Source organism: Kitasatospora sp. NPDC001225 (assembly GCF_053597855.1).
In genome coordinates, this window is sequence record NZ_JBSFJC010000031.1 from 1 (window position 1) to 53,684 (window position 53,684).

General features: G+C 75.1%; 53 protein-coding genes (1 of these 53 running past the window's edge). 25 read left to right on the forward strand and 28 right to left on the reverse strand.

Annotated elements, in window-relative coordinates:
• Nucleotides 1-153 precede the first annotated feature (153 nt).
• Nucleotides 154-327 carry a hypothetical protein gene (locus tag ACWDCZ_RS13405; RefSeq protein WP_449815999.1) on the forward strand — a complete coding sequence of 58 codons (174 nt, stop codon included), beginning with the start codon at nucleotides 154-156 and terminating at the stop codon, nucleotides 325-327.
• 6 nt (nucleotides 328-333) lie between these two features.
• On the opposite strand, the gene ACWDCZ_RS13410 is transcribed toward ACWDCZ_RS13405, so the two are convergent.
• Nucleotides 334-1,044 carry an HD domain-containing protein gene (locus ACWDCZ_RS13410; protein WP_449816000.1) on the reverse strand — a complete coding sequence of 237 codons (711 nt, stop codon included), beginning with the start codon at nucleotides 1,042-1,044 and terminating at the stop codon, nucleotides 334-336.
• A gap of 78 nt (nucleotides 1,045-1,122) precedes the next feature.
• On the opposite strand from ACWDCZ_RS13410, the gene ACWDCZ_RS13415 reads away from it, so the two are divergent.
• The 3 genes from ACWDCZ_RS13415 (at nucleotide 1,123) to ACWDCZ_RS13425 (ending at nucleotide 3,251) form a co-directional block, all read left to right on the forward strand.
• Entirely contained in the window at nucleotides 1,123-1,506 is a 384-nt protein-coding gene (locus ACWDCZ_RS13415) for a PadR family transcriptional regulator (protein WP_049652335.1), read from the forward strand.
• Nucleotides 1,503-2,477 carry a hypothetical protein gene (locus tag ACWDCZ_RS13420; RefSeq protein WP_449816001.1) on the forward strand — a complete coding sequence of 325 codons (975 nt, stop codon included), beginning with the start codon at nucleotides 1,503-1,505 and terminating at the stop codon, nucleotides 2,475-2,477. Before ACWDCZ_RS13415 ends, ACWDCZ_RS13420 begins: the two co-directional genes overlap by 4 nt.
• An 87-nt stretch (nucleotides 2,478-2,564) precedes the next feature.
• Nucleotides 2,565-3,251: a copper homeostasis protein CutC gene (locus ACWDCZ_RS13425; protein ID WP_049652332.1), complete on the forward strand. Its 687-nt coding sequence runs from the start codon at nucleotides 2,565-2,567 to the stop codon at nucleotides 3,249-3,251.
• 65 nt (nucleotides 3,252-3,316) lie between these two features.
• Here the strand turns inward: ACWDCZ_RS13425 and ACWDCZ_RS13430 are convergent, their stop codons facing one another.
• Nucleotides 3,317-5,350: a HelD family protein gene (locus ACWDCZ_RS13430; RefSeq protein ID WP_449816031.1), complete on the reverse strand. Its 2,034-nt coding sequence runs from the start codon at nucleotides 5,348-5,350 to the stop codon at nucleotides 3,317-3,319.
• 414 nt (nucleotides 5,351-5,764) lie between these two features.
• Between ACWDCZ_RS13430 and ACWDCZ_RS13435 the strand changes: the two genes are divergently transcribed.
• Nucleotides 5,765-5,926: a hypothetical protein gene (locus ACWDCZ_RS13435; RefSeq protein ID WP_158077777.1), complete on the forward strand. Its 162-nt coding sequence runs from the start codon at nucleotides 5,765-5,767 to the stop codon at nucleotides 5,924-5,926.
• A 39-nt stretch (nucleotides 5,927-5,965) separates the two neighbouring features.
• Here the strand turns inward: ACWDCZ_RS13435 and ACWDCZ_RS13440 are convergent, their stop codons facing one another.
• Complete coding sequence (locus ACWDCZ_RS13440) at nucleotides 5,966-7,603, reverse strand: DNA repair helicase XPB (RefSeq protein WP_049652330.1); 1,638 nt, start codon at nucleotides 7,601-7,603, stop codon at nucleotides 5,966-5,968.
• A gap of 124 nt (nucleotides 7,604-7,727) precedes the next feature.
• On the opposite strand from ACWDCZ_RS13440, the gene ACWDCZ_RS13445 reads away from it, so the two are divergent.
• Entirely contained in the window at nucleotides 7,728-7,982 is a 255-nt protein-coding gene (locus ACWDCZ_RS13445) for a hypothetical protein (protein ID WP_049652328.1), read from the forward strand.
• Nucleotides 7,983-8,003: 21 nt separating this feature from the next.
• Here the strand turns inward: ACWDCZ_RS13445 and ACWDCZ_RS13450 are convergent, their stop codons facing one another.
• Complete coding sequence (locus ACWDCZ_RS13450; protein WP_449816002.1) at nucleotides 8,004-10,505, reverse strand: helicase-associated domain-containing protein; 2,502 nt, start codon at nucleotides 10,503-10,505, stop codon at nucleotides 8,004-8,006.
• 172 nt (nucleotides 10,506-10,677) lie between these two features.
• On the opposite strand from ACWDCZ_RS13450, the gene ACWDCZ_RS13455 reads away from it, so the two are divergent.
• Nucleotides 10,678-11,658, forward strand: coding sequence for a hypothetical protein (locus ACWDCZ_RS13455; RefSeq protein WP_449816003.1), 981 nt, complete (start codon nucleotides 10,678-10,680; stop codon nucleotides 11,656-11,658).
• Between the two features lie 125 nt (nucleotides 11,659-11,783).
• Here ACWDCZ_RS13455 and ACWDCZ_RS13460 read toward each other — a convergent pair whose 3' ends face one another.
• Complete coding sequence (locus ACWDCZ_RS13460; protein WP_449816005.1) at nucleotides 11,784-12,422, reverse strand: NAD(P)-dependent oxidoreductase; 639 nt, start codon at nucleotides 12,420-12,422, stop codon at nucleotides 11,784-11,786.
• A 134-nt stretch (nucleotides 12,423-12,556) separates the two neighbouring features.
• On the opposite strand from ACWDCZ_RS13460, the gene ACWDCZ_RS13465 reads away from it, so the two are divergent.
• Nucleotides 12,557-13,330: an SDR family NAD(P)-dependent oxidoreductase gene (locus ACWDCZ_RS13465; protein ID WP_375876438.1), complete on the forward strand. Its 774-nt coding sequence runs from the start codon at nucleotides 12,557-12,559 to the stop codon at nucleotides 13,328-13,330.
• A 97-nt stretch (nucleotides 13,331-13,427) separates the two neighbouring features.
• On the forward strand, nucleotides 13,428-14,048 hold the full coding sequence (locus ACWDCZ_RS13470; protein WP_387972748.1) for a TetR/AcrR family transcriptional regulator: 621 nt from the start codon (nucleotides 13,428-13,430) through the stop codon (nucleotides 14,046-14,048).
• Between the two features lie 8 nt (nucleotides 14,049-14,056).
• Here the strand turns inward: ACWDCZ_RS13470 and ACWDCZ_RS13475 are convergent, their stop codons facing one another.
• Nucleotides 14,057-14,929 (reverse strand): alpha/beta fold hydrolase, encoded by an 873-nt coding sequence (locus ACWDCZ_RS13475; protein WP_074005455.1) that lies wholly within the window; start codon nucleotides 14,927-14,929, stop codon nucleotides 14,057-14,059.
• A gap of 68 nt (nucleotides 14,930-14,997) precedes the next feature.
• Here ACWDCZ_RS13475 and ACWDCZ_RS13480 point away from each other — a divergent pair, with 68 nt between their 5' ends.
• The 3 genes from ACWDCZ_RS13480 to ACWDCZ_RS13490 all read left to right on the forward strand — a co-directional run bounded on the left by ACWDCZ_RS13480 (nucleotide 14,998) and on the right by ACWDCZ_RS13490 (nucleotide 17,760).
• The gene (locus tag ACWDCZ_RS13480; protein WP_074005456.1) at nucleotides 14,998-15,603 is read left to right on the forward strand and encodes a TetR/AcrR family transcriptional regulator; all 606 of its coding nucleotides are present in this window, start codon (nucleotides 14,998-15,000) and stop codon (nucleotides 15,601-15,603) included.
• A gap of 163 nt (nucleotides 15,604-15,766) precedes the next feature.
• Entirely contained in the window at nucleotides 15,767-16,825 is a 1,059-nt protein-coding gene (locus ACWDCZ_RS13485; protein ID WP_079272734.1) for a fatty acid desaturase family protein, read from the forward strand.
• Between the two features lie 134 nt (nucleotides 16,826-16,959).
• Complete coding sequence (locus tag ACWDCZ_RS13490) at nucleotides 16,960-17,760, forward strand: hypothetical protein (protein WP_449816006.1); 801 nt, start codon at nucleotides 16,960-16,962, stop codon at nucleotides 17,758-17,760.
• Nucleotides 17,761-17,782: 22 nt separating this feature from the next.
• On the opposite strand, the gene ACWDCZ_RS13495 is transcribed toward ACWDCZ_RS13490, so the two are convergent.
• From ACWDCZ_RS13495 to ACWDCZ_RS13505, 3 genes are all read right to left on the reverse strand, one after another.
• Entirely contained in the window at nucleotides 17,783-19,009 is a 1,227-nt protein-coding gene (locus tag ACWDCZ_RS13495; RefSeq protein ID WP_449816007.1) for a sensor histidine kinase, read from the reverse strand.
• On the reverse strand, nucleotides 19,006-19,545 hold the full coding sequence (locus tag ACWDCZ_RS13500; protein ID WP_449816008.1) for a hypothetical protein: 540 nt from the start codon (nucleotides 19,543-19,545) through the stop codon (nucleotides 19,006-19,008). Before ACWDCZ_RS13500 ends, ACWDCZ_RS13495 begins: the two co-directional genes overlap by 4 nt.
• A 149-nt stretch (nucleotides 19,546-19,694) precedes the next feature.
• On the reverse strand, nucleotides 19,695-20,057 hold the full coding sequence (locus tag ACWDCZ_RS13505) for a nuclear transport factor 2 family protein (protein ID WP_049657787.1): 363 nt from the start codon (nucleotides 20,055-20,057) through the stop codon (nucleotides 19,695-19,697).
• A gap of 107 nt (nucleotides 20,058-20,164) precedes the next feature.
• On the opposite strand from ACWDCZ_RS13505, the gene ACWDCZ_RS13510 reads away from it, so the two are divergent.
• On the forward strand, nucleotides 20,165-21,040 hold the full coding sequence (locus ACWDCZ_RS13510) for a LysR family transcriptional regulator (RefSeq protein WP_449816009.1): 876 nt from the start codon (nucleotides 20,165-20,167) through the stop codon (nucleotides 21,038-21,040).
• A gap of 70 nt (nucleotides 21,041-21,110) precedes the next feature.
• Here the strand turns inward: ACWDCZ_RS13510 and ACWDCZ_RS13515 are convergent, their stop codons facing one another.
• Nucleotides 21,111-21,698: a TIGR03086 family metal-binding protein gene (locus ACWDCZ_RS13515; RefSeq protein ID WP_449816010.1), complete on the reverse strand. Its 588-nt coding sequence runs from the start codon at nucleotides 21,696-21,698 to the stop codon at nucleotides 21,111-21,113.
• A gap of 65 nt (nucleotides 21,699-21,763) precedes the next feature.
• Between ACWDCZ_RS13515 and ACWDCZ_RS13520 the strand changes: the two genes are divergently transcribed.
• Entirely contained in the window at nucleotides 21,764-22,630 is an 867-nt protein-coding gene (locus tag ACWDCZ_RS13520) for an AraC family transcriptional regulator (protein ID WP_449816011.1), read from the forward strand.
• Here ACWDCZ_RS13520 and ACWDCZ_RS13525 read toward each other — a convergent pair.
• The 4 genes from ACWDCZ_RS13525 to ACWDCZ_RS13540 form a co-directional block, all read right to left on the reverse strand.
• Nucleotides 22,591-23,580, reverse strand: coding sequence for an ABC transporter substrate-binding protein (locus ACWDCZ_RS13525; RefSeq protein WP_375876447.1), 990 nt, complete (start codon nucleotides 23,578-23,580; stop codon nucleotides 22,591-22,593). The genes ACWDCZ_RS13520 and ACWDCZ_RS13525 overlap by 40 nt on opposite strands.
• Before the next feature lie 85 nt (nucleotides 23,581-23,665).
• Nucleotides 23,666-24,484, reverse strand: a complete 819-nt coding sequence (locus ACWDCZ_RS13530) for an ABC transporter ATP-binding protein (protein WP_074005463.1) — start codon at nucleotides 24,482-24,484, stop codon at nucleotides 23,666-23,668.
• Nucleotides 24,484-25,584 (reverse strand): FecCD family ABC transporter permease, encoded by a 1,101-nt coding sequence (locus tag ACWDCZ_RS13535; protein ID WP_449816012.1) that lies wholly within the window; start codon nucleotides 25,582-25,584, stop codon nucleotides 24,484-24,486. Before ACWDCZ_RS13535 ends, ACWDCZ_RS13530 begins: the two co-directional genes overlap by 1 nt.
• Nucleotides 25,581-26,624 (reverse strand): FecCD family ABC transporter permease, encoded by a 1,044-nt coding sequence (locus ACWDCZ_RS13540; RefSeq protein ID WP_049658474.1) that lies wholly within the window; start codon nucleotides 26,622-26,624, stop codon nucleotides 25,581-25,583. The genes ACWDCZ_RS13535 and ACWDCZ_RS13540 overlap by 4 nt, the downstream gene beginning before the upstream one ends.
• Nucleotides 26,625-26,723: 99 nt before the next feature.
• Between ACWDCZ_RS13540 and ACWDCZ_RS13545 the strand changes: the two genes are divergently transcribed.
• Entirely contained in the window at nucleotides 26,724-27,353 is a 630-nt protein-coding gene (locus tag ACWDCZ_RS13545) for an HAD family hydrolase (RefSeq protein WP_049658472.1), read from the forward strand.
• Between the two features lie 45 nt (nucleotides 27,354-27,398).
• Here the strand turns inward: ACWDCZ_RS13545 and ACWDCZ_RS13550 are convergent, their stop codons facing one another.
• Entirely contained in the window at nucleotides 27,399-27,638 is a 240-nt protein-coding gene (locus tag ACWDCZ_RS13550) for a hypothetical protein (protein WP_049658468.1), read from the reverse strand.
• A 470-nt stretch (nucleotides 27,639-28,108) separates the two neighbouring features.
• Between ACWDCZ_RS13550 and ACWDCZ_RS13555 the strand changes: the two genes are divergently transcribed.
• Nucleotides 28,109-28,492: a cold-shock protein gene (locus ACWDCZ_RS13555; RefSeq protein ID WP_049658465.1), complete on the forward strand. Its 384-nt coding sequence runs from the start codon at nucleotides 28,109-28,111 to the stop codon at nucleotides 28,490-28,492.
• Between the two features lie 49 nt (nucleotides 28,493-28,541).
• Here the strand turns inward: ACWDCZ_RS13555 and ACWDCZ_RS13560 are convergent, their stop codons facing one another.
• The 4 genes from ACWDCZ_RS13560 to ACWDCZ_RS13575 form a co-directional block, all read right to left on the reverse strand.
• The gene (locus tag ACWDCZ_RS13560; RefSeq protein ID WP_079272738.1) at nucleotides 28,542-29,393 is read right to left on the reverse strand and encodes a 1,4-dihydroxy-6-naphthoate synthase; all 852 of its coding nucleotides are present in this window, start codon (nucleotides 29,391-29,393) and stop codon (nucleotides 28,542-28,544) included.
• 11 nt (nucleotides 29,394-29,404) lie between these two features.
• Nucleotides 29,405-30,154, reverse strand: coding sequence for a futalosine hydrolase (locus ACWDCZ_RS13565; RefSeq protein ID WP_380740370.1), 750 nt, complete (start codon nucleotides 30,152-30,154; stop codon nucleotides 29,405-29,407).
• 10 nt (nucleotides 30,155-30,164) lie between these two features.
• A complete protein-coding gene (locus tag ACWDCZ_RS13570) occupies nucleotides 30,165-30,695 on the reverse strand; it encodes a hypothetical protein (protein WP_049659504.1) in 531 nt (176 codons plus the stop codon).
• Between the two features lie 73 nt (nucleotides 30,696-30,768).
• A complete protein-coding gene (locus tag ACWDCZ_RS13575) occupies nucleotides 30,769-32,121 on the reverse strand; it encodes an MFS transporter (protein WP_449816032.1) in 1,353 nt (450 codons plus the stop codon).
• Nucleotides 32,122-32,693: 572 nt separating this feature from the next.
• Between ACWDCZ_RS13575 and ACWDCZ_RS13580 the strand changes: the two genes are divergently transcribed.
• A complete protein-coding gene (locus ACWDCZ_RS13580; RefSeq protein ID WP_049659506.1) occupies nucleotides 32,694-33,575 on the forward strand; it encodes a DUF3027 domain-containing protein in 882 nt (293 codons plus the stop codon).
• Between the two features lie 222 nt (nucleotides 33,576-33,797).
• A complete protein-coding gene (locus ACWDCZ_RS13585) occupies nucleotides 33,798-37,094 on the forward strand; it encodes a sacsin N-terminal ATP-binding-like domain-containing protein (protein ID WP_380740368.1) in 3,297 nt (1,098 codons plus the stop codon).
• Here the strand turns inward: ACWDCZ_RS13585 and ACWDCZ_RS13590 are convergent.
• The 3 genes from ACWDCZ_RS13590 to ACWDCZ_RS13600 form a co-directional block, all read right to left on the reverse strand.
• Nucleotides 37,058-37,327 carry a hypothetical protein gene (locus ACWDCZ_RS13590; RefSeq protein WP_049655012.1) on the reverse strand — a complete coding sequence of 90 codons (270 nt, stop codon included), beginning with the start codon at nucleotides 37,325-37,327 and terminating at the stop codon, nucleotides 37,058-37,060. The genes ACWDCZ_RS13585 and ACWDCZ_RS13590 overlap by 37 nt on opposite strands.
• A gap of 81 nt (nucleotides 37,328-37,408) precedes the next feature.
• A complete protein-coding gene (locus ACWDCZ_RS13595; protein ID WP_449816013.1) occupies nucleotides 37,409-39,868 on the reverse strand; it encodes an HAD-IC family P-type ATPase in 2,460 nt (819 codons plus the stop codon).
• 52 nt (nucleotides 39,869-39,920) lie between these two features.
• On the reverse strand, nucleotides 39,921-40,235 hold the full coding sequence (locus tag ACWDCZ_RS13600; protein WP_388049138.1) for a DUF2530 domain-containing protein: 315 nt from the start codon (nucleotides 40,233-40,235) through the stop codon (nucleotides 39,921-39,923).
• 176 nt (nucleotides 40,236-40,411) lie between these two features.
• Between ACWDCZ_RS13600 and ACWDCZ_RS13605 the strand changes: the two genes are divergently transcribed.
• Both ACWDCZ_RS13605 and ACWDCZ_RS13610 read left to right on the forward strand, forming a co-directional pair.
• The gene (locus tag ACWDCZ_RS13605; protein WP_049655021.1) at nucleotides 40,412-41,872 is read left to right on the forward strand and encodes an NCS2 family permease; all 1,461 of its coding nucleotides are present in this window, start codon (nucleotides 40,412-40,414) and stop codon (nucleotides 41,870-41,872) included.
• A 195-nt stretch (nucleotides 41,873-42,067) separates the two neighbouring features.
• A complete protein-coding gene (locus tag ACWDCZ_RS13610; protein ID WP_375876451.1) occupies nucleotides 42,068-42,526 on the forward strand; it encodes an RICIN domain-containing protein in 459 nt (152 codons plus the stop codon).
• An 83-nt stretch (nucleotides 42,527-42,609) separates the two neighbouring features.
• Here the strand turns inward: ACWDCZ_RS13610 and ACWDCZ_RS13615 are convergent, their stop codons facing one another.
• Entirely contained in the window at nucleotides 42,610-43,059 is a 450-nt protein-coding gene (locus tag ACWDCZ_RS13615; RefSeq protein ID WP_449816014.1) for a VOC family protein, read from the reverse strand.
• A gap of 131 nt (nucleotides 43,060-43,190) precedes the next feature.
• On the opposite strand from ACWDCZ_RS13615, the gene ACWDCZ_RS13620 reads away from it, so the two are divergent.
• Together ACWDCZ_RS13620 and ACWDCZ_RS13625 are read left to right on the forward strand one after the other, a co-directional pair.
• Complete coding sequence (locus tag ACWDCZ_RS13620; RefSeq protein WP_049655027.1) at nucleotides 43,191-44,114, forward strand: DUF4231 domain-containing protein; 924 nt, start codon at nucleotides 43,191-43,193, stop codon at nucleotides 44,112-44,114.
• A 203-nt stretch (nucleotides 44,115-44,317) separates the two neighbouring features.
• Complete coding sequence (locus ACWDCZ_RS13625) at nucleotides 44,318-46,036, forward strand: hydrogenase maturation protein (protein WP_387830836.1); 1,719 nt, start codon at nucleotides 44,318-44,320, stop codon at nucleotides 46,034-46,036.
• Between the two features lie 189 nt (nucleotides 46,037-46,225).
• Here the strand turns inward: ACWDCZ_RS13625 and ACWDCZ_RS13630 are convergent, their stop codons facing one another.
• Both ACWDCZ_RS13630 and ACWDCZ_RS13635 read right to left on the reverse strand, forming a co-directional pair.
• On the reverse strand, nucleotides 46,226-47,074 hold the full coding sequence (locus tag ACWDCZ_RS13630) for an MHYT domain-containing protein (RefSeq protein ID WP_449816015.1): 849 nt from the start codon (nucleotides 47,072-47,074) through the stop codon (nucleotides 46,226-46,228).
• Between the two features lie 283 nt (nucleotides 47,075-47,357).
• Nucleotides 47,358-47,852, reverse strand: coding sequence for a VOC family protein (locus tag ACWDCZ_RS13635; RefSeq protein ID WP_234348557.1), 495 nt, complete (start codon nucleotides 47,850-47,852; stop codon nucleotides 47,358-47,360).
• Between the two features lie 123 nt (nucleotides 47,853-47,975).
• Here ACWDCZ_RS13635 and ACWDCZ_RS13640 point away from each other — a divergent pair, with 123 nt between their 5' ends.
• Together ACWDCZ_RS13640 and ACWDCZ_RS13645 are read left to right on the forward strand one after the other, a co-directional pair.
• Complete coding sequence (locus ACWDCZ_RS13640) at nucleotides 47,976-48,410, forward strand: MarR family winged helix-turn-helix transcriptional regulator (RefSeq protein ID WP_030235202.1); 435 nt, start codon at nucleotides 47,976-47,978, stop codon at nucleotides 48,408-48,410.
• A gap of 136 nt (nucleotides 48,411-48,546) precedes the next feature.
• Complete coding sequence (locus ACWDCZ_RS13645; protein WP_449816016.1) at nucleotides 48,547-50,145, forward strand: MFS transporter; 1,599 nt, start codon at nucleotides 48,547-48,549, stop codon at nucleotides 50,143-50,145.
• 75 nt (nucleotides 50,146-50,220) lie between these two features.
• On the opposite strand, the gene ACWDCZ_RS13650 is transcribed toward ACWDCZ_RS13645, so the two are convergent.
• Nucleotides 50,221-50,739 carry a GNAT family N-acetyltransferase gene (locus tag ACWDCZ_RS13650; protein ID WP_079272742.1) on the reverse strand — a complete coding sequence of 173 codons (519 nt, stop codon included), beginning with the start codon at nucleotides 50,737-50,739 and terminating at the stop codon, nucleotides 50,221-50,223.
• A gap of 46 nt (nucleotides 50,740-50,785) precedes the next feature.
• Here ACWDCZ_RS13650 and thpR point away from each other — a divergent pair, with 46 nt between their 5' ends.
• Entirely contained in the window at nucleotides 50,786-51,373 is a 588-nt protein-coding gene (thpR, locus tag ACWDCZ_RS13655; RefSeq protein ID WP_449816017.1) for an RNA 2',3'-cyclic phosphodiesterase, read from the forward strand.
• Between the two features lie 333 nt (nucleotides 51,374-51,706).
• On the opposite strand, the gene serC is transcribed toward thpR, so the two are convergent.
• Nucleotides 51,707-52,834 carry a phosphoserine transaminase gene (gene serC / locus ACWDCZ_RS13660; protein ID WP_049656082.1) on the reverse strand — a complete coding sequence of 376 codons (1,128 nt, stop codon included), beginning with the start codon at nucleotides 52,832-52,834 and terminating at the stop codon, nucleotides 51,707-51,709.
• A gap of 174 nt (nucleotides 52,835-53,008) precedes the next feature.
• Nucleotides 53,009-53,684, reverse strand: partial view of a citrate synthase 2 gene (locus ACWDCZ_RS13665; protein WP_049656080.1) — the 3' portion only. The gene runs 425 nt beyond the window's last position; the window shows 676 of its 1,101 coding nt (coding positions 426-1,101); its start codon lies off the right edge, out of view; its stop codon occupies nucleotides 53,009-53,011.

Consider the following 53,684-nt stretch of genomic DNA (forward strand, 5'->3'; position numbering starts at 1 on the left):
CAGTGGCTCCCTCCTCCGCCTTGCGATGCACGCACCCCAACGCCGCCCCGCCCGCCCTCCGGGCGGACGACGGGAGTTTGAAGACAGGCCCTAGCCCGGCTCGGGGCCGGGGGTGCCTTCCGGGGGTGGTGCGCGGGTGGGTACGGTGCGCGCATGGGGCGCTGGGTGTGGGGTGTGGCGGGCGGGTGCTGCGGGCTCGGGCTGTGGTGGGCCGTGCTGGAGGCGGCGGGGGCCGGCCACGACGCGTGGTGGGCCGTGGCCGGGCGGGTCCTGGCCGTGACAGGGGGAGTGGCCGTCGCGGACCGGGTGCGCGGGCGGTGGGGCTGACGGGCCTCAGAGGGTGCCGAGCTCCGCGGTCAGGTTGGCGCGGGCGGCCGCGGTGAAGCGCTCGCGGGCGGCCGGGGTGCGGTAGAGGTCCGGCAGGGCGAGCAGGTGGCGCAGGACGGCGGCCCGGCCGGCCGCGAAGTCCGGCGCGGGGACGAAACCGTACTCCTCGCGGACCGCGGCCGCGTACGCCGCGTACGCCTCGGGGGAGCCGCCGAGGACGGCGAGGTCCGCGTCGCAGAGCACCTCGCCGTCGCGGTCGCCGGGGGCGGGGTCGTGGCCGACGGTGAGCAGCACGAGGCGCTCGACCTCGGCGACCCGCTCGGCGGGCAGCCCGGCGGCGGTCAGCGCGCGGACGGCCAGGGCGGCGCTGCGCTCCTCGTTCTCGGTGCGGTCGGGGCGGTAGACGGCGTCGTGGAACCAGGCCGCGAGGCGGACGGCCTCCGGGTCGGCGGCGTGCCCGGCCAGCTCGTCGACCAGGCCCAGCACCGCGCGCAGGTGTGCGGCGGTGTGGTAGCGGCGCTGCGGTTCCGACCAGCGGCGCAGCAGCTCCCGGCCGTACGGCTCGGGGTCGACGGCGGCCCCGCAGCGGTGCAGCAGGGCGGTCCAGGCGGCGAGCAGGTCGTCGGTGGGCGGGTCGGCGAGCGGGCCCTCGGCGGGCGCGTCGGTGAGCGGTTCCTCGGCGGGCGGGGCGTCCTCGGTGGTCGGCATGGCGACCATTGTGGCGGCCCGGCTGGGTGCCGGACCCGGGGGAGTGGGCGCTGGACCTATAGGTAGGTTGACGATATATGTAGTCGTATGACAGAACGCTCCATGCAGGAGCCCACGCTGCTGCTGCTCACCGCGCTGGCCGACGCCCCGCGGCACGGCTACGCGCTCATCCAGGAGATCGCCGCGATCTCCGACGGCCGGGTCAAGATGCGCACCGGCACGCTCTACGGGGCGCTCGACCGGCTGCTGGGCCAGGGCCTGATCGAGGTCGCCGCCGAGGAGGTGGTGGACGGCCGGGCCCGGCGCAGCTACGCGCTGACCGCCGCCGGCCGGGAGGCTCTGGCCGCCGAGGCGGAGCGGCTGCGGGCGGTCGCCACCGAGGCCGAGCGCCGGCTGACCAGGATCCGGTCGATGCTGCCGGGCAAGACCGGGTCGCAGGGGCGGCCCGCGACGGGGGGAGGCCTCTCATGACCACACCGGTGATCGGCGCGGGGCCCTCCGCGGTGCTGCGGGCCGCGCTCCAGCTCTACCCGGAGCCGTACCGCCGCGAGCGCGGCGAGGAACTGGCCGAGGTGTTCGCCGACACGACGGCGGCGGGCGGCCGGCTCGCGGTCGCCCGGGAGGTCCTCGGCCTGGCGGTGTACGGGCTGCGGGTGCGGCTCGGGCTGACCGGCGCCACGGCGGCCGGGCGGCTGCTGGCGGTGGTCGCGCCGATGCTCGCCGGGGCGGTGGCCGGCGCCACGCTGGTGGCCTGGCTGACCACCGCGCACCGGATCGCCAACCTGCTCTCCTGGGACGACTCGTACGGCGCCTACTTCTCGTCGTTCTGCCCGCCGGTGGCCGCCGTGCTGCTCCTGGTGGCGGGGCTGCTGGGGCGGTGGACGGCGGTGCGGGGCAGCGCGCTGGTCCTGGGGGCGGTGGGGCTCTACAACCTGGCGGACGCCGTCTGGTCCTCCTCCTTCGACCTGTGGTGGAGCGGCTACATCGCGATGGCCACGCTGCCGCTGGTGCTGGCCGCGCTGCTGCTGGCGGCGGCGCCGACGGACCTGCTGCCCCGGCCGGGCCTGCGCGCGGCCGGCCTGGTGCTGGCGTCGGGGACCGTGGGCGGGCTGCTGGAGGCGGCCCAGAGCTGGGACGACACCACCTTCCCACTGGACCTGGCGTGGTTCGTGGTGATGCTGGTCGTCCCGCTGCTGCTGACCTTCGCCGGGCTGCGCGGGCGGGTGGCGCCGACGGCGGCGGGGGTGGCGGCGCTGGTGCTGGCCGGGCCGGGCTGCCTGTTCAACATCTGGCGCGGGTCCGGCGGGGTCTCGCAGCTGCTGCCGGCGGTGGGGCCGTCGGTGGCCGCGCTGGTGCTGGTGGCGGTGGCGGTGCACCGGTTCGGCCGGTCGGAGGCGGTCGGGGCGTCCGGTGCGATCGGGGCGGTCCACGGTCCGGCGTGACCGGGGGGTTCGGGGGGCCGTTCCGGCGTGACCGGAACGGCCCCCTGGGAGTTTCCGGGGGCGGTCCGATGTGGCAGGCTGTCGAATATGTCTAGACCAATTTTCGAAGTCATCGCGCTGACGCCCCAGGACGCCCAGGCCGCCGAGTCGGGCGGCGCCGACCGGCTCGAACTGGTCACCGACATGGCCGCCGACGGGCTCACCCCGTCCGTCGAGGACTTCGGCCGGATCCGGGCCGCCGTCGGCATCCCGCTGCGGGTCATGCTGCGGATCCGGGACGGCTTCGCCCCCGGCGACGTGGACGGGCTGTGCGCCCGGGCCGCCGCGCTGCGGGCCGAGGGGGCCGAGGAGTTCGTGCTCGGCTTCCTCGACGCCGACGGCGCCGTCGACCTGGCCGCCACCACGGCCGTCGCCGAGGCGATCGCCGGCTGCCGCTGGACCTTCCACCGGGCGATCGACCACAGCGCCGACCGGGCCGCCCTGCGGGCCGCCGTCGGCGGGCTGCCCGGCCTGGACACCTTCCTCACCTCCGGCGCGGCCGCCGGGGTGGACGCCGGGCGCGAGGTGCTGTCGGCCGAGCTGGCCCGGGCCGGCGAGCCCGGGTACCGGCAGCGGATCCTGATCGGCGGCGGCCTGCGGGCCGAGCACCTGAAGGAGCTGCGGGCGGAGGGCTTCGACGCCTTCCATGTCGGCGGCGCGGTGCGGGTCGACGGCTGGCGCACGCCGGTGGACGCGGCCAAGGTCGCCGAGTGGCGGGCGCTGATCGACGCCTGAGCGCGGGTGCGCCGGTGCGGGCGTTCGTACGGAAGGGCCGGTCCGCGGACCGGCCCTTCCGCGCACTACCGCAGCTGCTCCGGCAGCGGCTCGCGGTGCAGCACCGTCAGCCCGGAGACCGCACGGGTCAGCGCCACGTACAGCCGCCGCAGGCCGGTCCGCTCGTCCGGCTCCCCGGCGACCACCGCGGCCGGCTCGTCCAGCACCACGTAGTCGTACTCCAGACCCTTGGCCAACGAGGCCGGGACGAGGGTGAGCCGGGCCTCCGCGCTGGTCTCGTCGCCCGGGGAGAGGTACGGCAGGCCGGCCGCGGTCAGCGCCTCGGCGAGCCGCGGGACGCGGGCGTCGGCGGCGATCAGGCCGGTCGAGCCCTCGTGCTCCAGCGCCTCCCGGCAGGCGGCCAGGACCGCCTCCGTGCCGGCCGCGTCGCCGGTCGTGCCGCCGTCCGTGTCCGTGTCCGCGTCCGTGTCGCCCTCCGCGGCGCCGTCCGCGATCCGGTGGATCGTCAGCGAACCGGGCGCCTCACGGACCGAGGAGGCCGGGGCCAGGCCGGGGGCGATCGCCGGGAGCAGCCGGGAGGCGTACGCGATGACCTCCTCCGGCACCCGGAAGCCCTTGGTCAGCTCCTCGATGTGCGCCTGCGGCTTGCCCAGGTGGCGCAGCGCCTCCGGCCAACTCGCCGTCGCCCACGGGGTGGTGCCCTGCGCGAGGTCGCCGAGGACGGTCGCCGAGCCGGTGGTGCAGCGGCGGCCGACCGCGCGGTACTGCATCGGGGAGAGGTCCTGGGCCTCGTCCAGCACCACGTGCCCGAGCGAGGGGGTGCGCTGCACCAGGTCGGTGGCCTCGTCGACCAGGACGGCGTCGGCCGCCGTCCAGCGGGCGGTCTTCACCGAGCGGCCGGGCTTGGGCCACAGCACCGCCCGCTGCTCCTCGGGTGTCAGCACGCCCTCGGCGCAGGCGGCCAGGAACTCCGGCTCGGAGAGCAGCCGCAGGACCAGCTTCGCCGGGTCGACGGCCGGCCAGCACTCCTTGACCACCGCCTTGACGGCGCTGTTGCGGGCCACCGCGTCCTGCACCCGGTCGTCCGGGGCCTCGCCGCCCTGCTCCATCTTCAGCAGCACGGCGTGCGCGATGCGCTGCGGCAGGGCGTCCCTGGCCGCGCCGTAGCGGGTCTCGCGGCCCTTCAACTCCTCGATGATCTCGACCAGTTCGTACACCGGTACGCGCCAGCGGCGGGAGCCGCGGACCACCACGCAGGGCTCGGTGGGCAGCGCGATGCCCGACCGCACCGCCCGGCGCAGCACCTCGGCCATCCGGGCGTCGCCCTTCAGCCGGGCCGCCTCCGGGTCGTCCTCGCCCCTCACCTCGACGTGCCCGACCAGCTGCTGCACGGTGGCCTGGGCGACCTCCAGCTCGCCGAGGGCCGGGAGCACCTGCTCGATGTAGGAGAGGAAGGCGTTGTTCGGCCCGATCACCAGGGTGCCGGTCCGGGCCAGGCGCTCGCGGTGCGCGTACAGCAGGTACGCGACGCGGTGCAGGCCGACGGCGGTCTTCCCGGTGCCGGGCGCCCCCTGGACGCAGATGGTGCCCGTGATGTCCGAGCGGACGATCTCGTCCTGCTCGGGCTGGATGGTGGCGACGATGTCGCGCATCGGGCCGACGCGGGGCTTCTCGATCTCGGCGGCCAGCAGCGCGGAGGCGGAATCGGTCTCGGCCGGGTCGCTGAGGTGCTCGTCCTCGTAGGCGGTCAGCTCGCCGCCGGTGTAGCCGAAGCGGCGGCGGCGGTCGACGTCCATCGGGTCGGTGCGGCTGGCCCGGTAGAACGGCTGGGAGACCGGCGCGCGCCAGTCGATCACCATCGGGTCGCCGTCGGCGTCGTGGACGTGCCGGCGGCCGATGTAGAAGCTCTCGCCGCCGCTGCCCTCGCTCAGCTCCTCGCTGATCGCGTGCAGGTAGTCGAGGCGGCCGAAGAACAGCGGGGTGTGTGAGAGGTCGGCCAGGGCGGCGATCCTGGCCTCGATCTGGTTCTGGAGCACGAGGGCGGTGACCCAGGTGCCGGTCACGTCGCGGATGTCGAGCGACTCGACGTCCTCGCGCATCGCGCGCAGCGCGGCCCGGGAGGCGGCCAGGTGGTCGCGTTCGCGCTGGAGGGGGTCGGTGGTGGAGGTGGCGGGCACAGCGAACCTTCCCGGCTGCCCCGGTGGCGGGCGCAGCGGATCGTAGGAGCTCACGGTGGGTACGGCCGACCGGTTGCCGAACGGTCGGTACCTCCCCCGGCTGCCTGCGGGACTTCAGCAGGTACCACGGTTCGGGAGGGGGCAGACGGACGATCTTAGACCCGTCCGCCCCTGGGGGCCAGCCGCGCGGGTCCCGGGGTTCCGGCCGTACCGGCCTCGGGGTTCGCCCTACCCCGGCCTCGGGGGCCGCCGTACACCCGGCGGACGAGCCGCGCACCTGCGGATACGGCCTTTGGAGTGATGCCGACCGCCGGTCGGGTGCCTACCGTTGAAGACATGAGCACCACGAACCGAACCCCCCGACCCGGCCCGTCCGGCGCCACCGCCGTCTCCGGGCGCCACCGCAACCCGCTGAGCACCGCCGTCCGCAACGTCGGCATCGCCCTGGACACCGCCGCGCGCGTGATCTTCCTCGGGCGCGACGGTGTCCGGTACTGAAGGCCGTGTCCGTTCCCGGGACGGCCTACCGCCCGTGCGTCACAGCACGTCGTCCGCGTCCATGATCCGGTACGCGTAGCCCTGCTCGGCCAGGAAGCGCTGCCGGTGGGCGGCGAAGTCCTGGTCCACGGTGTCCCGGGCGACCACCGAGTAGAAGTGGGCCGAGTGGCCGTCCGCCTTGGGGCGCAGCACCCGGCCGAGGCGCTGGGCCTCCTCCTGGCGGGAGCCGAAGGTCCCGGAGACCTGGATGGCCACGGTGGCCTCGGGCAGGTCGATCGAGAAGTTCGCGACCTTGGAGACCACCAGGACGCCGATCTCCTTGTTCCGGAAGGCCTCGAAGAGCTTCTCGCGCTGGGCGTTGCTGGTCTCGCCCTTGATCACCGGGGCGTCCAGGGCCTCGCCGAGCTCGTCCAGCTGGTCGATGTACTGGCCGATGATCAGCGTCTGGTCCTTCTCGTGCTTCCTGACCAGCGCCTCCACCACCCGCCGCTTGGTCGCCGTGGTGGCGCAGTAGCGGTAGCGCTCCTCCGGCTCGGCGGTCGCGTAGGCGAGCCGCTCGGAGTCGGTCAGGGTGACCCGCACCTCGCAGCAGTCGGCGGGCGCGATGTAGCCCTGCGCCTCGATCTCCTTCCACGGCGCGTCGAAGCGCTTGGGGCCGATCAGGCTGAACACGTCGCCCTCGCGGCCGTCCTCGCGCACCAGCGTCGCGGTCAGGCCGAGCCGGCGGCGGGCCTGGAGGTCGGCGGTGAACTTGAACACCGGCGCGGGCAGCAGGTGCACCTCGTCGTAGACCACCAGGCCCCAGTTGCGGGCGTCGAACAGCTCCAGGTGGGCGTAGACGCCCTTCCGCTTGGTCGTCATCACCTGGTAGGTGGCGATGGTGACCGGGCGGATCTCCTTCTTCGTCCCGCTGTACTCGCCGATCTCGTCCTCGGTGAGCGAGGTGCGCTTGACCAGCTCGTGCTTCCACTGGCGGGCCGAGACGGTGTTGGTGACCAGGATCAGCGTGGTCGACTTGGCGTGCGCCATCGCGGCCGCGCCGACCAGCGTCTTGCCGGCGCCGCAGGGCAGCACGACCACGCCCGAGCCGCCGTGCCAGAAGCCCTCGACGGCCTGCGCCTGGTACGGGCGCAGCTGCCAGCCGTCCTCGTCCAGGTCGATCGGGTGCGCCTCGCCGTCCACGTACCCGGCGAAGTCCTCGGCGGGCCAGCCGAGTTTGAGCAGCACCTGCTTGATCTGCCCGCGCTCGGAGGGGTGCACCACCACGGTGTCCGGGTCGACCCGGGCGCCGACCAGCGGGACGACCTTCTTGGAGCGCAGCACCTCCTCCAGCACCGGCCGGTCGGTGGTGGTGAGCACCAGCCCGTGGGTCGGGTGCTTGAGCAGCTGGAGCCGCCCGTACCGGCCCATGGTGTCCGCCACGTCCACCAGCAGCGCGTGCGGCACCGGGTAGCGCGAGTACGTCACCAGGGCGTCCACCACCTGCTCGGCGTCGTGCCCGGCCGCCCGCGCGTTCCACAGCCCGAGCGGCGTCACCCGGTACGTGTGCACGTGCTCGGGCGCTCGCTCCAGCTCGGCGAACGGCGCGATGGCGCGACGGCAGTCGGAGGCCCTGGGGTGGTCGATCTCCAGGAGAAGAGTTTTGTCGCTCTGGACGATGAGCGGTCCGTCGTTCACGCGGGGAAGCCCTCCACTGGCTGACAGGGTGGATTGACGCAGACCCTCCAGTGTCGCGCATCGCGGGCGGTGCGCGGGAGCCGCCCGGAGTGACCACCGTCCGTACTCGCTCGTTGAGCTGGTCATGAAGAAGTCGAAGCGTGTTCTCACCGCCCTCGCCCTGATGGGCTCGGCCTTCGCGGCCACCGCCTCCTCGGCCGGCTCGGCCCACGCCCTCGCGGGCATCGGCGAGGGGCCCGGCGGCCTGCTCGCGGCGCCCGGGTTCCTGCTGGCGGACACCGTCACCGGGGGGTCGATGCCGGTCGGGCAGGGGCAGATCGGCAGCCTGGCGGACAAGGCCGTCCAGGACAAGATGAAGGAGGCGCAGCAGGGGCACTGAAGGCCCCCGGCCTCCCCGGGGTCACTCGTCGAGTTCCGCGACGCCGGTGATGCGGTGCAGGGCGAAGGTGCGGAGTTCGTCGGCGTGGTGGTCGAAGGCGGTGACGAAGCCGCCTTCGACCTTGACCGGGTCGATGATGCGCTGGCTGGCGATGCCCTCGGCGTTGAGGTAGCCGATCCACATGCGCTCGCCGAGCAGGACGGCCGTCTGGAGGGCGGCCAGGGTCTCGGCGGCGGCGGTGCGGGGGAGCCGGCGCGGGTCGGGGGCGGGGTCGCGGCGGGTGGCGGTGGCGGCGCGGTCGCCGGCCCGGATGGCCTTGATGGCGGCCGCGAGCAGGGTGTCGTCGGGGGCGGGCGGTCCGTCGGGGACGGGCACGGGGGCCGTCCGGGGCGGGGTGCGGCGGCTGTCCGGGCGGGTGATCAGCACGTCTCCCTCGGCGGACTCGGCGGCCGGGGCGTAGCCCATGGTGCGCAGGGCGGCGAGCAGGACGTCCGGGGCGGCCTGGGAGGCGAGGACGGTGGGGGCGAGCAGCCGCAGCCGCAGGTCGGCGGAGCGCCGGTCGGCGAGGACCTCGCCGAGCAGCGACGGGTCGTCGCAGCGCAGGTAGGAGGAGGCGGCGCCGACCCGCAGGACGCCGTGTCGGCGGGCGACGTCGTCGACCAGGTACGCGAGCGGCTGCGGGACGGGCGTACGGCTGTGCTGCTCCAGGAAGGCCCGCAGGTCGGTGGCGGTGCGGCCGGCGTCGAGGGCGCGGCGCACCGAGGCCGGGGTGAAGCGGTAGACGGTGGCGCCGCCCTTGGACTCGATGTCGGCGCACAGGGCGAGGGCCTGGGCGAGCGGGGTGAGCAGCGGGCCGGGGGCGATCGCGGTGAGGTCCGGCTGGAGGATCACGTGGTCCAGCGGCTGCGGGAGCAGCGGGGCGAGCACCTCGGCCGGGTCGGACTCGGCGGTGAGCAGGGCGCGGGCGGGGGCGGCCAGGGCGCCGCGGCCGGTGATGCCGAGGAGTTCGGCCTCGTCGAGGGTCCAGGCGGTGAGTTCGTCGCGCAGGTCGCGGCCGTCCGGGCCGACGGGGCCGCCGCGCAGCGGGCGCTGCCAGCGCAGGGCGGGGAGCAGCTCCTCGGCGGTGGCCGGGGTGCCGGGCGGCAGTTCGGCGAGCAGGGCGAGGGTGGCGCGGCGGACGGACGGGGCGAGGGTGCGGTCGAGTTCGGGGCCGAGGGCGGCGCGCGGCTTGCCCCGGCCGTCCGGGGTGCCGGTGAGGGCGGGGACGCGGGTGGCGGCGAGCCAGGCGCCGGCCAGGACGGACCAGCGCTCGGCGGTGTCCAGGTGCAGCCAGGCGTCGTACCCCGGGGTGGGGGCCCAGCGTTCGTCCACCTCGCCGTCGGGGGCCAGCAGGCCTGCGGTGTAGGCGAGTTCGAGCCAGAAGGCGGTCTGCTGCTCGGTGTTCTCCAGGGCCTGGGCGGTGCGCTTGAGGTCGCGGACGCCGAGGCCGCCGGCGCGCAGGGTCAGCGGTGGGGTGAGGCCCCAGCCGTCCAGCAGCTCCTCGACGGTCTTGACGGCGGTGTGCGCCTGGCCGGCCGCGGCGGCGTCCACGGCCTGCGGGTCGCGCGGGGCGGCGGCGGGCGCGGGCTCGGGCTGGACCGGCTCGACGGTGCGGTGGGTGCGGCCGCCGCGCAGGTGCAGGGCCAGTTCGCGGGGCAGCACGACGCTGCCGGGGCTGCTGGGCAGCAGCAGGCCGCGGGCGAGCAGCCACTCGACGGGGCTCTGCGCGTCCTCGGCGGTGACCGGGCGGGTGGCGTCCGGGACGGTGCCGGTGGGCGGGCCCCAGACCAGCCGCTCCAGCAGCCGCAGCGCGGCCTCGGGCGCGGTGTCGAGCAGTGCGGCGCAGCGGGCGCGGTCGGTGAGCAGCGTGGTGAGCGAGGCGACGGCGCTGACCGGGTCCGGGGTGCCGGGCTCCCCGGCCGAGGCGAGCAGCTGCTGCAGCCGGGCCGGGGACATGCCGACGGTGGCGTCGGCGAGGGTGGGGCCGAGGCCGGTGCGGCCCGGGTTGACGGCGGTCGGGGCGAGCGCCTCGCGGACGGCGAGGACCAGCCGCAGCCCGTTGTCCGGGCCCCAGAGCAGCGCCCGGTCGCGCAGGGTGGCGATCGCGCGCGGCAGGGCGGTGGCGACGGCGGACCGGTCGGCGGGGGTGAGCGGGGTGGCGCCGGGGTGCGGCTTGACCTTCGCCGGGCCGGTCAGCAGGGTGCGGACGGTGCTCAGCGAGGTGCCGTCCGGGGCGGTGGCCAGGGCCTCGGCGACCTGGAGGGTGAAGCGGTCGAGCCGCTCCAGGGCGCGCAGCGCGGAGGCGCGCGAGGAGAGCCGGGCGGACAGCTGGGTGAGGTCGCCGGGGACGGGGTTCAGCAGGTCGGGGCGGGAGCGGAGCAGGGCGGCGAGCGCGTCGTCGGGACGGGCGCGCAACTCCTCGGCGAGGGTGCGCGGGCCGGTGGCGGACCTGCCCCGGCGTTGAGGGCCCTGCTGTGTGGTCATTCGACCTAGGTTAGTCGGGCGCGGGGACGACGGGGTGTCCGTCGTCCGGGCGCACCTCCGGCGCTCCGCCGTACCGGCGGACGGACTCGCGCGGGCGGGGGCGGGGTGGGTAGCGTCACGCCGAGGGCGGTTCGGTGGGCGGCCGGGTACGGGCGAGGCGGGGTGGTCGGTGATGACGGACGGCGAGTGGTGGCGCAAGAGCGGGCCGTGGAGCGAGCGTTCGGTCGGCGGCCCGGACGCGGGCCCGGACGCCGCTTCGGACACCGGCTCGGGTTCGGGCTCGGGTGCCGGTTCGGGTGAGGCCGCGTACGGCGGCGCTCCGGAGGCTCCGTCCGCCCCCGTTCCCGCTCCGGACTTCGACCCCGACAGCGTGTACGACCCGCCGGCGCCGAGCGCGGGCGGCATCCCGTCCGTGCCGCTGCACCTGCCGGAGACCGTCGCCGGGGACCGGCCGGACGGGCCCCCGCCGACGACGGTGTCGAGCACCGGCCCGTGGACGATGACGCTCTTCGACTTCTCGGACGGGCCGCGGCCCGCGCCGAAGCCGATCCCCGGGCAGCGCACCGCCGAGGAGGCCGCCGAGCAGGCGGCGGCGGAGGCGGCGGAGACGGCGGCGGCGCCCGCCGCGGACCTGACGAAGAAGCCGCGCAGGGGCTGGCTCAGGCCGGCCCCCGCCGCCCCTCCCGCGCCGCCCGAGGCCCCGGCCGGGAAGGCCGGGGGCAAGGCCAAGGCGAGAGGGAAGGGGAAGGCCAAGGGGAAGGGCCAGGAGGCGGAGAAGGAGGCGCCCGCCCGCAAGCCCTCCCCGCTGATCCTGCTCTCCTGCGCCCTGCTGGTCGGCGGAGCGGTTTCCGGCTTCCTCCCGGCCATGCTGGCCGGCTGGGGCCTCGGCTACCTGTCCCGCCAGATCTCCGACCTGATGCGGAAGTTCGTGATCCTCGGCATCCCGCTGGTCACGATGAGCGTGTCCACCTTCTACTCCATGCAGCAGGCCAAGCAGGCCGGCGGACAGGGCGGCGGCCTCCAGTCGGGCTCGCCGCTGGGCGCGATCAGCTGGTCGTCCGCCCCGAACGTGCTGCGGCTGTCCGCCGTGCTGTCGGCGGTGGTCCTGCTGCTGCTCGCCCTGCGCCGCCGCCCGCCGCAGCAGCAGGGCTGAGCGCGGGGGCCGGTCCGGTCCGGCCCCCGCCGGGCAGGGCTACTGGCGGACGAAGCAGCCGGAGCCGTCCACGACGGCGTGGGCGCCGCCGTTGTGTGACGGTGGCGCCGGGCGCGGGCGGGGCGTCAGTCGTCGGCGAGGTGGACGAGTCGGCGGAAGGTCGTCGGGTCGCCGAGGTGGTCGACGATCCAGTGGGCGACGGTGGCGCGGGTGGCGGTGCCGGCCCGGGGGAGCGGTCGGTCGTACGAGACCTGCGGGCCCGGGGACGGCGGGCCGTCCTTGAGCATCGGCACGCGGACGACCGTCCAGGCGGTGTCGGAGCCGGCGAGCACCGCCTCCATCCGGGCCAGGTCGTGGTGGACCTCCCGGTACAGCCGGTCGACCACCAGCCTGGCCACCACCCGTTGGGCGCGCGGGAGCCGGCTGGTGTCCAGCCCCGCCGAGCTCATCGTGACCAGGTGCCGGGCGCCGCCGTCCCGCAGTGCCGAGGTCAACTCCCGGGCGCCGTCGGAGAAGACGGTGGTGGCGGTCCGGCGGCCGGTGGTGCCGAGGGTGGCGACGACGGCGTCCTGGTCGCTCAGCGGCCCCCGCAGGGAGCCCGGCCGGCCGACGTCGGCCCGGGCGGTGAGCGGGGTGCCGTGCGCGTACTCCGGTAGCCGGGCGGGGTCGCGGGCGACGGCGGTGACGGTGTGTCCGGCGGCCAGTGCGAGGTCGACCACCAGACGGCCGGTGCGTCCGGTGGCACCCACGACTGCGATCCTCATCGGTTCCCTCCTCGGGATGGTTCGGGATGGTTCGGTCTCGGATGGCGCCTTGTCATTCATTCAGACGGACTGTATGAATGAAATCAAGTGAACCACGGCGCACCGCGCGTGCGAACCCGAAGGAGCGATGGAACATGGGAGTTCGGCAGGATCGGTACCCCGACCTGGACGGCCGGGTGGTCGTGGTCGCCGGCGGCAGCCGCGGCATCGGCGCGGAGACCGCCCGCGCCTTCGCCCGGCAGGGCGCGGCCGTCGCCGTCCTCGGGCGCGACGCGCAGGCGCTGGCGGAGGTGGCGGAGGGCCTGCGGGCGGAGGGGGTCCGGGCGCTCGGACTGGTCGCCGACTGCACGGACGCGGCGGCACTCGGCTCCGCCGCCGCCCGGATCGAGCGGGACCTCGGCCCCGTCGACACCCTGGCCGCCTTCGCCGGCGGCGGAGGCTACCCGGTACCGACCGTCCGCGAGACCGAGGAGCACTGGCGGGCCGTGCTCGACGGCAACCTCACCGCCACCTTCCTCACCGTCCAGGCCTTCCTGCCCGGCCTGCTGGCCCGCCGCGGCGGTTCGATCGTCACCATGGCGTCCACGGCCGGCCGGCTGGCCGGCGGCGCCTCCGCGGCGTACGCCACGGCCAAGGCGGGGGTGCTGATGTTCACCCGGCACCTCGCGCTGGAGGTCGCCGGTGAGGGCGTGCGGGTCAACGCCATCGCGCCGGGCGCCGTCCGCACCGAGCGGACCGCCGCGCAGATGCCGCCCGAGGTGCAGGCCGCGGTCGCCGCCGCGCACCCGCTGGGCCGCCTCGGCGAGCCGGCGGACGTCGCCTCGGCCACGCTCTTCCTGGCCTCCGACGCGTCCTCCTGGATCACCGGGCAGACCCTGGACGTCAGCGGCGGGCGGGTCATGCTTTGAGCGCCGGGCCCGCTCCGCCGGGCGCCTGGCCTTCCCCGCCCGGGTGAACCGATCGGCGATACTGCCAGTTCACACGGAACGAGTGGAGGCGAGCGGGATGAGCCCCCGGTCCTACCGGATGGGACAGCGGCAGGCGGAGGTCGACGAGACCCGCGCCCGGATCGTCGCGGCCGCCCGCGCGCACCTGGCCGAGACCGGCGGGGTCTCGCTGGACGCGGTCGCCCGCCGCGCGGACGTCGCCCGGGCGACCGTCTACTACCAGTTCGGCTCCAAGGCGGGCCTGCTGGAGGCGGTCTGCGACGCCCTCGCCGAGCAGGGCGGCATGGCCCGGCTCGCCGAGGCCTTCACCCAGGCCGACCCCTGGGCGGCGGTGGACCGCTTCGTCGAGGTGATGGGCGGCTTCTGGGCGGTCGACCGGGTCTGCACCCGCCGCCTGCGCGCCCTCGCCGCGCTCGACGAGGAGGTCGGCCGGGTCATCGCCGACCGCGACGCCCGCCGCCGGGAGGGCGCCGCGGTGCTGGCCGGCCGGTTGCCCGACGCCCCGGCGGACGCGGGGCGCCTGCTGTTCGTGCTCACCGCCTTCGAGACCTATGACGCGCTGGCGGCGGAGGCGGAGGCGGCGGGAGCCGTGGGCGGCGGGGCCGACCTGGCTGTGGCCACCCCGGCGGTCACCCGCCTGGTCCGCGCCGCCCTCGGCGGGCCGGTCGACGGGTCGTAGGCCCCGGGTCAGCCGGCCTGCCGCGCGGCCGTGCCGAGGATGCCGGCGGTGACGGCCGCCGGGTCGTCGGTGGGCAGTGCGTGGCCGGCGCCGGGGACGATCTCGACCCGGGCGGTGGGCACCAGCCGGTGCAGGCGGTCGGCGACGGCCCGGGCGTCGTGCAGGGCGCTGCGTTCGCCGAGGAGGAAGAGGGCGGGGGCGGTGAGCCGGCCGAGTTCCCGGTCGGTGAGGGTGGCGGCCGGGGGCAGGCGGCGGCGGAAGCCCATCGAGGCGCGGACCAGCGCCATCAGTTCGGTCTCCAGGACGGCGCTGTTGCCGACCAGCCGGGCCAGCCGGGGGCGCAGCGGGCGCGGGGCCGTCGCGGCGAGGCCGCCGAGGACGAGCCAGGTGTAGAAGCGGCGGTCCAGGTCGGCGAGGCCCGCCGTTTCGACCAGGGTGAGGGCGGCGGTCCGTCCGGGGTGGTGGATCTGGTGGTTGAGGGCGATCCAGCCGCCGTAGGAGCAGCCGACCAGGTGGGCGGAGGGCAGGTCGAGGGCGGTGAGCAGCTCTTCCAGCCAGGCGGCGGCGTCGCGGCCGTCGGTGACGGGGGCGCTCTGCACGCTGGCGCCCGGTTCGCCGACGGTGTCCACGGCGATCACGGGGTGCTGTGCGGCGAGGGCGTCGAGGTGGGCGTGCCACATCAGCGCGTTGCCGCCGGAGCCGGGCAGCAGCACGATCGGCCGCCCCTCGGCGCGGCCGGTGCGGTACACCCGGGTGGTGCCGTAGCCGGTGGGGACGTCGAGCGGTGTCCAGGGCCCCGGCCGGAGTTCGGTCAGCGCGCGCTCGTAGGCGGCGCGGAAGCGGGCTTCGGCCTTGCCGTTCTTGAACTCGCTGATTCGCATGGTACATGTGTATCACATGCATGATACGGGTGTACCAAGTGAAGCGGGACGAACAGACGGAGGCCGGAATGACCGCGAAGGTCGACCACGAGGAACGCCGCCGGCAGATCGCCGAGGCCCTGCTGCGCATCGCCGACACCCAGGGCCTGCAGTCCGCCAGCATGCGGGCCGTCGCCACGGAGGCCGGGGTCTCGCTGCGGCTCGTCCAGTACTACTTCACGACCAAGGAGGGCCTGCTGCTGGACGCCCTGGCCAGGCTCGGCACCCAGCTCCAGGCCCGGATGGAACGGTGGATCGGCCAGGCCCGGGCCCCCCGGGAGGTGGTGACGGCGATCCTGTCCTGCATCCTGCCGACGGACGCCGAGAGCCGCCGGATCACCAGGACGTACGCGGCGTACTACGCGCTGGTGCTCGGCGACCCCGAGGTGCTGGCGAAGCAGGCCGCGCAGCCGCCGGTCGTCCTGGAGGGCTTCCTCGCCAAGCAGCTCCGGGCGGCGCAGCAGGCCGGGGGGATCGGGCCGGAGCGGGACGTCGAGGCGGTCGCGGCCGGGCTGCTGGCGATGGTCAACGGGCTCGGCTCCAGCGTGCTGGGCGGCCAGCGCACCGGTGAGCAGGCGCTCGCGGTCCTCGCGTACCACCTGGACGAGCTGTTCGGGCGGCCGGAAGCGGGCTGACGGCCGGTGCCGTCGACCGTCGCGACGGCCCGCCGGTCCGACGGTCCGGCCCGCCGATCGGCGCGGCAGGCGGGCACCCCTCGCGGCAAGGGGGCTAACACCCGTACGGGGCGGGTGCTTTCCCCGTTCCGCTGGAGGGCCTGTCACTGACAGACTCCGGGGTATGTCCGCGCAGCCCGTGATGACGACCGAAGCGCCCGAAGCCCCCTCCTCCCGGTCCGGGAGCGGCGGCAGCGACTTCGCCCAGTTGACCCGCCGAATAGTCGACGAGGGCCTGCTCGACCGGCGCCCCGGCTACTACGCCGCCCGCATGGCCCTGGTGTTCGCCGCCTTCCTCGGCGGCTGGTACGCCCTGTTCGCGCTGGGCGACACCTGGTGGCAGCTCGGCCTGGCGGCGGCGATGTCCGTCGTCTTCGCCCAGATCGGCCTGCTCTCCCACGACCTGGCGCACCGTCAGGTCTTCGACCGGCGGGTGCCGAGCGAGATCGGCGGCCGGATCGCCGCCAACCTGCTGATGGGCATGAGCTACGGCTGGTGGATGAACAAGCACACCCGCCACCACGCCAACCCGAACCACGAGGAGCGGGACCCGGACGTCGCCCCCGAACTCCTGGTGTGGTCCCAGCGGCAGGCCCGGAAGGCGAGCGGCGTCGCCCGGTTCATCGGCCGCCGGCAGGCGTACCTGTTCGTGCCGCTGCTCCTGCTGGAGGGCCTCAACCTCAGCTTCAACAGCTTCCGCGCGCTGCGCGGGCCCGTGGTGAAGCGCCCGGTGCTGGAGGGCGTGCTGCTGGTGGTCCACTTCCTCGCCTACTTCGGCCTGGTGTTCGCCGCGCTCCCGGCCGGCAAGGCCGTCGCCTTCATCGCCGTGCACCAGGCGCTGTTCGGCGTCTACCTGGGCAGCGTCTTCGCCCCGAACCACAAGGGCATGCTGATGGTGACCCCGGAGATGAAGCTCGACTTCCTGCGCCGCCAGGTGCTCACCTCGCGCAACGTCCGCGGCGGGCTGCTCATCGACGCGGTGATGGGCGGCCTCAACTACCAGGTGGAGCACCACCTGTTCCCCAGCATGCCGACTCCGGCGCTCGGGCGGGCTGCCCGGATCACCCGGGAGTTCTGCGCCGAGAAGGGCGTCGCGTACTACGAGACGGGCCTGTTCCGCTCCTACCGGGAGATCTTCACCCACCTGCACCGGACGGGCGAGCCGATCCGCTCCGGCGGGTGACCGTCACATCCGGCGGGTGACCGTCACGCCCTGGCGCCGGGATCCGTCGCCGGGACGGCCCTTCGGCGGCATCGCCCGTCCGCCGACGCGTTCGCGCCCGTACGATGCCCGAGCGGGGTGGGTGGAGACCGGGGGTGGGTGTGGTTCGGTTCTGGCTGAGGTGGGCGCTGATCGCGCTCCTGGGAGTGGCGGTCGTGTTCGGCGGCTGGGCCGGGTGGCGGTTCTACCGCGACACGGCCATTCCGGCCCCGCCGGACGTCCCGGGGGTGGCGCGGGCGCCGGAGACCGAGGAGGCCCGCCTGGCGGCCGAGCGGCGGATGGCCGACCGGATCGACCGGCTGCCCGAACTGCTGCCGTGGGCCCAGGGGTTGGGGCGGTCGACGGTCGACGTGTGCCGCACCGACTACCGCGGCGGCCTGTTCCTCCGGGGGCTGTGGCTGCCGGTGGCCTGCGAGCGGACCGTGAACGTGTACCTGGCCTTCGACGGCGGCGACGTCCGCTCCCGGCTGGCCGAACTGGACCGGTACCTGGACGCCGAGGGCTGGCGGAGCTCGCAGCGGTGGAGCGGCCTGGTCGCGGCCGACGAGTACGCCCACCAGCCGCCCGCCGACCCGACCCCGGAGGAGGTGGCGGAGGCGGCGGCCCGGCCGATCGCCCCGTCGGTGGAGTTCAGGCCGGCGACGGACGAGGCGGTGCGGACGGAGCTGGTCGTGAGCGTCTCCCGGCCGCCGGGCCCCGAACTCCTGACCTCCGGCGAGGACTACTGGTACGAGAAGTACGGCGGCCGGCGCTACCGGAACGACGAGGGGCAGCGGTCCGAGTACCTGGCCTGGCAGCCGGTGCGGCCGAGCGAGGTCACCGGGCCGGCCGAGGGCCGGTACGTGGCGGTCCTGGGCTTCACGACCAGGTACGCGGAGCAGCAGGAGGCGCCGTGAGGCCGGGAGCCGCCGTGGCCGGTCAGCCCGCCGTGCCGGGCGGCGGGGAGAGCGGCGGGGAGAGCGGCAGGGTGGCGGTGACCCGGAAGCCCGTGCGGTAGGGCGAGGCGGTCAGCTCGCCGCCGAACAGCGCGATCCGCTCGGCGAGTCCGAGCAGGCCGTGCCCGGTGGACAGTCCCCGGCGGGCCTCGGGGCGGCGGCCCGCGCCGTCGTCGACCACGTCGAGGGTCAGCACCTCGGACCAGCTGATCCGCACCGAGGCGTGGCTGCCGGCGCCGGAGTGCTTGATGATGTTGGTGACGGCCTCCTGGACCAGCCGGTAGGCCGTCAGGTCGACGCTGTCGTCGAGGTGGGCCGGGGTGCCGCGCACCTCCAGGTCGATCAGGACCCCGGCGCGTCGGGCGTCCTCCAGCAGCGGGCCCAGGTCGGCGAGCCCGTGGCGCCCGGCCCTGTCCGTCATGGGGACGTCGGCGGTGCGCAACAGCCGGAGCATGCGGCGCAGTTCGGCCATCGCGTTGCGGCCCAGTTCCTCGATGTCGCGGAGGGTGCCGGCCAGCCGGTCGGCGTCGGCGGGCGCGGTGCAGCGGGCGGTGTCGGCCTGCATGACGATGACGGCCACCGCGTTGGCCACGATGTCGTGCAACTCCCGGGCGATCTGGACGCGTTCGCCGAGGACGGCCTGGCGGGCGCGCGCGAGTTCGCGCTGGTCGCGCTCGGCGGCGAGGGCGGCGGCCCGGACCCGGCGGCCGGCGCCCCAGGCGACGGCGGTGATCGGCAGGAAGTAGGCGATGCCGCTGACGAGGTACGACGTCCGACGGGAGGGAGGCACCGCCCCGTCGGCGACCGGGTACCAGATGGCCAGGGCGATCGGCAGGGCCGTCAGCACGAGGGCGGCGACGGAGGCGGGCCGGCCGCTCAGCCGGGCCGTCGTATACAGCGCGAGCAGTACGCCGAAGAAGGGGGTGAAGGCGAAGCCGCTGTTCAGGGAGAGCAGGGCCGCGCCCACGGCGGCGGCCCAGACGACGGCGAACACCGCCTCCGGCCACCGTCGGCGGAAGGTCAGCGCGACGGCCTCCGGGACGGCGAACGCGGCCAGCAGCAGCTGGTCGCGGACGTTCGTCCCGGTCGCGAGCGGGGCCGCGTAGAAGAAGACGTCGGGGACGGTGACCGCCAGTGCCAGCGCGGCGTCCGCCGCCGTGGCGGTCGGTGACCCCCGGCGGCGGACGCCGTCTGTCGCGACCTCCGTCACAACCGGAGTTCCCGGCAGCACGAGGTGTTCGAGCCGAGGCAGCACCAGTTGTCGTCGAACTCCCGGAACCCCTCCACCGGGATGTCGGACCACCACGGTTCCGGCGGGGTGGCGCGCTCCGGTGGACGGACCGGATAGCCGAGGGCGGCGTGGGCGGCCCACAGGTCGCCGTGGTACTGCCGCAGGGTGTCGTTGAGCCGGTCCCGGGTGACCTCCCCGGGGGCGGGCGCGTGCCGTGACGGCGTGAGCAGGGTCAGAAAGGCCGCCGCGCCGCGGACGTCGTCGGTGGCGAAGGCGGCCAGGCTGATGCCGGCCACGCGCAGGGCCTCGGCGCCGTCGCCCGGGTCGGGGGCGACGGTGATGCGGACGGCGAGGCTCTGCCACGGGTCGCCGACCGTGCGCGGCGGATCGGGCACCAGGAGAGTGCGGGGGCCGATGAGGATGCCGTGGGCGAGGGCCGGACCAGCCTTCCCGTCCGACTCGACGTGGTGCACGGTGGCACCGACGGTGGGCGCGGGGATCGTCGATTCGCTCATGGTGGGGCTCCCGGAGGGGAGTGGGGGCTTTCACCCAGTGGTAGCGCGCCCCGTCCCGCGTCGCCTGCGGGGGATGACTGCTCGGGTGAGTGACCGAGCGGGGTCGGTCGCGGCCCCCGCACGCGTCCCGCGGGCGGCCGCGAGGCCCCTCAGCCGCCGAAACCGGCCAGCAGCCCGCGCGGGTCGAAGGTCACCCGGATCCGGGTGATCCGCCCGTCCTCGACGTGCATCCAGTTCGCCGTCGGCGCCGGCGGGGCGATGCTGGTGCGCAGCTCGAACCAGGTGATCACCTCGTCGCCCTCGGCCACCCGGACCTTCACGTCGATCTTCTCCAGCACCTGTCCGAGCCCCTTCAGCCCGGCCAGCGCCTCCTCCACCCCGGAGGCCGTCCCCAGCGCGCCGACGAAGTCGACGTCGTCGGCCAGCAGGCCCCGGACGGTCTCGAAGTCGCCCGCCTCCCAGGCGGTGAAGTAGGTCTCGGCAAGCTCACGCGCGGTCTTCGTCGTCGTCATGCCACCATCCTCCCGAGCATCCAACCCATCCGTCCAACAGATGGATCGGATGGAGTCCATCTCTTCTGGTTATGCCGCAGGGGTCCGGTCGCCTATCGTCGTCGCCCATGGAGATGCACCAGCTGCGCTACTTCGCCGCCGTGGTCGACGAGGGCACCTTCACCGCCGCGGCCGCCCGGCTGCACGTGAGCCAGTCCGGCGTCAGCACCCAAGTGGCCAAGCTGGAGCGCGAACTGGGCCAGCAGCTGCTCGACCGGACCGGCCGGCAGGTGCGCCTCACCCCGGTCGGCGAGGCGGTCCTCCCGCTGGCGAGGAACGCCCTGGCCACCCTCGACGCCATCCAGCACACCGCCGCCGAGTTCGCCGACGCCGTCCGCGGCCGGGTCCGGCTCGGCATGATCATGGGCTGCTCGATCCCGCCCTTCCTGGACACCGTCGCCGACCTCGGCCGCAGCCACCCCGGCATCGAACTCAGCCTGCACGAGGGGCACTCCGAGGACCTCCAGGCGCAGGTCCTGGCCGGCTCCCTCGACCTGGCCCTGATCGGCTACACCGGCGAGGCCGCCCCGGGGCTGGAGGACACCGTCGTCGTCGACGAGCCGATCGCCGCCGTCGTCCCCGCCGGGCACGCCCTCGACCGGGCGCGGCTCCGCCTCGCCGACCTGCGCGGCGAGAAGGTCCTCTGCCTCCCCCCGGGCACCGGCCTGCGCGCCGCCTACCAGGACTCCTGCCGCCGGCTCGGCCTCGATCCGCGGGTCGACATCGAGGCCAGCTCCCCGGCCGCCCTGCTCCGGCTCGCCGAGCGCGGTGCGGGCGTGGCCGTCCTCAGCGCCTCCTCCGCCACGGGCGCCGGGCTGCGGGCCGTCCCGCTGGCCGACGCCGCCACCTGCGCCCGGCTCGGGCTGGTCGTCCGCCGCGACCAGCAGTCCCCGGCGGTACGGCTGTTGCGCGCGAAGCTCGCCGCGGCGATGCGCCCGGCCTGAGCGCCGCCCGCCGCGCCGCGCCGTCCCCCCGTACCGGCGCGGGCGGGCCGGCGGGCCCGTCGACCGGAGCTCAGGCCTTCCAGTGCGGATCGCGCCCCGAGGCGGCCAGCGCGCGGTCCCACGCGGAGGCGTCCTCCGGCAGCGCCACCGACTCGGCGAAGCCCGCGTACCGGCGGTACAGCTCGGCGTTCTCCGCCACGATCTCCCCGGCCAGCAGGGCGAGTTCCTCGTCCACCCCGATGCGCCCGCCGGTCGCCCGGGCCACGTCCCAGCCGTGCAGCAGCAGCTCCAGGACCAGCATCCGGGCGATCCCGACCGCCGGTACCGGAGCGCCGCCGAGGTCGACGTCCCCCTCCCAGGCGGCCGGGTCCGCCCAGGCCGCGACCGCGCGCTCCAGCTGGGCCGCGTAGCCGGAGCGCCAGTCGGCGTCGGCGGTGAAGTCCCGCGCGCCGAGCTCCTCGGGCAGTTCGACCCGCCGGGCCCGGTGCTCCAGGCCGTGCGAGGTGTAGAGCACCCAGTGGTTGATCAGCGCACGGGTGTCGAACTCCGTGCAGGGCGTCGGCGAGTCCAGGGGCTGGTCGGCCGGGACGGCGGTGGCGACAGCGGCGGCGGCGGAGGCGGCGCGGGCCAGGAGCGGGTGCAACGGGTGGGCGGTCATGGCGCCGATTCTGCGCGGGGCCGTACCGGCCGGTCTTGAAGAAACGCGACGGCTAGCCTGGCGGTATGGGCACGGACCCGCTGGACCCCCTGGACCCCTTGGAACCCCCGGACGCTCCCGGCCTCGGCCGCGGCGTGCTCCACCCCGCCCGGGCGGCGGAGCTGATCACCGTGGACCGGCTCGTCCCCGACCCGGCCGTGGCGCGGTTCCTCGAGTACTACTGGCTGGTCCGCTGGGACCTGCGCGGCCTGCCGCCGTACGAGCAGAAGGTGCTCGCCCACCCCAACGTCCACCTGGTCTTCGAGGCCCCGCGGGCGCGCGTGTACGGGGTGGACCGCTCGCTCTTCGTCCGCCGCCTGGAGGGCGCGGGGCACGTGCTGGGCGCGCGGTTCCGGGCCGGCGCCTTCCGGGCCCTCGCCGGGCACCCGGTGAGCGGGCTGGCCGACCGGTCGGTGCCCGCCGCCGAGTACTTCGGGCCCGGGGCCGACCGGTTCAACGCGGAGGTCCTCGGGGCGTCCGGTGACCCCGCGGCCCTCGCCGACGCCTTCCTCCGCCCCCGGCTGCCCGAGCCCGACCCGGTCGCCGCCGAGGTCGCCGCGATGGTGGACCGGATCACCGGCAGGCCGGACCTGTGCCGGGTGGACGCGCTGGCCGCCGAGCTGGGCCTGACGGTCCGCCGCCTCCAGCGCCTGTTCGCCGAGTACGTCGGCGCCTCCCCGAAGTGGGTGCTGCGCCGGGCCCGCCTCCACGAGGCCGCCGAACGCGCCGGGACGGACGGCGGGTTGGACCTGGCCGCGCTCGCCGCCGAGCTGGGGTACGCGGACCAGGCGCACCTCACCCGGGACTTCGCCGCCGCCGTCGGCGTCCCCCCGGCCCGCTACGCGGGGGCGGGTCAGGCTCCGAGGAAGCGCTGCAGCTCGTCCAGGACGTAGTTGGCCCCGGTGTACCCGATCCCCTGGAACCACAGCTGGTCGTCGACCGGGAACGCCCGGTGCCCCTTGACCGCCCCCAGCGCCTGCCAACCCGGGCTCGCCAGGGCGGCGTTGGCCCCGGACAGCTCCGGATCGCCGTACGTCGCGTAGAGCAGCAGGTCGCCGTCGGCCTTGGCGAGCTGGTCCGGCGGGATCTCGGTGTCGGACTGGTCGACGTTCTGCGCGTCCGGCCGGCCGACCTGGGCGTCGGCGAGCACCGTGCCGGGGAAGCTCTGCCGGCCGAACAGCCGGATGCCGCCGCCCTCCACGAACCGCACCAGGCTCACCTTGCGCCCGGACAGCTTGGCCGCCGCCAGCGCCTGGGCCACCTGCCCGGCGTGCTTCTGGTACGCGCCGGCGAAGGCCGCCGCGGCCGCCTCCCGGTTGAGCGCCTGGGCGTGCAGCTGGAAGTCGGCCTTCCACGGCGCCCCGGCGGTCTGGGTGAGCACGGTCGGGGCGATCTCGCGGAGCTGCTCGTAGCGGTCGCCGTCGCGGGTCTGGTTGGAGAGGATCAGGTCCGGCCGCAGCGCCCGTACGGTCGGCAGGTCGGGCGAGCCGGCCGGGCCGACCAGCCGGATCCCGGCCGTCCGGGAGGTCGGCCAGTACTCGGGGTAGCGGGTGTCGCGGGCCGGGAGCGCGGCGCCGACCGGGGTGATGCCGAGGGTCAGCGCGGAGTCGAGCACGTCGGTGTCCAGCACGACCACCCGCATCGGCGCGCCCGGCACCACGACGGGGCCGGTGGCGGCGTTCACCGTCACCGGCGGCACCGGGGTCGGGGACGGCGAGGCGCCGCCGGCGGGGCCGTCCGCGGTCGCCGGGGCCGGCCGCCGGGCGGCGGTGCAGCCGGTGGCCGCCGCGAGCGCGCCCGCGCCGAGGCCGGTGAGGAGGGTGCGGCGGGAGATCCGGGGCATCGGCGGTCCTCTGGCGGCGCGGTGGGGTCGGGGCGCCGTCGATTATGTCCGAAATGGCACTTAAAGTGCCGTTAAGCGCGGGCCGTCAGGCGCGAGTGGCGTCCGGGGCGAGCGCCGCCCACGGGGCGCCCGGCACGACCAGCGGCGTGCCGGTCACCGGGTCCGGCACCACCACCGAGTCCAGTCCGAACACCTCCCGCACCAGCTCGGCCGTCACCACGTCCCCGGGCGCGCCCTGCGCCACCACCCGGCCGTCCCGCATCGCCACCAGGTGGTCGGCGTACCGGGCGGCCTGGTTGAGGTCGTGCAGCACCGCGACGACCGTCCGGCCGCGCTCGACGTTCAGCCGGCGGACCAGGTCCAGCACCTCCACCTGGTGCGCGATGTCCAGGTAGGTGGTCGGCTCGTCCAGCAGCAGGATGTCGGTGCCCTGGGCGAGCGCCATCGCGATCCAGGCGCGCTGGCGCTGGCCGCCGGACAGCTCGTCCATGCTCCGCTCGGCCAGCTCGGCGGTGGAGGTGCGCTCCAGCGCCTCCGCGACCGCCGCCTCGTCCTCCGGCGACCACTGCTGCCACCAGCTCTGGTGCGGCTGGCGGCCGCGCGCGACCAGGTCCGCCACCGAGATGCCCTCGGGGGCGGACGGCGACTGCGGCAGCAGGCCGAGCCGCTGGGCGATCCGCTTGGTCGGGATCCGCGCCAGCTCCTCGCCGTCCAGCAGCACCGCGCCCCGGACCGGCTTCAGCAGCCGGCCGAGGGCCCGCAGCAGGGTCGACTTGCCGCACGCGTTCGGGCCGACGATCACCGTCACCCGCCCGTCCGGGACGGCCACGTCCAGGTCCTCGACGACCGTGCGCGCCTCGTAGGCCAGGGTGAGGCCCCGGGCCTCCAGGCGGTGTTCGGACATCAGGAACCTCCACGGCGGGATCGGATCAGCAGCCACATCAGGTACGGCGCGCCGACCAGGCCGGTCACCACGCCCACCGGCAGTTCCGTCGGAGCCAGCAGCCGTCGGGCGACCAGGTCGGCGAGGACCACCACCAGCGCGCCGGTCAGCGCCGAGCAGAACAGCGGGACCTGTGCCGAGCGGGCCAGCCGCAGCGCGATCTGCGGGGCCATCAGCGCGACGAAGTCCACCGGCCCGGCGGCCCCGGCCGCGCACGAGGCCAGCACGATGCCGAGCAGCGCCATGCCGAGGCGGATCCGGTCCAGGCGCAGGCCGAGGCCGACGGCGGTGGCGTCGTCGAAGGAGATCGACCGCTGGGCGCGGGCGGCCCACAGCGCGACCGGCACGGCGGCGAGCAGCACCCAGGCGAGCCAGTCGGCCTGGTCGTAGCCGGCGCCGTTCAGGCTGCCGGTCATCCAGACCTTGGCGGCCTGGGCCTGGAAGCCGTCGCCCTTGGTGAGGAAGACGGACGTGAGCGAGGACAGCGCGACGCTGATGCCGATGCCGATCAGCACGAAGCGCTGCGCGTGCAGGCCGCGCCGCCAGGCCAGCGCGTACACCAGCAGCCCGGCCACCAGGCCGCCGGCCACCGCCGCGTACGGGGCCTGGCCGGTCGAGCCGACCACGCCGTACGCCATCAGACCGACCACGGTCGCGGTCGCGCCCCAGGTCACGCCCACCACGTCGGGGCTGGCCAGCGGATTGCGGGCGACGGTCTGGATCAGCGCCCCGGCCAGCCCGAGCGCCAGGCCGACCAGCAGCCCGACCACCACCCGGGGCAGCCGGAACTCGCCGACCACCAGCTCGTGCGGGCTCGGCCGGCCGAGCACCACCTTGACCACCTCGGACGGCGCGACGGTGGACTCGCCCAGGCAGAGCGAGGCCACCACGGTCGCCGCCAGCGCCACCAGCAGCCCGACGGTGACGGCCAGCGAGCGTCGGTGCACCAGGAACGACGCCCGCCCGGCCCGGACGACGGTGTAGCCGCGCAGCGAGACCGAACCCTTGCGGGAGACGGATGCCGTGCCGGGGACGGAGCTCGTACCGGGGACGGGACTCATGCCGCCACCACCTTGCGGCGGCGGACCAGGGCCACCAGCACCGGGACGCCGACCAGCGCCGTCATCACGCCCGCCGGGACCTCGGACGGCGGGAACAGGACCCGGCCGAGGGTGTCGGCGAGCAGCAGCAGCGCCGGGCCGAGGACGGCGGAGAAGGCGAGGATCCAGCGGTGGTCGGCGCCGGCCAGCGCGCGGGCCGCGTGCGGGACGGCGAGGCCGACGAAGGCGATCGGGCCGGCCGCCGCGACCGCCGAGCCGGTCAGGACGGTCGCGCCGAGCGCACCGACCGCCCGGACCAGGCCGGTCTTGGCGCCCAGCCCCTTCGCGGTGTCGTCGCCGAGCGCCAGCGCGTCCAGTCCGCGCGCCACCGCGACCACCAGCACCGTGCCGACGGCCAGGAACGGCAGCAGCTGCCAGGCCACGTCCGAGGTCCGTCCGGAGAGCGAGCCGACGTGCCAGAAGCGGAACTGGTCCATGGTGGCCGCGTCGGTGGTCAGCACCAGGGTGTTGAGCGAGGCGATGAAGGCGGACGTCGCCGAGCCGGCCAGCGCCAGCTTGATCGGCGTGGCCCCGCCCCGGCCGCGCCCGGCGAGCCCGTACACCAGCACGGTGGCGATCACCGCGCCGGCGAAGCCGAACCAGACGTACCCGGTGAGGGTGGAGACGCCGAAGCCGGAGATGGCGACCACCACGCCGGCCGCCGCGCCCTGGGAGACGCCGAGGATGCCGGGGTCGGCGATCGGGTTGCGGGTCAGGCCCTGCATGACGGCCCCGGCCAGGCCGAGCGCCGCGCCGACGGCCAGTCCGACGACGGTGCGCGGCACCCGCAGCTCGCGGACCACCACGGCGTTCGCGGTGTCGCCGCCGTGCAGCAGGGCGTCCAGCGTGTCGCCGAACGGGATGGTCCGGCTGCCGACCGCCAGGCTCAGCAGCACCGCGGCGGCCAGCACGACGAGTGCGGCGGCCAGCCACAGTATTCGGCGCCGCGGCGCGCGGTACGGCGCGCGGGGCGCACCGGGCGGTGCGCTGGTGTCGGTCATGGGCCCTCTCCGCTGACAACTCAGGCAAACCTAAGTTCCGCCGTGAAGCCCGGGCAAATCGCCTCGTGGCCCGGGGCACCCGTTGGGTAGCCTGGCGGCATGCCCGCGACCTCACCCGCCCCGCTCACCGTCGGCTTCGACCTCGACATGACGCTGCTGGACACCCGGCCGGGTATCCGCGCCACCTACCTGGCGCTCTCCGCCGAGACCGGCACCCCCATCGACGCCGACCTGGTGGTCACCCGGCTCGGCCCGCCGCTGCTGGACGAGATCCGCAACTGGTTCCCGGAGCACGAGGTGGAGCGGGCCGTCACCCGCTACCGCGAGCTCTACCGCGACCACGCCTTCGCCCCGACCGTGGCCCTGCCCGGCGCCCACGCCGCCGTCGAGGCGGTCCGCGCCCACGGCGGCCGGGTCGCGGTGATCACCGGCAAGTACGAGCCGAACGCCCGCCTCCACCTGGAGCACGCCGGGCTGGCCGCGGACACCGTGATCGGCGACCTGTGGGCGGAGACCAAGGGCGACGCGCTGCGCGAGCACGGCGCGAGCGTCTACGTCGGCGACCACCTCGGCGACATCCGCGGGGCCCGGCACGCCGACGCCCTCGCGGTCTGCGTGCCCACCGGCCCGTACAGCGCGCGGGAACTCCACGAGGCGGGCGCGGACGTGGTGCTGGACGACCTCACCGGCTTCCCGGACTGGCTCGCCGGCCACCTGGCCGACCGCTAGGGCGGGCGCCGGAGCAGGCCCGCGGGCCTCAGGAGCCGGAGGGCCTCAGGACTCGACCGGCTCGATCCGGCGGCGCTGGGCCCGCGCGTTCAGCAGCAGTCCGGTCAGCGCGGCCAGGAAGCCGGCCGGCATCAGCATGCTCAGCCAGTACGCGGCCGTCGGCAGCGGCGTCAGGTGCAGGAACAGCGGGACGAAGGTGACCAGGGTGGCGAGCGCGCCGAGACCGAAGACGATCACCCCGGCCTTGACGTACACGTCGCCGGGGTCGGCGCTCTGGCTGCTCACGTCTGCTCACTCCTACGGGCCGGTCGGAACTGCCCCCAGTCTGGCAGAGCGGCCGCCGGGGAGGCCCACCGGAGCGGGCCGGTCACGTTGCGCAGTTTCCCGGCAGCTGAACGTTTTGATCCCTGTTGAGCGGGGGTATGCACGGGGTGCCGAGGGGCGCTACAGGTGCGCCCCGCGTCCTCAGACCCGGGGGTGTGAGCCGATGGACCGCGCGGAGCCGCGCCCCGGCCGTGCCAGTGCCGGGTCGCCCGTGACCGCGAGATCCCGTTCCCGCCGCCCCCACCGGGCCTCGGAACGCGGGTCCCTCGCGGAACGCGGATGAGGCAGTGACGGACGGTTAGTCTGCTCCTGACCGCGTGCCGGCCACGAGCGCCCACGGGCGCCGAGCCGAGGTCGGCCGCCTTTCCCCACCACCCAGTGATCCCCGGCCAGGGCCGGGATCCCTCACACCCATTCGAGGACTGTTCGAGATGCCCACCGGCCAGGTCAAGTGGTTCAACGAGACGAAGGGCTTCGGCTTCCTGTCGCGCGACGACGGCGGGGACGTCTTCGTCCACACCAAGGCGCTGCCCGACGGTGTCACGTCGCTGAAGCCGGGTCAGCGGGTCGAGTTCGGCGTGGTCGCCGGCCACCGCGGGGACCAGGCGATGGCCGTGCAGCTGCTGGACGCACTGCCCTCGGTGGCCGCCGCCCAGCGGCGGAGCGCCGACGACATGGCGCCGATCGTCCAGGACCTGATCACCACGCTGGACGCGGTGCTGCCCGGCCTCCAGCGCGGGCGCTACCCCGCCAAGCCGACCGGCCAGAAGCTGGCCGGCCTGCTGCGCGCGGTGGCCGACAACTTCGACGTCTGACGGGGAGCCGGACAGCCCTGGAGCCGGAACGCGCTGAAGTCGGAACGCTCTAGAACGCCAGCGCACCCGGGTCGAGCGGGGGCACCAGCCCCTCCGCGGCGGCCCGGGTGAGCAGCGCGCGGACGGCCGCGTAGCCCTCCTCGCCGAGGTCCTCGGTGAACTCGGTGACGTACAGCCCGATGTGCTGCTCGGCGACGTCCAGGTCCATCTCCTGGGCGTGCGCCAGCACGTACCCGCGGCTCGCGGCCGGGTCCGCCCAGGCCTGCCGGACGGAGGAGCGGATCGCGTCGGCGATCTCCCGCAGCCGCTCGGCGCCGAGCGAGCGCCGGGCGACGATCGCGCCCAGCGGGATCGGCAGGCCGGTCTCCCGCTCCCAGGCCTCGCCCATGTCGGCCAGGCTGTGCAGGCCGTACTGCTGGTACGTGAAGCGGGCCTCGTGGATCACCAGGCCGGCGTCCACCCGGCCGTCCCGGACGGCGGGCATGATCTCGTGGAACGGCAGGACGACGATCTCGCCGAAGCCGCCCGGCACCGCCTTCGCCGCCCAGAGCCGGAACAGCAGGTAGGCGGTGGAGCGCTCGGAGGGCACCGCGACGGTCTTCCCGGCCAGGTCGGCGGGGGAGTCCACGCCCGGCAGGGTGAGCACCAGCGGGCCGCAGCCGCGGCCCAGCGCGCCGCCGCAGGGCAGCAGGGCGTACTGCTCCAGGACCCAGGGCAGCGCGCCGTAGCTGATCTTCAGCACGTCCAGCTCGCCGCGCTCGGCCTGCCCGTTGGTGATGTCGATGTCGGCGAAGGTCACCTCGGGGGCGTCCGCCCCGGGCACCAGGCCGTGCGCCCAGGCGTGGAAGACGAAGGTGTCGTTCGGGCAGGGCGAGTACGCGATGCTCAGCCGTTCAGCCACGGCCGGCCTCCTCAATCGGTTCGTGGTGCGGATGCCAGCTCGTGGACGGGCAGGGCGGCGAAGGCCCGTTCCAGGGCGGCCAGCGCCTCGCCGATCCGCCAGGCGGCCCGGTCGCGCGGGCCCACCGGATTGGACACGGTGCGCAGTTCGAGGGCCGGCACGCCGTACCGGGCGGCGGCCTCGGCCACGCCGAAGCCCTCCATCGCCTCGGCGACGGCGCCCGGGTGGCGGGCGGCCAGCGCGGCGGCGCGCTCGGCGCTGCCGGTGACGGTGGAGACGGTCAGCACCGGGCCGGTCACGGCGTCCAGCGCCCGCGCGGCCAGCGCGACGGCGGCCGGCGGCGGGGTGTGCCGGACGGTGCCGAAGCCCAGCTCGGTGACGTCGGCGAAGCCCTCGGGGGTCTCGGCGCCGAGGTCCGCGGCCACGATCGCGTCGGCCAGCACGGTGGCGCCGACCGGGGCGAGCGGGGCGAAGCCGCCGGCGATCCCGGCCGAGACGGCCAGGGTGTACGGGTGGGCCGCCAGCGCGGTGGCGGCGGCGGCCGCGGCGGCGGCCGGGCCGACCCCGGCGGCCAGCACGTCCACCGGCACCGCCAGGGCCCGGTGCAGCGTGCCGCCGGGCAGCGGCAGCGCGGCGGACCCGCCGGGCAGGCCGCGCAGCACCGCCTCGGCCTCGGCGGCGACCGCGACGACGACGAGCAGCCGGGCCCCCGCGGGGTCCGACCGCTCGCCTCGGCCGTCGGCGACGGCGTGCGCGGTCATCGCGGGACCGTCAGCTGTCCTGGGTGTTCAGCTGGAAGTACCAGACGGCGATCGGGGCCTCCTGGTTCGGGTCGCCCTCGACCACGGTCACCACGGTCTTGCCGCTGGAGTTCAGCAGCTTGCCCGCGGCCTGGGCGCCGGACCAGGTCTGGCCCTTGGCGGCCGAGAACAGGCTGTAGCGCCCGCCCTGGTTGGCGGAGCCGCCGTTGGTGAAGGCCCACCAGCCCGTGTCGGCCACGTTCGGCGAGACGCCGACGCCGACCCGGTCGCTGCCCACGACGTCCGAGGAGGGCAGCGAGCCGTCCTTCAGCGCCTTGGTCGCGTCCTCCTGGCACTGCTGCTGCTGGTCCTCGGTGAGCGGGCTGCCGCCGTTCCAGCACAGCGGCTGCGCGACGACCGAGGAGTTGCCCACCGTGAGCGTGGCCTGGTGGGAGATGTGCTCGGTCTGGCCGGCGGCGATGGCGACGGAGGTGCCCACCGTGGCGGCGCCGACCACGACGACGGCGCCGAGGGCGGCGATGGCACGGGAATTGAGGCTCATGCGTCAGAATCTACCGGGCCGGGCCGATCACGCGACGCGGGGGTAGGCACCGCGTGTTGCCGCACCGCCCCGTTCAGGCCACCCGGGGGGTCGCCGGGTGCCGCCGCAGGCCCACCCGGAAGAGCGAGCGGAGCGTCCACAGCAGCGCCAGGCCGACCACCCCGGCGGCGATCGACAGGCCCAGCTCCCCGTTCAGCGGCAGCAGGATGCCGACCGCGCCGCCGGCCACCCAGGACACCTGCATCAGGGTCTCCGACCGGGCGAACGCCGAGGTCCGCACCGCCTCCGGGACGTCCCGCTGGATCAGCGCGTCCAGCGCCAGCTTGCCCAGCGAGGCCGCCATCCCGGCCACCCCGGCGACCAGAACCACCGTCACCACGCCGTACCAGAGCGCGGCCGCCGCCGTCACGCAGGTCGCCAGCAGCAGCATCGCGGCGACCGTCGCCTCCGGGCCCCGGGTGCGCAGCCAGGAGCCGAGCACCGAGCCCAGCGCGTTGCCCGTCCCGGCCGCCAGCGCCACCAGGCCCAGCGCCACCGTCGGCCGCAGCCCGCCGATCGGCTCCTCCCGCAGCAGGAAGGCCAGGAACATCACCAGGAAGCCGACCAGCCACTTCATCGCCGACATCGCCCGCAGCGCCAGGATCACCGAGGGGCCGACCGTGCGCAGCGAGGCCTTGACCGGCGGCGGCCGGTGGTGGATCAGGTGCGGGCCCTCGCCGTGCACCTCGGCGTGCAGGACGGCCCGCTGCTCGCCCTTGGCGGAGTCCACCGTGGGCGGCAGGTGGAAGGCCATCAGGGTGCCGACGACGAACACCAGGAAGGCGCCGCGCAGCGGCCAGCCGGGCCCGATCAGGTGCAGCAGCCCGCCCACCGCGGCGGCCACGCCGGTGGCCAGCAGCCCGGCCAGGGTGACCCGGGAGTTCGCCTTCACCAGGGACAGCCGGCTCGGCAGCAGCCGGGGCACCACCACGCTGCGCACCACCCCGTACGCCTTGGACGCGACCAGCACGCCGAGCGCCTCCGGGTAGAGCGCGATACCGCCGCCGGCGATCACCCCGGCCATCGTCCAGGCCAGCACGGCGCGGGCCAGCATGGCCATCGCCATGGCCGCCCGGCGGCCGTGCGGGAGGCGGTCCAGCAGCGGGCCGACCACCGGGGCGAGGAGGGCGAACGGGGCCATCGTGATCAGCAGGTAGAGCGCGACCCGGCCGCGGGCCTCGCCGGTGGGCACCGAGAAGAAGATGGTGGACGCCAGCGCGATGGTGATCAGCATGTCGCCGAAGGAGTTGAGCGCGTGCAGCTCGATCAGCTTGGCGAGGCCGGACTCGCCCGCGCCCTCGGCGGCGGTGGCCCGGCGGATCCGCCGGCCGGTGCCGTGCACCACCTTGCCGGTGCGGGAGCCGGCGGCGGAGGCGGTGCGGACCAGGAAGTGCCGGCGGGGCTCGGGGACCTCGTCCCCGAACTCGTCCTCGTCCCCGTGCCCGTCCGGCTGCCGCGCGGTCCGGTCGGGGGCTCCTGGCGTCTCCGGGGCCTCGTTCCCGGGCCGGTCCGGGGGGCCGGCGGGCGCCTCGGGGCCGTCCGCCGGCTGCGGTTCGTCCGCGCCGGGGACCGGGGGCTGCTGTCGCGGCACGGCGTCCGCCTGGTCGGGGCTGCCGGCCTGCGGGGCGCGCAGTGCGTGCTGCGACGGGTCGTGGTCCGCCACAAGCCCATCCTGCCCCAGAAACGCCGAGCCGACGCGGGACCGGACTCCGCTCGGCGCGGCCCCGGAGCGGCCGTGTCCGCCCCGGACTGTGCCGGGGCACCGGCCGACGGGTAGCCTGCCCAAGGTCGACCCGCCGGAGCGCCGGGGCGCCGGCAGGCCGGTCGAGCGGCGCGGCCGGTACCCGAGGGGGCTCCCGGTCGCGCAGAATGGACGAGGGACACCGAGCCGCGACGGAACAGGCAACACGCCGTGGGCGACAGAAGAACTGGGAGAGAATCGACGCCGTGAGTGCTGCGATGCGAAGCCGTACCCCCGACCGGCTCTGTGCCGAGGCCGTCGAACTCGCCCGCCAGGCCGCCGAGGAGGCCGTCGGTGCGGAGGCCGTCGGGCCGCACCTGGGCGTCCAGGCCGACGCCGACCGCGTCGTCACCCACACCTTCGAGTGCCTGGACGCGGCCTACCGCGGGTGGCACTGGGCGGTCACCGTCGCCCGCGCCCCGCGCGCCAAGAACGTGACCCTGGACGAGGTCGTGCTGCTGCCGGGCGCCGACGCGGTGCTCGCCCCCGAGTGGGTGCCGTGGAGCGACCGGCTGCGCCCCGGCGACATGGGCCCGGGCGACCTGCTGCCCACCGGCGCCGACGACCTGCGGCTGGAGCCCGGCTGGACCGGCGAGGACGAGCCGGCGCCGAACTCCGCGGTCGCCCTGGTGGACGACGAGGACCTGGTCGTCACCGACCCGCACGTCCAGCCCGCTCCGGCCCGCGCCCGGATCAACGCCGTCGCCGAGGAGCTGGGCCTCGGCCGCAGCCGGGTGCTCTCCCGGCTCGGCCTGCACCTGGCCGCCGAGCGCTGGGAGAAGTCCCACGGCCCGCAGACCCCGATGGCGCAGGCCGCCCCGGCCTCGTGCGCGAGCTGCGGCTTCCTGGTGCCGATCGGCGGCTCGCTCGGGCAGGCCTTCGGCGTGTGCGGCAACGAGTTCGGTCCGGCCGACGGCCAGATCGTCTCCTTCGCGTACGGCTGCGGCGGGCACTCCGAGGCGGCCGTCATCCCGGCTCCGCCGGCGCCGTCCGAGCTGATCCTGGACGAGCTGGTGGTCGAGCCGCTGCCGCTGCACCCGGACCGCGCCTCCGGCTCCGTCGAGCCCGACGGTCCGGCCGAGGAGCTCGGCCACTCCTGAGCCCCGGGCCTTCCTGAGCCTAGGCTTCCGCGGCCCGCCCGGTCACCGACCGGTGCGGGCCGCGGTGCTGTCCGGACGGTTCCGCGCGGCTCCGGGCGGGCGGCGGGGGCGCCGTCGGCGCCGTCCCGGGGCCGAGGCCGGCGGGGTCCGTGGTCGGGAGCAGTCGGTGGGGCAGGGAAGAATGCCCTACGACGAACAGGGCAGCGGAAGGTGGCAGGTCCAGTGGAACCTCGGATCATCGGCAGCGGCACGGACGAGCACCTCGCGGACCCCTTCGGGAGCGCCGCGCTGCGCCGGCGGGTGCTGGACGCCTGGGCCGCCTCGCCGTCCCGGTTCCGGGAGGACGCCAACGCCGAGGAGGAGCTGGCGCTCGGCGGCTACCGGGACCGCCTGGTGGTCGAGTTGGCGCAGAACGCGGCCGACGCCGCGGTCCGGGCCGGCCACGGCCCCGGCCGGCTGCGGCTGACCCTCGCCGACGGCGTGCTCGCCGCCGCCAACACCGGCGCCCCGCTGGACGCGGCCGCCGTCGAGTCGCTGTCCACCCTGCGCGCCTCCTCCAAGCGCGGCGAGGCGCCCGCCGTGGGCCGGTTCGGGGTCGGCTTCGCCGCCGTCCTCGCGGTCACCGACGAGCCCGCCGTGCTGGGCGCCGGCGGCGGGGTGCGCTGGTCGCTCGGCGAGGCCCGGTCGCTGGCCGGGGCCCAGCCCGAGCTGGCCGAGGAGCTGCGCCGCCGGGACGGCCACGTGCCGCTGCTGCGGCTGCCGTTCGCGGCCGAGGGCACCGCCCCGGAGGGCTACGACACGGTGGTCGTGCTGCCGCTGCGGGACGCCGCCGCCGAGGACCTGACCCGCCGTCTGCTGGCCGGGATCGACGACGCGCTGCTGCTCACCCTGCCCGGCCTGCGCGAGGTCGTGGTGGAGACCCCGGACGGCGTCCGGACGCTCACCCGGGACGCCGCCGAGACCCGCCCGGACGGGGTCACCGAGGTCACCGTCACCGACGACGCGGACGGCCGGCCGCGGCGGACGGTCTGGCAGACCGCCGGCGCCTCCGGCACGCTCGCCGCCGAGCTGCTGGCCGACCGGCCCACCGAGGAGCGCGCCCGCCCGTACTGGACGGTGACCTGGGCCGTGCCGGTCGGCGAGGACGGCGCCCCGCAGCGGCCCCGGATCGCCTCCGTGCTGCACGCGCCCACCCCCAGCGACGAGCCGGTCGGCCTGCCCGCGCTGCTGATCGCCTCCTACCCGCTGGACTCCACCCGCCGGCACGTCGCCCCCGGCCCGCTGGCCGACTTCCTCACCGAGCGGGCCGCCGACAGCTACGCCGAGCTGCTGCGCGCCCGTGGCGCCGACCTCGGCTCGCTCGGCCTCGTCCCGGCCCCGCTCGGCCAGGGCGCGCTGGACAACGCGCTGCGCGCCGGGGTGCTCTCCCGGCTGCCCGACACGCCGTTCCTGCCGCACCCGGCGCCGGTCGAGGAGGGCACGCCCGCGCTGCGGCCCCGGGACGCGACGCTGCTGGAGGGCGCGGACGGCTCGGTGGTCGAGGCGCTCTCGCCGATCTTCCCCGGGCTGCTGCCGGCCGGCCTGGAGCGCCGTACCGAGCTGCGGGTGCTGAACGTGCGCCGGGTGCCGCTGGCCGAGGTGGTGGACCAGCTCGGCGGCCTGGACCGCGAGCCCGCGTGGTGGCGCAACCTGTACGCGGCGCTCGGCGCGGCCGACCCGGAGGCGCTCGGCGCGCTGCCCGTCCCGCTCGCCGACGGGCGGACGGTCACCGGGCCGCGGCGCGTCCTGCTGCCCTCCGAGGACGCCGACTGGGCGGCCTTCCCCGGCTACCCCGGGTCGCTCGCGGGCGCGCTCGCGGCGCTCGACCTGCGGCTGGCCCACCCCGAGGCCGCCCACCCGCTGCTGGCCAGGCTCGGCGCCGGCACCGCCACCCCGGCCGGGGTGCTGGACACCCCCGAGGCGCGGGCCGCCGTCGCCCGCTCCTACGAGCTGGCCGAGGACGACCTCGACGCGGCGCTCGAACTCGCCGACGCCGTCCTGGCGTTGGTGAAGGCCGCCGCCCCGGAGCCGGGCGCCCACCCCTGGCTGGCCCGGCTGGCGCTGCTCGACGACGAGGGCGAGCCCGCCCGGGCCGGCGAACTCGTGCTGCCCGGAAGCCCGTTCGCCGCGCTCGCCCGCGAGGAGGACGCCGGCTGGGTGGACGACGAGCTGCTGGAGCGCTGGGGGTCCGAGGTGCTCGCCGCGGTCGGCGTGCTGGCCGACTTCGTGCTGGTGCGCGCCGAGGACGTGGTGCTCGACCCGGACGACCTGGAGCGGCTCGACCCGACCGTCCCCGCCGACCGCGCGGCCGGCGGCCACCCCACCGGCCTGCTGGACGAGGCGCCGGACGGGCTCGCCGAGTGGGCCGAGGACGCGCTGGAGGCGCTGCAGGCCGACGAGGCGGTCGGCGTCCCGCCGGTCGCCGCCGAGCTGCTGGCCGTGCGCGACCTCGACCTGGTGGACGACGACGCCTGGCCGGAGGCGCTCGCCGCGCTGGCCCGCCCGCCGTACCGGGAGGCCGTGGTCGGCCCGGTGCGCACCCTGCTGCCGGACGGCTCGTACGCCGACCTGCCGCCGTACACCGCCTGGTGGCTGCGCGACCACCCGGTGCTGGCGGGCCGTGAGCCGGCCGGCCTGCGCGCCGCCGGGGCCGACCCGCTGCTGCGCGGCCTGTACGACGAGGCCCGCACCACCCTGGACGAGCAGTTCCTGCACGCGCTCGGGGTGCGCACCACGCTGGCCGCGCTGCTCGCCGAGCCGCACGGGCCGGACGAGGTGCTGGACCGGATGACCGACCCGGACGCCGAGGTCGGCCACCGCCAGCTGCACGGCATCCACACCGCGCTGGCCCGGGTGGACCGCGAGCGGATCGAGCCGCTGGACGTGGTGCGGGCGCTGCCGCCGATGGACCCGGACACCGGGCGCCGGCCGGCCCACACCGTGGTGGTGGACGCCACCGAGGCGGTCGTCGCCGACGCCCCCGACCTGGTCCAGCTGCTGCACCCGTACCCGCTGCTGCCGGTCGCCCCGGCGCTGGCCGCCGACCTCGCCGAGCGGCTGCACGTGTCGCTGGCCAGCGAGGTGGCGGGCGGCCGGGTGCTGTCCGAGGGCGTGCTGCACCGGGTCCCGGCGGTGGTGCGGGAGCTGCTGCCCGGCTGCCCGGTCGCCTACGAGGAGCACGAGGAGCTGCTGGTCGTCGGGCCGGACGGCGGCGAGGCGGCGGTGGACTGGCGCTGGGACACCGGGGCGGACACCCCGGAGCCGCCGTACGACCCGGAGCTGGCCGAGGCCGGCGACGAGGACGACGAGTTCGAGGTCCCGCCGGTGCCCGGCCTGCTGCACGCGGCGACCCCGGAGGGCCTCGCCGCAGGGCTGGCCTGGTCGGTCGGGCAGTGGCACCGCCGCTTCGAGGTGCTGGCCGCGCTCAGCGAGCCCGACCGCGCCTACGAGCTCTCGGCCGCCCGGGACTTCGAGGGCTGAGCCCCGCGGCGCGCACCGGTCGGCCGGTCGGTGCGCGCCCGCAGCCGCCGGTAGACGGCGGTGGTGGCGGTCAGCCAGACCGCGCCGAGCGTCACCAGCGCGGCGGTCCGAAGCGCGGGCGTGGGCCGGACGGTCAGTCCGACGCCCGCCATCGCCAGGGCGGCCAGTCCGGCCGCCGCCAAGCCGCCCAGGAAGGCGATGAACGCCTCCAGGTCCCCACCCCTGCGTGCCATTCGGCACCCCCTTCCGGGGTCATCATCGGGTGTGCGCGGGGGGCTTGTCACACGCGGTGGCGCTGCTGGCCGGCGGCTCCGTCACTCCATGCCGCGGCGCTTCATCACGCGCCAGGCGATCTCCAGGGCGATGCCGCAGACCACCGCGACGGCGACGCCCGTCAGCGGGTCGCGGTAGCCGACCAGGGAGAGGTCGAAGAACGACTTCAGCGGGGGCACCAGCAGGACCAGGGCGAACGCGCCGCCCATGGCGCCGATCAGCAGCAGCCGCCACCAGTTGTACGGGCGGGCGACGATGGCGAGGACCCAGATGGCGATCAGGAAGAGCGTCAGGGTGGCCACGCTGGTGTCGGCCTTGAGGTCGGTCGCGTGGTCGGTGCGGGCGAGCGTGTAGGCGACGAAGGTGCCGGTGCCGGCGATGGCGCCGCCGGGGACCGCTAGCCGCAGCACGCGCTTCACGAAGCCGGTGCGGGCCCGCTCGTTGTTGGGGGCGAGGGCGAGGAAGAAGGCCGGGATGCCGATGGTCAGCGAGGACAGCACGGTGGAGTGCCGGGGCAGGAACGGGTACGGCGAGTGGGTGAAGATCACCAGGAGCGCCAGCAGGACCGAGTAGACGGTCTTCACCAGGAAGAGTGAGGCGACCCGCTCGATGTTGCCGATCACCCGGCGGCCCTCGGCCACCACCGACGGCAGCGAGGCGAAGGAGTCGTTCAGCAGCACGATCTGGGCGACCGCCTTGGTGGCGTCGGAGCCGGTGCCCATCGCCACGCCGATGTCGGCGTCCTTGAGCGCGAGCACGTCGTTGACGCCGTCTCCGGTCATCGCCACGGTGTGGCCGCGGGACTGCAGCGCCCCGACCAGCTGGCGCTTCTGCTGGGGGGTGACCCGGCCGAAGACGCTGGTCCGATCGGCGGTCTCGGCGAGCTGCTCCGGGTCGGTGGGCAGGGAGCGGGCGTCCAGCGGGTGGTCGGCGCCGGGCAGGCCCAGGTGGCCGGCCACCGCGCCGACCGAGACCGCCGAGTCGCCGGAGATGACCTTGGCCCGGACCCGCTGGCCCTCGAAGTAGCGCAGGGTCTCGGCGGCGTCCGAGCGCAGCCGCTGCTGGAGCACCACCAGGGCGAGCGGGGTGAGGCCGGCCGCCGGGTCGGGGGAGTCCAGCGGGACGGGGGTGCGGCCCAGCAGCAGCACCCGCAGGCCCTGGGCGCCCAGTTCGTCCACCTCGGCCAGGGCCGGGTGCCCGGCGGGCAGCAGCACGTCGGGCGCGCCGAGCAGCCAGCTGGCCTCGCCGCCCTGTGGCTCCAGCAGCTGTACGCCGCTCCACTTGCGGGCGGAGGAGAAGGGCATCGCCTCGATCACCCGCCAGCCGTTCCGGCCGGAGGCGGCGCCGCCGTCGCCGCGCCCGTACGCGTCGATGACCGCCTGCATGGACGGGTTGGGGCGGGCGTCGGCGCCGGCCATCACAGCCAGCGCGTGTTGGACGGTGTCCTTGTCGACGGCGGCGGGCTCCCCGTCGGAGAGCACCCGCAGGTCGACCACGTCCATGCCGCCCTCGGTGAGGGTGCCGGTCTTGTCCAGGCAGACGGTGTCCACCCGGGCCAGGCCCTCGATCGCCGGGAGCTCCTGGACCAGGCACTGCTTGCGGCCGAGCCGGACCACGCCGATCGCGAAGGCGACCGAGGTCAGCAGCACCAGGCCCTCGGGGACCATCGGCACGATGCCGGCCACCATGCGCCGGACGGCCTCGCGCCAGTCCCGGCCCTCGACGGCCAGCTGGCTGATGATCAGGCCGAGGGCGGTGGGGATCAACAGGTAGGTGATGATCCGCAGGATGCTGTCGATGCCGGTGCGCAGCTCCGACTTCACCAGGGTGAACTTGCTGGCCTCCTCGGCGAGCTGGGCCGCGTAGGCCTCGCGGCCGACCTTGGTGGCGGTGAACGCGCCGGCGCCGGCCACCACGAAGCTGCCGGACATCACCTGGTCGCCGGGCTGCTTGAGGACCGGGTCGGGTTCGCCGGTGAGCAGCGACTCGTCGATCTCCAGGCCGTCCGCCTCGGTGACCTCGCCGTCCACGATCACCTTGTCGCCGATGCCGAGCAGCACGGTGTCGTCGAGGACGATCTCGGAGACGCCGACCTGCCGGGCGGTGCCGTCCCGGCGGACCTGCGGGCGGGCCTCGCCGATCAGGGCCAGGCTGTCCAGGGTCTTCTTGGCGCGCAGCTCCTGGATGATGCCGATCGCCGTGTTGGCCACGATGACCAGGCCGAACAGGCCGTCCTGGATCGGACCGACGATCAGGATGATCCCGAACATCACGCCGATGATCGCGTTGAAGCGGGTGAAGACGTTGGCGCGGACGATCTCCCGGGTGGACCGGCTGGACCGTACGGGGACGTCGTTGACCTGGCCCCGGGCGACCCGTTCGGCGACCTCGGCGGTGGTCAGGCCGCCGCGTCGGCCGGGCAGCAGGCCGAGGGGGTGGGCTCCGTCCGGGCGGTCTCCGTCGGCCGGCTGCTCTTCCGCCGGCTGGGCAGGCTGCGTCATGGCACCGACTCTACGGGCGCCTTATGTCCGGTGCGTGCTACTAAAGGACTATTCAGTCCGACCGGGTGGCCGGGTCCTGGCCGTCGTCGCCGGTCGTCCGTTCGGCCGTGTGCGCGGCCGCCTCGGCGGCGCGGCCGCGGGCGATCGCGTCCCGCCGGGCGCGGCAGTACCAGAGGCCGATCAGGCCCAGCAGGCCGCCGGAGAGGCAGATCCACGGCCAGGTGCCGTGGCCGTGCGCCGAGAGGCTGCCCTGGAAGGGGAGCAGGGCGAGGAAGGCGATGAACCACAGCACCGTGCCGCCGCCGACGATGGCGACGTCGTTGGCCTCCAGCGGAGGGGGCGAGGGGTGCAGTGGCGTCTTGGGCATGGGGCCTAGCGTACGGTGCGGTGGGGCGGCTGTGCGGGTGCCGTGACCCCGCGCGGGCTCTACGCGCGAAGATAGCGCGTGTGCGATCGGGAAACGATACTTGAGGCCCTGCGCCCGGCCACCGTCGCCCCGGGCGTTCCCACCCCCTCCTCAGCTCCCCCACAGAGGACGCACGCATGCCTGTGGTCCAGCCGACCACCGAGTCGCCCGAACCCGCCGACGCCGCGCCGCAGCCCCCCACGAGCGCCGTCGACCGCTTCTTCCGGATCAGCGAGCGGGGCTCCACCCTGCCGCGCGAGATCCGCGGCGGTGTCGCCACCTTCTTCACCATGGCGTACATCCTGGTGCTGAACCCGATCATCCTGGCCAGCGGCACGGACGTCACCGGGGCTCACCTGAACAGCGCCCAGCTGGTCACCGCCACCGCCCTCACCGCGGGTCTCACCACCCTGCTGATGGGCGTCATCGGCAACGTCCCGATCGGCCTGGCCGCCGGACTCGGCGTCAACACGATCGTGGCGCTCCAGCTCGCCCCCAAGATGACCTGGCCGGACGCCATGGGCATGGTCGTGCTGGCCGGTTTCGCGATCATGCTGCTGGTCGCCACCGGGCTGCGCGAGCGGGTCATGAACGCCGTCCCGCTCGGCCTGCGCAAGGCCATCGCGATCGGTATCGGCCTGTTCATCAGCCTGGTCGGCCTGGTCGACTCCGGCTTCGTCAGCCGCATCCCGGACGCCGCCCACACCACCGTCCCGCTCCAGCTCGGCGGCAACGGGCACCTGCTCGGCTTCCCGGTGCTGATCTTCGTGATCGGCCTGGTGCTCACCCTGGTCCTGCTGATCCGCAAGGTGCCCGGCGCCATCCTGATCAGCATCGCGGTCTCCACCGCGCTCGCCGCGGTCATCGACAAGGTGGCCGACGTCCCGGCGCTCAAGTGGGGCCTCACCGTCCCGACCTGGCCGGGCAACCCGGTCTCCGCGCCGGACTTCGGCCTGGTCGGCAAGGTCAGCCTGTTCGGCGGCTTCGAGAAGGTCGGCGTGCTGACCGGCCTGCTGTTCGTCTTCACCGTGCTGATGTCCTGCTTCTTCGACGCGATGGGCACCATCCTCGGCGTGGCCGACGAGGCCCACCTGCTGGACGAGAAGGGCGACCTGCCCGGCATCAACAAGGTCCTGATGGTCGACGGCATCGCCACCGCGGCCGGCGGCGCCACCTCGGCCTCCGCCAACACCTGCTTCGTCGAGTCCACCGCCGGCGTCGGCGAGGGCGCCCGGACCGGCTTCGCCTCGATCGTCACCGGCCTGCTCTTCGTGGTGGCGCTCTTCCTCACCCCGCTCGCCACCATGGTCCCGGCCCAGGCCGCCACCCCGGCCCTGATCACCGTCGGCTTCCTGATCCTGGCCAACTCGATCAAGGAGATCGACTGGGCCGACTACACGATCGCGATCCCGGCCTTCCTGACCATCGTGATGATGCCGTTCACCTACAGCATCACCAACGGCATCGGCATGGGCTTCATCGCCTTCTGCGTGCTGCGCCTGGCCGCCGGCCGCGGCCGCGAGGTCCCCGTCCCCATGTACGCGGTGGCGTCGGTCTTCGCCTTCTACTACCTGATGCCGGCCTTCGGCCTGCTCTGACGGCCCCCGCCGGTTCTCCGACGGCCCCGTCCTCCCGCTCGGGAGGGCGGGGCCGTCGGCATTCGCCGCAGCGGGGCTTCACACCTTCGGGTTGTTCTGCGGACGGGACGGTCGTGGCGCCTTGCCGGCGAGGGAGGTTCCCGGGTAGGGGCGCGGACCCATGACCGCGTACCCATGACCTGAAAGGAACCAGTCGTGAGCCGTACAACGGCTGCCGCGGTGATCGGCGGCGCAGTCCTCGCTCTGACCATGACGACGGCCCCGGCCGCCTCGGCGCAGCCCGAGGGCCGGGTCGGGCAGATCCAGAACCTCCACTTCGGGCGGTGTCTCGCGGTGAACCCGGACCAGACCGTCGGGCTGGGCCCGTGCGTCCCCGTGCCGCCGTTCCTCTGGGACGTCCCGCGCGAAGGGACGGGGCAGATCCGCAGCCTCGCGGCGAACGCGTGCCTGACGGACGTGGACACCAGCAACCCGTGGGGCCACGCCGTACTCCTCCCGTGCACCGGCGACCTGCGCCAGGTGTGGGAGACCTTCGACTACGACGGTCCGTTCATCAAGAACGTCCTCACCGGCCGGTACCTGAAGGCCAACGACTCCGAGGGCGTCTACGTCGGCAGTCGGACCGGGTCCCACCCGGAGTGGGCCGTCCTCTGACGGACGGCGCCGGGCCGTGCCCGTGGGGCCGGCGGTGGTCGGGCAGTCGACCGCCGCCGGCCCCTTCGCGCGCCGGGGGCGGGTCAGTGGACGCAGAACTCGTTGCCCTCGGGATCCTGCATGACCGTCCAGGCGCCGCCGGGCTCGTCGACGTGGCGGAGGACGGTGGCGCCGAGGGCGGTGAGGCGGGCGACGGTGGCCTCGCGCTCGCCCGGGCCGGGGTGGACGTCGAGGTGCAGGCGGTTCTTGCCCTGCCGGGGCTCGGGGACGGCCTGGAACAGGACGCGGCGGCCGAGGCCGGTGTCCGAGGCCGGGTCGAACGGGTCCTCGGGGTGGCGGACGGCGGCCAGGGAGCGCCAGGCCGGGTGGCCGTCCACCTCGGTGAGGGCCTCCGGGCCGACCGCGCCGGCGGCGAGCAGCCGGGTGATCAGCGCGCCGTGGTCCTCCAGCGTGTACTCCAGGGCGGCGGCCCAGAAGGCGGCCTGGCGGTGCGGGTCGGCGCAGTCGATGACGAGCTTCCAGTGCAGCGGCATGTAACCGTTTCTACCGGTTACCCGGGGGTCGGGCAATGGCCGGCCGTCGGAAGTTGTCAAAAAGGCGCCCGTGTAGGCCAGTTGGCGGTGGGAATACTGGCTGGACGGAGAAGGGGGAGGGGACTCGACCGATGGTGCAACAGGATCCGCCGGGGGGCGTCGAGGCGCAGCTGCTGCCGGAGCTGTTCTGGACGACGGACAAGGCCTCGCTGGACGGCCAGCGGGAGACGCTGCGCTGGTACCGCGGCCTGATCGCGATGCTGGTGGTCGCCGCCGTGATCGGGTCGTTCCCCGACCCGGACGACAAGAACGCCCTCGACATCTGGCCGCTGTTCTCGGTCGCCGCCTTCCTGGTGGCCGGCTACTTCTGGTCCCGGCTGCGCCGCGGCAACCCGCAGGGCCGCTGGTACCAGGCCCGGGCGGCGGCCGAGTCGGTCAAGACGCTGGCCTGGAAGTACACCGTCCGGGCCCGGCCGTTCGACGGTGCGGCCGAGTCCGAGGACACCGACCGCGGCTACCTGCTCCAGGTCGAGGACGTGCTGCGGGCCTTCGAGGACCCGGAGATCGTGCCGCCCGGCAGCGTCGCCGAGATCACCCCGGAGATGCGCCGGCAGCGCGCCGAGAGCCTGACCGCCCGGCGCACGCTCTACCTGCGCACCCGGGTCGAGGGCCAGCGCACCTGGTACCGCTCCCGGGCCGAGGCCTGCGACTCGCAGGCGGTCTCCTGGGGGCTCGGCGTCGCGGTGCTGATCATCGTCGGTGCTGCGGCGGCCATCGCCCAGGCCACCGGCGCGCTGCCGGTGCACGTCTTCGGCGCCACCTCGGCCGCGGCCGCGGCGATCATCGCCTGGACGCAGCTCAAGCAGCTCGGCCCGCTGGCCGCCGCCTACCAACTGGCCGCGCGGGAGCTGGAGAACGTCGGCAACCAGCTGTCCGACCTCGACCTCAAGGCGCCGGACGCCGAGGCCCGTTGGGCCCGGCTGGCTGCCGAGGCGGAGGACGCGGTCTCCCGGGAGCACACCACCTGGCGGGCCCGCCGGGCGTTCCCGCGCTGAGTCGGGGCCGCGGGACGGGCGGGGGCGGGAGCGGCGCAGAGTACTCGACCGGAGCGGGGACTTGGGGAGATCCGGCGAAACGCGGGGTGCGGGTGTGCGGGGTGCGTGAGAGTAGGGCGCCCAGGTGCGGACCGTAATCGTTACGTGTCCATGCCCTGGTTTCATCGCCTGCGCGCGACCCCAGTTCCCGCCGGAGGCCCTCCTTGCGCATTCTCCTGATCGCCAGCGCGTTCAACAGCCTGACCCAGCGCGTCCACACCGGGCTGCGTGAGCGCGGCCACCAGGTCGCCGTCCAACTAGCCCTCGGTGACGAGCAGATGAGGGCGGCGGTGGTCCGCACCGACCCCGAGCTGATCATCTGTCCGATGCTCACCAAGGCCGTCCCGCAGGACATCTGGTCGACCCGGACCGTCCTGATCGTCCACCCGGGGCCCAAGGGCGACCGCGGCCCCTCCTCGCTCGACTGGGCGATCACCGAGGGGGCCGAGCGCTGGGGCGTCACCGTGCTGCAGGCCGTCGAGGAGATGGACGCCGGCGACATCTGGGCGTCCGTCGAGTTCCCCGTCCCGGCCTGCGGCAAGAGCGAGTTGTACCGGGGCGAGCTCGCCGACGCCGCCGTCGAGGCCGTCCTGCTGGCCGTCCAGCGGTACGAGGGCGGGCTGTTCACCCCCGAACCGCTGGACTACGCCCGGCCGGACGTGCACGGCGAACCGCGGCCCCCGCTGCGCCAGGAGGCCCGCCGGATCGACTGGGAGCGGGACGACACCGCCACCGTGCTGCGCAGGCTGCGCGCCGCCGACTCCCAGCCCGGCGTGCTGGACGAGCTGTACGGACGGGAGTTCTTCCTGCACGGCGGCCACCCCGAGGACGAGCTGCGCGGCCCGGTGCCGGGCGCCGTGCTGGCCACCCGGGACGGCGCCATCTGCCGGGCCACCGTGGACGGCGCGGTGTGGATACCGCAGCTGCGCCCGCGCCGCACCCCCGGCGGGCCGGCCACCTTCAAGCTGCCGGCCGCCACGGTGCTCGCCGACGAGCTGTACCGGGTCCGCGAGGTGCCGGTGAGCCCGGAGCGGGCGAGCGGCCGGGACACCTGGTCGGAGCTGCGCTACCACGAGGAGGGCGAGGTCGGGTTCCTCGAATTCGCCTACGCGGGCGGGGCGATGAGCACCGACCAGTGCCGCCGGCTGCTTGCCGCCTACCGGGAGGCGGCCGAGCGGCCGACCTCGGTGCTGGTGCTCGGCGCGCCCCGGGACTTCTTCTCCAACGGGATCCACCTCAACGTCATCCAGGGCGCGGCCTTCCCGGCGCTGGAGTCCTGGGAGAACATCAACGCGATGGACGACGTCGTCGAGGCGGTGCTGACCACGACGGACAAGGTGACGGTGGCGGCCCTGGCCGGGAACGCGGCGGCCGGCGGGCTGATGGCGGCGCTCGCCGCCGACGAGGTGTGGTGCCGGGACTCGGCGGTGCTCAACCCGCACTACCGGCTGATGGGCCTGTACGGCTCCGAGTACTGGACGTACACCCTGCCCCGCCGGGTCGGCGCCGAGCAGGCCGGGCGGCTCACCGCCGAGGCGCTGCCGGTCGGCGCGGACCACGCCCGCCGGATCGGCCTGGTGGACCGCACGGTCGGCGGGGACGCGGCCGGGTTCCGCCGCTGGGTGGCCCGGGAGGCGGCCCGGATCGCCGCCTCGCCGGAGCTCACCGGGCGGCTGGTGGACAAGAAGCGCCGCCGCGCGGCCGATGAGGAGGCCAAGCCGCTGGCCGAGTACCGGGCGGAGGAACTGCGCCGGATGCACGCCGACTTCTACCGGGCGGGCGGTCCGTACCACGCGCTGCGGCGGGACTTCGTGCACAAGGTCTGTCCGGTGGCCACGCCGGAGCACGTGGCGGGGCTGCTCGGGCGGCCGGCTCAGTCGTAGGCGGACCGCGTAGCGGTACGCGGCCTGTGCGGTCGTAACGGCCCGCGCGGGCACAGGGGTTCGCGCGGGCCGGCCGAGCTGCGGCGGGTCGCGCGTCGTACGGGGAGGGCAGGAGCGGGACGGGCGGCGCCCGGCCGGGGTGGGGGGCCCGGCCGGACGCCCGCTCGGGCCCCGCTCCCGTACCCGGCGTCAGTGCCGGGCCGCCCCGTCCAGCGGTTGTCGCCGCTGCGGGACGAACTGGCCGTCCGGGTCGCCCGGGGTGCGCGCGGCCCGCGGGGGCAGCGGGGCGGCCGGACCGGCCAGCAGGGGTTGGGAGTCGGGTCGGCTCGGGGAGACGGCGAAGGCCAGCGAGCCGAAGAAGACGTAGCAGCCGAGCCCGACCCCGAGCGGGAAGATGAACTGGAGCGCCATCACGCCGCCTTCGGTGGAGCGCGAGAAGTCCAGCTGGACGGAGAGCGCCGCCATGCCGGTGTAGTGCATCGCGCAGACCGCCACGCCCATCACCGGCGCCGCCGCCAGGACGGCGAGCGTGCCCCGGATGTTCAGCGCGGCCCAGAGCGCGGCGGTGGCGGCGACCACGGCGATGGCCACCGAGGCCGCCACGACGGTCCGGTCGTAGCCGAGCCGGCCGGGCAGGACCATCGCGGCCATGCCCAGGTAGTGCATCGCGGCGACCCCGAGGCCGGTGGTCAGCCCGCCGACCAGCAGGGCCGGGGCGCGGTGGCGCCAGTACCCGACGGTGAAGAGCCCGATGCCGACCACGGCGACGGCGACCAGCAGGCTGAGCACGGTGAGCAGGGGCCGGTAGCTGATCTCGGCGCCGGTCACGGAGAAGCCGAGCATCGCGATGAAGTGCATCGACCAGATCCCGGCCCCGAGCGAGGTGGAGGCGAACAGCAGCCAGACGACCCGGGTGCGGCCCTGGGAGACGAGCGCCCAGCGGGCGCTGCGGAGCGCGACGAAGGCGCCGAGGCAGGCGACGAAGTACGAGACCGCCGGGGTCACCCAGCCGTGGTCGGCATGGTGGATCGCACCCAAGAGAGCTCCCTGGACGAGGGTTGAGGGCACCGGGGCGCGGGAGGGCGCGGCTGGTCGGGGAAGGCGCGCGGCGAACGGGCACCGGAGCGGGAACGCCGTCCCGCGGGGAGGAGCCTGGCGTGTGGTGCCCCTGACAAGGGGGAGATTAGCCATCGACCGGCAGTCGCACAATGTTCGCGTTTTTCGTGAAGTCCCAGGTCAGGATGGGCCTTTACGCGGCCTGCATGATCCCGGCACCAACCCCTGACACCGCCTGCGCACCGTCCCCGGCCGCCTTTGGTGCTTACTCCAAGGGGGCTAGCCCGAACGGGTGGCCGGCCGGGTCGATCAGCACCCGCAGCGTGCGGCCGTGCTGGTAGGCGGGCTCGGTGGCGCCGAGCGCGAGGGCCTTGGCGGTGGCCTCGTCCAGGTCGTCGACGTAGAAGTCGAGGTGGAAGTGCTTGCTGCCGTCCGGCTCCGTCCACGGCTCCGGCCGGTAGCCGGTCACCCGTCCGAAGCCCAGCGGGCTGCCGCCCTCGGGGTTGTCCAGGATGGCGAAGTGGTCGTCCGCGTGCCTGGTCTCCCACCCCAGCAGTTCGCCGTAGAACGAGGCCAGCGCGACCGGGTCGGCGCAGTCGATGGTGACCATGGCGAGCCGGCCGAAGCCGGTGTCGGCGGGCCCGGTCGGCCCGGTCGGCTGGGGCTGCTCGGACGACCGGGGCCGGTCGGACCGTTCGGACGACTGCGGCCGTCCGGACGGCTCGGACCGCTCGGACCGCTCGGTGGCGAGGTCGGACATGGCAGGTCGGCCCTTCTGGGAGTCGAGAGCTGGGGCCCATCACCAATATGGCACCGGGGTGACCCTCCGGCACGGCGGCGGATCTCATTTTCCTTAGCGAGAGTAATGACGTAAGCTAAAGAGATGCCCGAGATGTCCGAGCAGGACCTCGCAGCGATCAGTCAGCTGCGATCGTCCACGATGCGCCTCTCCCGACGACTCAAACACCAGAGGGTGGAGGAGTCGCTGAGTCCCACCGAGATGGGAGTGCTGGGCACCCTCGCCCGGTGCGGGAAGGCGACGCCGGGTGAGCTCGCCCGGAAGGAGCACGTGCAGCCTCCTTCGATGACCAGGATCGTCGCGATGCTGGAGGAGAAGGGGCTGGTGCGGCGCGAACCGCACCCCGAGGACCGCCGACAGGTGGTCGTCAGCAGCACCGAGCAGGCCGAGACGATCCTCGCGGAGAGTCGTCGGCGCCGGAACGTCTGGCTCGCCGAGCTCGCCCAGGGGCTCGACGAGGAGGAGTGGGCCGTCCTCAGGGAGGCCGCGCCCGTGCTCTACAAGCTCGCACACCTGTAGCCGTACACCCGCGGTCCGTACGGCCGCAGCTCGTACACCTCTGAGGCACACCGACCCCGGCCGGCCGCCGGGAGAACAAGGAGCCCGCATCACCGCAGGACCGACCACCGACACCAGGAGCGCGACGGCCACCGCCATGGCCGTCGCGCCGCGAGGGGAGACCAACGTGACACCGACGGCCGCAGCCAGCGCCGCCATCCGCACCGACGAGCCCACCACCGACCCCGCCGCGGCCAGTGCCGCGGCCGCCGAAGCCCAGGCACCCGCCCCCGCGGGACTGCCCGGCAACGGCGACGACGACCCCGACGAACGCACCGCGGCGGACCCCGCCGCTCCCGGCCGATCCCACCCGTCGCCCACCACCACCCTTCCTTCGGCGAGCTCCGCTCGGCCCCTCTCGTCGGCCACATCTCCCGCAGGCGCCCGCTTCACGAGGCCCGGGGGGATGTTCTCCTCCCTTCGCGTTCGCAACTACCGCTACTACTTCGCCGGCCAGGTGGTGTCCAACACCGGCACCTGGATGCAGCGCATCGCCCAGGACTGGCTGGTGCTGAGCCTCACCGGCAGCCCGCTCGCGGTCGGCATCACCACCGCCATGCAGTTCCTGCCGATGCTGCTGCTCGGACTGTTCGGCGGCGTGCTCGCCGACCGGATGCCCAAGCGCCGGCTGCTGATCTACACCCAGGGCGCGATGGGCCTGCTGGCCGCCGGCCTCGCGGTGCTGACCGTCGGCGGCGTGGTGACGCCGTACTACGTGTACGCCTTCGCGCTGCTGCTCGGCCTGGTCACCGTGGTGGACAACCCGACCCGGCAGGCCTTCGTCTCCGAGATGGTCGGCCCGAAGGACCTCGCCAACGCCGTCAGCCTGAACGCCGCCAACTTCCAGACCGCCCGGCTGGTCGGCCCCGCCGTCGCGGGCCTGCTGATCGCCGCGGTCGGCAGCGGCTGGGCGTTCGCCGTCAACGCGCTGTCCTTCGCCGCCGTGATCGGCGGGCTGCTCGCGATGCGGGAGTCCGAACTGCGCCCGACCGCGCCGATCGCCCGCGAGAAGGGGCAGTTGCGCGAGGGCCTGCGGTACGTCAAGGAGCGGCCCGAGCTGCTCTGGCCGATGGTGCTGGCCGGGTTCATCGGCACCTTCGGCTTCAACTTCCCGACGCTGCTCTCCGGTTTCGCGTACGACACCTTCAAGGTGGGCGCCGGCCAGTACGGCCTGCTGAACACCGCGATGGCGATCGGCTCGCTGGCGGGTGCGCTGCTCGCCGCCCGCCGGGGCGTGCCGCGACTGCGCCGGCTGGTCGGCGCGGCGCTGGCCTTCGGAGCGCTGGAGGTGGTCGCCGCGTTCGCGCCCGACTACTGGACCTTCGCGCTGCTGCTGATGCTCATCGGGGTGTTCGGGCTGAGCTTCAACACCTCCGTCAACTCCATGCTGCAGTTGTCCACCGACCCCGAGATGCGCGGCCGGGTGATGGGCCTGCTGGTGCTGGTCTTCACCGGCGGCACGCCGATCGGCGCCCCGGTCGTCGGCTGGGTGACCGCCTCGTACGGGCCCCGGCTCGGCCTGCTGGCCTGCGGACTGGTGTCCGCGGCGGCGGCCGGCGCGGTCGGCCTGGTGCTGGCCCGCAGTGCGGACCTGCGGGTGCGGTTCGACCTGCACCCGGGCCGCGGCGGCCGGGTGGTGGCCTTCGTGCCGCGGACCGGTGCGGCGAGCAAGTCGGAGCTGGCGGCGGCCTGCTGATGCCGTGTCAGGCCCCCGGGAGTGCCCCGGGGGCCCGGATGGTTCAGGAGCCCGGACGGTTCAGGGGCGGGCGGGTCAGAGCCGGATCTCCAGCACCTGGCCGGGCCAGAGGCCGTGCGGCTGCTCGACCTCGAACGTCACGGTCTCGGTGAAGCCGAGCGCCCGGTAGAGCCCGACCAGCTTGCGGTCGGCGCCGCCGTAGCAGTCCACCCGGATCAGGCCGATGCCGCGCCGGCGGGCCTCCTCGATCGCGTCGGCGATCAGCGCGGCGCCGATGCCGGAGCCCTTGCGGGTGCGGTCGGTGACCAGGTTGCGGACGTACAGCTCGCGCTCGTCCACGGCGGGGATCCACCGGCCGCGGTCCTCGGAGACCACGCAGCAGCCGACCGTACGGCCGTCCTCGTCCACGGCGAGGCGGATCAGGAACGGCTCCTCGGCGTACGAGGAGACCTGGTCGATCCGGGCCTGGTTGGTGCTGAACGGCTGGTCGCCCCACTGGCCGGTACGGCCCTGGGCGGTCAGCCAGGAGACGGCGCCGTCGAGCAGGGACAGGATGTCGGGGACGTCCGCGGACCCCCCGTTGCGGATCTTCATGGAAGACCGTTCTACCCCAGACGGCCGGGCGCGGGAAGATTGATCCATGAGGTTGTTCGTGGCGGTGCTGCCGACGACCGAGGCGCTGCAGGGGCTCGCGGACGCGGTCGCGCCGCTGCGGGAGCTGCCGGGGGCGGAGCGGCTGCGCTGGACCGGCGCCGAGGGCCGGCACCTGACCCTGGCCTTCCTGGGCGAGGTGGCCGCCGAGCGGCTGCCGGAGCTGGAGGCGGGCCTGGCCGCCGTCGCCGAGGTCAACCCGGTGCACCGGCTGCGGATCGCGGGCGCGGGGCGGTTCGGCGACCGGGTGCTCTGGGCCGGGGTCGAGGGCCAGGCCTGGGCGCTGCGCCGGCTGGCCGAGGCCGTCACGGGGGCCACCGCCGAGGTCACCGGGGCGACCGACGACTTCGCCTTCCACCCGCACCTCACCCTCGCCCGGGCGGGCTCCTCGCGCGGGCACCGGCGGGCTGTGCAGCGGGTCGCGGCGGCCGAGCTGGACGGCCTGGTGGCGGCGCTGGCCGACTACCGGGGGCCGGAGTGGGAGGCCGCCGAGCTGCACCTGGTGCGCAGCGACCAGGGCGGCGGCTCCGCGCGCTACGTGACGCTGCGCTCCTGGGCGCTGGCCGACTGGGGCTGAGGGCTGAGGGCTGAGGGCTGAGCGCCGCGGGGGCGGGCCGTGGGGGCGGTGGGGCAGGGGCCCGGCGGAGTCCGGGGTGAGCCGGAGGTACGCTCGTTGACCGTGGATCCCAAGACTCGTATGCGCATCGTCTCCGGCACCCTGGTGCTGATGCTGGTCGTCGTGCTGATCAGCTCACTGGTCGGCCGCTGAGGCCTGCCTGAGGCCTGTCCGAGGGCTGCCTGAGCCTGCCAGGGGCCCGTCCGGGCACAGACACGCCCCAGCACCCCGGGAACGGCGAGAGGGCCACCGCCCGTCGGCGGTGGCCCTCGGCCGTGTCCTCGGGGGACCGGGTCAGACCTGCGCGAGCTGCTCGACCACGTAGTCGACGCAGTGGGTGAGCGCCTCGACGTCCGCCGGGTCGATCGCCGGGAACATCGCGATGCGCAGCTGGTTGCGGCCCAGCTTGCGGTACGGCTCGGTGTCCACGATGCCGTTGGCACGCAGTGCCTTGGCGACCGCGGCGGCGTCCACCGACTCGTCGAAGTCGATGGTGCCGACCACCTGGGAGCGCTCGGCCGGGTTCGCCACGAAGGGGGTCGCGAAGGGGGACTTCTCGGCCCAGGAGTACAGCCGGGACGAGGAGTCGGCGGTGCGGGCGACCGCCCAGTCCAGCCCGCCGTTGCCGTTCAGCCACTCCAGCTGGTCGGCCAGCAGGAAGAGGGTGGAGAGCGACGGGGTGTTGTACGTCTGGTCCTTCGACGAGTTGTCGATGGCCGTCGGCAGCGAGAAGAACGGCGGGATGTAGCGGCCGGAGGCGGCGATCTCGGCGGCGCGCTCCAGGGCGGCCGGGGAGAAGGTGGCCAGCCACAGGCCGCCCTCGGAGGCGAAGGACTTCTGCGGGGCGAAGTAGTAGACGTCCGTCTCGGTGATGTCCACCGGCAGGCCGCCGGCGCCCGAGGTGGCGTCCACCAGGACCAGCGAGCCCTCGTCGGCGCCGGCCGGGCGCGCGATCGGCATCGCGACGCCGGTCGAGGTCTCGTTGTGGGTGAGCCCGTAGACGTCCACGCCGGCCTCGGCGACCGGCAGCGGGTGGGTGCCCGGGGCGGTCTTGATCACGGTCGGCTCGCCGAGCCACGGCGCGGCCTTGACCGAGGAGGCGAACTTCGAGGAGAACTCGCCGAAGTCCAGGTGCTGGGACTTCTCCCGCACCAGGCCGAAGGCGGCGATGTCCCAGAAGGCGGTGGAGCCGCCGTTGCCGAGGACGACCTGGTAGCCGTCCGGCAGCGAGAACAGGCTGCTCACGCCCTCGCGCACGCGCTTGACCACGTTCTTGACCGGGGCCTGGCGGTGCGAGGTGCCGAGCAGGGAGGTCTGGGTGGCGGCGAGGGCACTCAGGGCCTCGGGGCGCACCTTGGACGGTCCGCAGCCGAAACGGCCGTCTGCGGGCTTGATGTCAGCGGGGATCTGGATCTGAGCCACGCGCGCAGCCTACCGGCCGGGGGCCCGGCGGGGTACGGCCGTCCGCCCGCTGAGACCGCGGTCACGGCTGCTCGGGGAGCCGCCCGGAAACGTGCGGCAGCGGGCCCGGCCGGAGCCGGACCCGCTGCTCAGGGGCACTGACCGGACGCTCGTCCGGTATTCGCCGACCGGGGGTCAGCGGGCGATGGCGTCCCAGCCCTCGATCTCCTCGGGGCGGCGCGGGCCGGGGCCGATGTAGCGCGCGGAGGGGCGCACGAGCCGGCCCGTGCGCTTCTGCTCCAGGATGTGCGCCGACCAGCCGGCCGTCCGGGCGCAGGTGAACATCGAGGTGAACATGTGCGCCGGGACCTCGGCGAAGTCCAGCATGATGGCGGCCCAGAACTCGACGTTGGTGGCCAGCACGCGGTCGGGGCGGCGGTTGTGCAGCTCCTCCAGCGCGGCCTTCTCCAGCGCCTCGGCGACCTCGAAGCGCGGCGCGCCGAGCTCCTTGGCGGTGCGGCGCAGCACCCGGGCGCGCGGGTCCTCGGCGCGGTAGACGCGGTGGCCGAAGCCCATCAGGCGCTCGCCCTTGTCCAGGGCGTTCTTGACCCAGGCGGTGGCGTCGCCGGTGCGCTCGATCTCCTCGATCATGCCGAGCACGCGGGACGGCGCGCCGCCGTGCAGCGGGCCGGACATCGCGCCGACCGCGCCGGAGAGCGCGGCCGCGACGTCGGCGCCGGTGGAGGCGATGACCCGGGCGGTGAAGGTGGAGGCGTTCATGCCGTGCTCGGCGGCGGAGGTCCAGTAGGCGTCGACGGCCTTGACGTGCTTCGGGTCCGGCTCGCCGCGCCAGCGGATCATGAACCGCTCG

What these genes read in the sequence shown, in the direction of transcription:
- ACWDCZ_RS13435 (WP_158077777.1), top strand. Translation starts at nt 5,765, where the DNA reads ATGAGCACCACGAACCGAACCCCCCGACCCGGCCCGTCCGGCGCCACC.
- ACWDCZ_RS13465 (WP_375876438.1), top strand. Translation starts at nt 12,557, where the DNA reads ATGGGAGTTCGGCAGGATCGGTACCCCGACCTGGACGGCCGGGTGGTC.
- ACWDCZ_RS13555 (WP_049658465.1), top strand. Translation starts at nt 28,109, where the DNA reads ATGCCCACCGGCCAGGTCAAGTGGTTCAACGAGACGAAGGGCTTCGGC.
- ACWDCZ_RS13460 (WP_449816005.1), bottom strand. Translation starts at nt 12,422, where the DNA reads ATGAGGATCGCAGTCGTGGGTGCCACCGGACGCACCGGCCGTCTGGTG.
- ACWDCZ_RS13510 (WP_449816009.1), top strand. Translation starts at nt 20,165, where the DNA reads ATGGAGATGCACCAGCTGCGCTACTTCGCCGCCGTGGTCGACGAGGGC.
- ACWDCZ_RS13540 (WP_049658474.1), bottom strand. Translation starts at nt 26,624, where the DNA reads ATGACCGACACCAGCGCACCGCCCGGTGCGCCCCGCGCGCCGTACCGC.
- ACWDCZ_RS13640 (WP_030235202.1), top strand. Translation starts at nt 47,976, where the DNA reads ATGCCCGAGATGTCCGAGCAGGACCTCGCAGCGATCAGTCAGCTGCGA.
- ACWDCZ_RS13410 (WP_449816000.1), bottom strand. Translation starts at nt 1,044, where the DNA reads ATGGTCGCCATGCCGACCACCGAGGACGCCCCGCCCGCCGAGGAACCG.
- ACWDCZ_RS13415 (WP_049652335.1), top strand. Translation starts at nt 1,123, where the DNA reads ATGACAGAACGCTCCATGCAGGAGCCCACGCTGCTGCTGCTCACCGCG.
- ACWDCZ_RS13420 (WP_449816001.1), top strand. Translation starts at nt 1,503, where the DNA reads ATGACCACACCGGTGATCGGCGCGGGGCCCTCCGCGGTGCTGCGGGCC.
- ACWDCZ_RS13565 (WP_380740370.1), bottom strand. Translation starts at nt 30,154, where the DNA reads ATGACCGCGCACGCCGTCGCCGACGGCCGAGGCGAGCGGTCGGACCCC.
- ACWDCZ_RS13480 (WP_074005456.1), top strand. Translation starts at nt 14,998, where the DNA reads ATGACCGCGAAGGTCGACCACGAGGAACGCCGCCGGCAGATCGCCGAG.
- ACWDCZ_RS13545 (WP_049658472.1), top strand. Translation starts at nt 26,724, where the DNA reads ATGCCCGCGACCTCACCCGCCCCGCTCACCGTCGGCTTCGACCTCGAC.
- ACWDCZ_RS13525 (WP_375876447.1), bottom strand. Translation starts at nt 23,580, where the DNA reads ATGCCCCGGATCTCCCGCCGCACCCTCCTCACCGGCCTCGGCGCGGGC.
- ACWDCZ_RS13470 (WP_387972748.1), top strand. Translation starts at nt 13,428, where the DNA reads ATGAGCCCCCGGTCCTACCGGATGGGACAGCGGCAGGCGGAGGTCGAC.
- ACWDCZ_RS13520 (WP_449816011.1), top strand. Translation starts at nt 21,764, where the DNA reads ATGGGCACGGACCCGCTGGACCCCCTGGACCCCTTGGAACCCCCGGAC.
- ACWDCZ_RS13475 (WP_074005455.1), bottom strand. Translation starts at nt 14,929, where the DNA reads ATGCGAATCAGCGAGTTCAAGAACGGCAAGGCCGAAGCCCGCTTCCGC.
- ACWDCZ_RS13450 (WP_449816002.1), bottom strand. Translation starts at nt 10,505, where the DNA reads ATGACCACACAGCAGGGCCCTCAACGCCGGGGCAGGTCCGCCACCGGC.
- ACWDCZ_RS13590 (WP_049655012.1), bottom strand. Translation starts at nt 37,327, where the DNA reads ATGGCACGCAGGGGTGGGGACCTGGAGGCGTTCATCGCCTTCCTGGGC.
- ACWDCZ_RS13515 (WP_449816010.1), bottom strand. Translation starts at nt 21,698, where the DNA reads ATGACCGCCCACCCGTTGCACCCGCTCCTGGCCCGCGCCGCCTCCGCC.
- ACWDCZ_RS13645 (WP_449816016.1), top strand. Translation starts at nt 48,547, where the DNA reads ATGGCCGTCGCGCCGCGAGGGGAGACCAACGTGACACCGACGGCCGCA.
- ACWDCZ_RS13455 (WP_449816003.1), top strand. Translation starts at nt 10,678, where the DNA reads ATGACGGACGGCGAGTGGTGGCGCAAGAGCGGGCCGTGGAGCGAGCGT.
- ACWDCZ_RS13425 (WP_049652332.1), top strand. Translation starts at nt 2,565, where the DNA reads ATGTCTAGACCAATTTTCGAAGTCATCGCGCTGACGCCCCAGGACGCC.
- ACWDCZ_RS13605 (WP_049655021.1), top strand. Translation starts at nt 40,412, where the DNA reads ATGCCTGTGGTCCAGCCGACCACCGAGTCGCCCGAACCCGCCGACGCC.
- ACWDCZ_RS13505 (WP_049657787.1), bottom strand. Translation starts at nt 20,057, where the DNA reads ATGACGACGACGAAGACCGCGCGTGAGCTTGCCGAGACCTACTTCACC.
- ACWDCZ_RS13485 (WP_079272734.1), top strand. Translation starts at nt 15,767, where the DNA reads ATGTCCGCGCAGCCCGTGATGACGACCGAAGCGCCCGAAGCCCCCTCC.
- ACWDCZ_RS13500 (WP_449816008.1), bottom strand. Translation starts at nt 19,545, where the DNA reads ATGAGCGAATCGACGATCCCCGCGCCCACCGTCGGTGCCACCGTGCAC.
- ACWDCZ_RS13570 (WP_049659504.1), bottom strand. Translation starts at nt 30,695, where the DNA reads ATGAGCCTCAATTCCCGTGCCATCGCCGCCCTCGGCGCCGTCGTCGTG.
- ACWDCZ_RS13635 (WP_234348557.1), bottom strand. Translation starts at nt 47,852, where the DNA reads ATGTCCGACCTCGCCACCGAGCGGTCCGAGCGGTCCGAGCCGTCCGGA.
- ACWDCZ_RS13595 (WP_449816013.1), bottom strand. Translation starts at nt 39,868, where the DNA reads ATGACGCAGCCTGCCCAGCCGGCGGAAGAGCAGCCGGCCGACGGAGAC.
- ACWDCZ_RS13430 (WP_449816031.1), bottom strand. Translation starts at nt 5,350, where the DNA reads ATGCGCGAGGACGTCGAGTCGCTCGACATCCGCGACGTGACCGGCACC.
- ACWDCZ_RS13620 (WP_049655027.1), top strand. Translation starts at nt 43,191, where the DNA reads ATGGTGCAACAGGATCCGCCGGGGGGCGTCGAGGCGCAGCTGCTGCCG.
- ACWDCZ_RS13445 (WP_049652328.1), top strand. Translation starts at nt 7,728, where the DNA reads ATGAAGAAGTCGAAGCGTGTTCTCACCGCCCTCGCCCTGATGGGCTCG.
- ACWDCZ_RS13615 (WP_449816014.1), bottom strand. Translation starts at nt 43,059, where the DNA reads ATGCCGCTGCACTGGAAGCTCGTCATCGACTGCGCCGACCCGCACCGC.
- ACWDCZ_RS13650 (WP_079272742.1), bottom strand. Translation starts at nt 50,739, where the DNA reads ATGAAGATCCGCAACGGGGGGTCCGCGGACGTCCCCGACATCCTGTCC.
- thpR (WP_449816017.1), top strand. Translation starts at nt 50,786, where the DNA reads ATGAGGTTGTTCGTGGCGGTGCTGCCGACGACCGAGGCGCTGCAGGGG.
- ACWDCZ_RS13600 (WP_388049138.1), bottom strand. Translation starts at nt 40,235, where the DNA reads ATGCCCAAGACGCCACTGCACCCCTCGCCCCCTCCGCTGGAGGCCAAC.
- ACWDCZ_RS13405 (WP_449815999.1), top strand. Translation starts at nt 154, where the DNA reads ATGGGGCGCTGGGTGTGGGGTGTGGCGGGCGGGTGCTGCGGGCTCGGG.
- ACWDCZ_RS13580 (WP_049659506.1), top strand. Translation starts at nt 32,694, where the DNA reads ATGCGAAGCCGTACCCCCGACCGGCTCTGTGCCGAGGCCGTCGAACTC.
- ACWDCZ_RS13535 (WP_449816012.1), bottom strand. Translation starts at nt 25,584, where the DNA reads ATGAGTCCCGTCCCCGGTACGAGCTCCGTCCCCGGCACGGCATCCGTC.
- ACWDCZ_RS13530 (WP_074005463.1), bottom strand. Translation starts at nt 24,484, where the DNA reads ATGTCCGAACACCGCCTGGAGGCCCGGGGCCTCACCCTGGCCTACGAG.